General features: G+C 69.7%; 46 protein-coding genes and 4 pseudogenes. 26 read left to right on the top strand and 24 right to left on the bottom strand.

Annotated elements, in window-relative coordinates; genetic code table 11:
* The coding region (locus tag VIM26_RS07940; protein WP_331949905.1) for a hypothetical protein at positions 1-234 on the bottom strand (234 nt) is incomplete at its 3' end.
* A 339-nt stretch (positions 235-573) separates the two neighbouring features.
* Between VIM26_RS07940 and VIM26_RS07935 the strand changes: the two genes are divergently transcribed.
* Together VIM26_RS07935 and VIM26_RS07930 are read left to right on the top strand one after the other, a co-directional pair.
* Positions 574-795 carry a hypothetical protein gene (locus tag VIM26_RS07935; RefSeq protein WP_331949903.1) on the top strand — a complete coding sequence of 74 codons (222 nt, stop codon included), beginning with the start codon at positions 574-576 and terminating at the stop codon, positions 793-795.
* A 4-nt stretch (positions 796-799) separates the two neighbouring features.
* Positions 800-1,195 carry a cyclophilin-like fold protein gene (locus VIM26_RS07930; RefSeq protein ID WP_331949901.1) on the top strand — a complete coding sequence of 132 codons (396 nt, stop codon included), beginning with the start codon at positions 800-802 and terminating at the stop codon, positions 1,193-1,195.
* Between the two features lie 287 nt (positions 1,196-1,482).
* Here the strand turns inward: VIM26_RS07930 and VIM26_RS07925 are convergent, their stop codons facing one another.
* Entirely contained in the window at positions 1,483-2,700 is a 1,218-nt protein-coding gene (locus VIM26_RS07925; protein WP_331949899.1) for an ATP-binding protein, read from the bottom strand.
* A 304-nt stretch (positions 2,701-3,004) separates the two neighbouring features.
* Between VIM26_RS07925 and VIM26_RS07920 the strand changes: the two genes are divergently transcribed.
* The 3 genes and pseudogenes from VIM26_RS07920 to VIM26_RS07910 form a co-directional block, all read left to right on the top strand.
* Complete coding sequence (locus tag VIM26_RS07920) at positions 3,005-3,784, top strand: alpha/beta hydrolase (protein WP_331949897.1); 780 nt, start codon at positions 3,005-3,007, stop codon at positions 3,782-3,784.
* A gap of 491 nt (positions 3,785-4,275) precedes the next feature.
* Positions 4,276-4,956 (top strand): annotated as a pseudogene (locus VIM26_RS07915) (beta-ketoacyl synthase N-terminal-like domain-containing protein); the annotation flags it as partial.
* Between the two features lie 97 nt (positions 4,957-5,053).
* Positions 5,054-5,197 (top strand): annotated as a pseudogene (locus tag VIM26_RS07910) (PDDEXK nuclease domain-containing protein); the annotation flags it as partial.
* Positions 5,198-5,359: 162 nt separating this feature from the next.
* Here the strand turns inward: VIM26_RS07910 and VIM26_RS07905 are convergent.
* Both VIM26_RS07905 and VIM26_RS07900 read right to left on the bottom strand, forming a co-directional pair.
* Positions 5,360-5,614, bottom strand: a complete 255-nt coding sequence (locus tag VIM26_RS07905) for a type II toxin-antitoxin system RelE/ParE family toxin (RefSeq protein WP_331949895.1) — start codon at positions 5,612-5,614, stop codon at positions 5,360-5,362.
* 1 nt (position 5,615) lies between these two features.
* The gene (locus tag VIM26_RS07900; RefSeq protein ID WP_331949893.1) at positions 5,616-5,864 is read right to left on the bottom strand and encodes a type II toxin-antitoxin system Phd/YefM family antitoxin; all 249 of its coding nucleotides are present in this window, start codon (positions 5,862-5,864) and stop codon (positions 5,616-5,618) included.
* Between the two features lie 156 nt (positions 5,865-6,020).
* On the opposite strand from VIM26_RS07900, the gene VIM26_RS07895 reads away from it, so the two are divergent.
* From VIM26_RS07895 to VIM26_RS07875, 5 genes are all read left to right on the top strand, one after another.
* Complete coding sequence (locus VIM26_RS07895) at positions 6,021-7,211, top strand: CE1758 family FMN-dependent luciferase-like monooxygenase (RefSeq protein WP_331949892.1); 1,191 nt, start codon at positions 6,021-6,023, stop codon at positions 7,209-7,211.
* A gap of 2 nt (positions 7,212-7,213) precedes the next feature.
* Positions 7,214-7,705 carry a MarR family winged helix-turn-helix transcriptional regulator gene (locus VIM26_RS07890; protein ID WP_331949890.1) on the top strand — a complete coding sequence of 164 codons (492 nt, stop codon included), beginning with the start codon at positions 7,214-7,216 and terminating at the stop codon, positions 7,703-7,705.
* Positions 7,702-8,457: a CE1759 family FMN reductase gene (locus VIM26_RS07885; RefSeq protein ID WP_331949888.1), complete on the top strand. Its 756-nt coding sequence runs from the start codon at positions 7,702-7,704 to the stop codon at positions 8,455-8,457. Before VIM26_RS07890 ends, VIM26_RS07885 begins: the two co-directional genes overlap by 4 nt.
* 212 nt (positions 8,458-8,669) lie before the next feature.
* Positions 8,670-10,055 (top strand): GGDEF domain-containing protein, encoded by a 1,386-nt coding sequence (locus VIM26_RS07880; protein WP_331949886.1) that lies wholly within the window; start codon positions 8,670-8,672, stop codon positions 10,053-10,055.
* Positions 10,056-10,190: 135 nt separating this feature from the next.
* A complete protein-coding gene (locus VIM26_RS07875) occupies positions 10,191-10,535 on the top strand; it encodes a hypothetical protein (protein WP_331949884.1) in 345 nt (114 codons plus the stop codon).
* A 100-nt stretch (positions 10,536-10,635) separates the two neighbouring features.
* On the opposite strand, the gene VIM26_RS07870 is transcribed toward VIM26_RS07875, so the two are convergent.
* From VIM26_RS07870 to VIM26_RS07850, 5 genes are all read right to left on the bottom strand, one after another.
* A complete protein-coding gene (locus VIM26_RS07870; RefSeq protein ID WP_331949882.1) occupies positions 10,636-12,015 on the bottom strand; it encodes an MFS transporter in 1,380 nt (459 codons plus the stop codon).
* Between the two features lie 69 nt (positions 12,016-12,084).
* Complete coding sequence (locus VIM26_RS07865; RefSeq protein ID WP_331949880.1) at positions 12,085-13,005, bottom strand: amidohydrolase family protein; 921 nt, start codon at positions 13,003-13,005, stop codon at positions 12,085-12,087.
* A 26-nt stretch (positions 13,006-13,031) separates the two neighbouring features.
* Positions 13,032-13,715, bottom strand: a complete 684-nt coding sequence (ligK, locus tag VIM26_RS07860; RefSeq protein WP_331949878.1) for a 4-carboxy-4-hydroxy-2-oxoadipate aldolase/oxaloacetate decarboxylase — start codon at positions 13,713-13,715, stop codon at positions 13,032-13,034.
* A gap of 22 nt (positions 13,716-13,737) precedes the next feature.
* Positions 13,738-14,763, bottom strand: a complete 1,026-nt coding sequence (locus tag VIM26_RS07855) for an amidohydrolase family protein (protein WP_331949876.1) — start codon at positions 14,761-14,763, stop codon at positions 13,738-13,740.
* On the bottom strand, positions 14,760-15,956 hold the full coding sequence (locus VIM26_RS07850; RefSeq protein ID WP_331949874.1) for a 4-oxalomesaconate tautomerase: 1,197 nt from the start codon (positions 15,954-15,956) through the stop codon (positions 14,760-14,762). Before VIM26_RS07850 ends, VIM26_RS07855 begins: the two co-directional genes overlap by 4 nt.
* A 185-nt stretch (positions 15,957-16,141) precedes the next feature.
* On the opposite strand from VIM26_RS07850, the gene VIM26_RS07845 reads away from it, so the two are divergent.
* The gene (locus VIM26_RS07845; RefSeq protein WP_331949872.1) at positions 16,142-16,801 is read left to right on the top strand and encodes a GntR family transcriptional regulator; all 660 of its coding nucleotides are present in this window, start codon (positions 16,142-16,144) and stop codon (positions 16,799-16,801) included.
* 3 nt (positions 16,802-16,804) lie between these two features.
* Positions 16,805-17,194: an HNH endonuclease gene (locus VIM26_RS07840; protein WP_331949870.1), complete on the top strand. Its 390-nt coding sequence runs from the start codon at positions 16,805-16,807 to the stop codon at positions 17,192-17,194.
* 21 nt (positions 17,195-17,215) lie between these two features.
* Here the strand turns inward: VIM26_RS07840 and VIM26_RS07835 are convergent, their stop codons facing one another.
* The 5 genes from VIM26_RS07835 to VIM26_RS27015 all read right to left on the bottom strand — a co-directional run bounded on the left by VIM26_RS07835 (position 17,216) and on the right by VIM26_RS27015 (position 21,954).
* Positions 17,216-18,274, bottom strand: a complete 1,059-nt coding sequence (locus tag VIM26_RS07835; protein ID WP_331949868.1) for a LacI family DNA-binding transcriptional regulator — start codon at positions 18,272-18,274, stop codon at positions 17,216-17,218.
* Positions 18,274-19,482, bottom strand: coding sequence for a Gfo/Idh/MocA family oxidoreductase (locus VIM26_RS07830; protein ID WP_331949909.1), 1,209 nt, complete (start codon positions 19,480-19,482; stop codon positions 18,274-18,276). The genes VIM26_RS07835 and VIM26_RS07830 overlap by 1 nt, the downstream gene beginning before the upstream one ends.
* A 59-nt stretch (positions 19,483-19,541) precedes the next feature.
* Positions 19,542-20,465: a hypothetical protein gene (locus VIM26_RS07825; protein ID WP_331949866.1), complete on the bottom strand. Its 924-nt coding sequence runs from the start codon at positions 20,463-20,465 to the stop codon at positions 19,542-19,544.
* A gap of 167 nt (positions 20,466-20,632) precedes the next feature.
* Entirely contained in the window at positions 20,633-21,127 is a 495-nt protein-coding gene (locus tag VIM26_RS07820; protein ID WP_331949864.1) for a hypothetical protein, read from the bottom strand.
* A 404-nt stretch (positions 21,128-21,531) separates the two neighbouring features.
* Positions 21,532-21,954, bottom strand: coding sequence for a S8 family serine peptidase (locus VIM26_RS27015; RefSeq protein WP_414696457.1), 423 nt, complete (start codon positions 21,952-21,954; stop codon positions 21,532-21,534).
* A 402-nt stretch (positions 21,955-22,356) separates the two neighbouring features.
* Between VIM26_RS27015 and VIM26_RS27010 the strand changes: the two are divergent.
* Together VIM26_RS27010 and VIM26_RS07805 are read left to right on the top strand one after the other, a co-directional pair.
* A pseudogene (locus VIM26_RS27010) lies at positions 22,357-23,103 on the top strand (cation:proton antiporter); the annotation flags it as partial.
* 182 nt (positions 23,104-23,285) lie between these two features.
* A complete protein-coding gene (locus VIM26_RS07805; RefSeq protein WP_331949858.1) occupies positions 23,286-23,546 on the top strand; it encodes a hypothetical protein in 261 nt (86 codons plus the stop codon).
* 51 nt (positions 23,547-23,597) lie between these two features.
* On the opposite strand, the gene VIM26_RS07800 is transcribed toward VIM26_RS07805, so the two are convergent.
* The gene (locus tag VIM26_RS07800; RefSeq protein WP_331949856.1) at positions 23,598-24,680 is read right to left on the bottom strand and encodes a DUF2332 domain-containing protein; all 1,083 of its coding nucleotides are present in this window, start codon (positions 24,678-24,680) and stop codon (positions 23,598-23,600) included.
* A gap of 174 nt (positions 24,681-24,854) precedes the next feature.
* The gene (locus VIM26_RS07795) at positions 24,855-25,598 is read right to left on the bottom strand and encodes an RDD family protein (RefSeq protein ID WP_331949854.1); all 744 of its coding nucleotides are present in this window, start codon (positions 25,596-25,598) and stop codon (positions 24,855-24,857) included.
* A 335-nt stretch (positions 25,599-25,933) separates the two neighbouring features.
* Here VIM26_RS07795 and VIM26_RS07790 point away from each other — a divergent pair, with 335 nt between their 5' ends.
* Complete coding sequence (locus VIM26_RS07790; RefSeq protein ID WP_331949852.1) at positions 25,934-29,953, top strand: PKD domain-containing protein; 4,020 nt, start codon at positions 25,934-25,936, stop codon at positions 29,951-29,953.
* Here VIM26_RS07790 and VIM26_RS07785 read toward each other — a convergent pair.
* Positions 29,932-30,126: a hypothetical protein gene (locus tag VIM26_RS07785; protein WP_331949907.1), complete on the bottom strand. Its 195-nt coding sequence runs from the start codon at positions 30,124-30,126 to the stop codon at positions 29,932-29,934. The genes VIM26_RS07790 and VIM26_RS07785 overlap by 22 nt on opposite strands.
* Positions 30,127-30,156: 30 nt before the next feature.
* Here VIM26_RS07785 and VIM26_RS07780 point away from each other — a divergent pair.
* Both VIM26_RS07780 and VIM26_RS07775 read left to right on the top strand, forming a co-directional pair.
* Positions 30,157-30,339 (top strand): annotated as a pseudogene (locus VIM26_RS07780) (carbohydrate ABC transporter permease); the annotation flags it as partial.
* Between the two features lie 387 nt (positions 30,340-30,726).
* Positions 30,727-31,587 (top strand): alpha/beta hydrolase, encoded by an 861-nt coding sequence (locus tag VIM26_RS07775; RefSeq protein ID WP_331949850.1) that lies wholly within the window; start codon positions 30,727-30,729, stop codon positions 31,585-31,587.
* A 98-nt stretch (positions 31,588-31,685) separates the two neighbouring features.
* On the opposite strand, the gene VIM26_RS07770 is transcribed toward VIM26_RS07775, so the two are convergent.
* From VIM26_RS07770 to VIM26_RS07760, 3 genes are all read right to left on the bottom strand, one after another.
* A complete protein-coding gene (locus VIM26_RS07770) occupies positions 31,686-32,219 on the bottom strand; it encodes a hypothetical protein (RefSeq protein ID WP_331949848.1) in 534 nt (177 codons plus the stop codon).
* Between the two features lie 217 nt (positions 32,220-32,436).
* Positions 32,437-34,392: a glycoside hydrolase family 127 protein gene (locus tag VIM26_RS07765; protein WP_331949846.1), complete on the bottom strand. Its 1,956-nt coding sequence runs from the start codon at positions 34,390-34,392 to the stop codon at positions 32,437-32,439.
* On the bottom strand, positions 34,389-35,288 hold the full coding sequence (locus VIM26_RS07760) for a carbohydrate ABC transporter permease (RefSeq protein WP_331949844.1): 900 nt from the start codon (positions 35,286-35,288) through the stop codon (positions 34,389-34,391). Before VIM26_RS07760 ends, VIM26_RS07765 begins: the two co-directional genes overlap by 4 nt.
* Positions 35,289-35,407: 119 nt before the next feature.
* Between VIM26_RS07760 and VIM26_RS07755 the strand changes: the two genes are divergently transcribed.
* Positions 35,408-36,559, top strand: coding sequence for a transposase (locus VIM26_RS07755; protein ID WP_331949842.1), 1,152 nt, complete (start codon positions 35,408-35,410; stop codon positions 36,557-36,559).
* Positions 36,560-36,607: 48 nt separating this feature from the next.
* Here VIM26_RS07755 and VIM26_RS07750 read toward each other — a convergent pair whose 3' ends face one another.
* Both VIM26_RS07750 and VIM26_RS07745 read right to left on the bottom strand, forming a co-directional pair.
* Positions 36,608-37,534, bottom strand: coding sequence for a sugar ABC transporter permease (locus tag VIM26_RS07750; protein WP_331949840.1), 927 nt, complete (start codon positions 37,532-37,534; stop codon positions 36,608-36,610).
* Positions 37,535-37,635: 101 nt separating this feature from the next.
* On the bottom strand, positions 37,636-38,946 hold the full coding sequence (locus VIM26_RS07745; protein WP_331949838.1) for a sugar ABC transporter substrate-binding protein: 1,311 nt from the start codon (positions 38,944-38,946) through the stop codon (positions 37,636-37,638).
* Between the two features lie 377 nt (positions 38,947-39,323).
* Between VIM26_RS07745 and VIM26_RS07740 the strand changes: the two genes are divergently transcribed.
* The 5 genes from VIM26_RS07740 (at position 39,324) to VIM26_RS07720 (ending at position 44,260) form a co-directional block, all read left to right on the top strand.
* Positions 39,324-40,304 (top strand): LacI family DNA-binding transcriptional regulator, encoded by a 981-nt coding sequence (locus VIM26_RS07740; protein ID WP_331949836.1) that lies wholly within the window; start codon positions 39,324-39,326, stop codon positions 40,302-40,304.
* A 15-nt stretch (positions 40,305-40,319) separates the two neighbouring features.
* A complete protein-coding gene (locus tag VIM26_RS07735; protein WP_331949834.1) occupies positions 40,320-40,634 on the top strand; it encodes a hypothetical protein in 315 nt (104 codons plus the stop codon).
* A gap of 45 nt (positions 40,635-40,679) precedes the next feature.
* Positions 40,680-42,125, top strand: a complete 1,446-nt coding sequence (locus VIM26_RS07730) for a diguanylate cyclase domain-containing protein (protein ID WP_331949832.1) — start codon at positions 40,680-40,682, stop codon at positions 42,123-42,125.
* Between the two features lie 147 nt (positions 42,126-42,272).
* On the top strand, positions 42,273-43,592 hold the full coding sequence (locus tag VIM26_RS07725; RefSeq protein WP_331949830.1) for a sensor histidine kinase: 1,320 nt from the start codon (positions 42,273-42,275) through the stop codon (positions 43,590-43,592).
* Positions 43,589-44,260 carry a response regulator transcription factor gene (locus VIM26_RS07720; RefSeq protein WP_331949828.1) on the top strand — a complete coding sequence of 224 codons (672 nt, stop codon included), beginning with the start codon at positions 43,589-43,591 and terminating at the stop codon, positions 44,258-44,260. Before VIM26_RS07725 ends, VIM26_RS07720 begins: the two co-directional genes overlap by 4 nt.
* Positions 44,261-44,323: 63 nt before the next feature.
* On the opposite strand, the gene VIM26_RS07715 is transcribed toward VIM26_RS07720, so the two are convergent.
* Positions 44,324-45,784: a DUF2252 domain-containing protein gene (locus VIM26_RS07715; protein ID WP_331949826.1), complete on the bottom strand. Its 1,461-nt coding sequence runs from the start codon at positions 45,782-45,784 to the stop codon at positions 44,324-44,326.
* Between the two features lie 317 nt (positions 45,785-46,101).
* Between VIM26_RS07715 and VIM26_RS07710 the strand changes: the two genes are divergently transcribed.
* From VIM26_RS07710 to VIM26_RS07700, 3 genes are all read left to right on the top strand, one after another.
* Positions 46,102-48,462 (top strand): putative bifunctional diguanylate cyclase/phosphodiesterase, encoded by a 2,361-nt coding sequence (locus VIM26_RS07710; RefSeq protein ID WP_331949824.1) that lies wholly within the window; start codon positions 46,102-46,104, stop codon positions 48,460-48,462.
* A gap of 92 nt (positions 48,463-48,554) precedes the next feature.
* On the top strand, positions 48,555-48,860 hold the full coding sequence (locus tag VIM26_RS07705) for a hypothetical protein (RefSeq protein ID WP_331949822.1): 306 nt from the start codon (positions 48,555-48,557) through the stop codon (positions 48,858-48,860).
* A 96-nt stretch (positions 48,861-48,956) separates the two neighbouring features.
* A complete protein-coding gene (locus tag VIM26_RS07700) occupies positions 48,957-50,024 on the top strand; it encodes a sensor domain-containing diguanylate cyclase (protein WP_331949820.1) in 1,068 nt (355 codons plus the stop codon).
* Positions 50,025-50,067: 43 nt separating this feature from the next.
* On the opposite strand, the gene VIM26_RS07695 is transcribed toward VIM26_RS07700, so the two are convergent.
* On the bottom strand, positions 50,068-51,034 hold a 967-nt coding region (locus tag VIM26_RS07695), incomplete at its 5' end, for an SbcC/MukB-like Walker B domain-containing protein (RefSeq protein WP_331949818.1).

The raw sequence follows: 51,034 nt of genomic DNA, 5'->3' as shown, positions 1-51,034 counted from the left end.
GGACCCCGGTGCCAGGTACATCCCCTCGCACGGCCGCGGGTCCTGGTGCTCGCTGCGAGCCAGCGCCTCGAAGAATGCCTCCCGCTCCAAGAACTCCGCGACCTCGGCCGCCAAGAACTTCGGATCCTCATACCGCGCGTCCTCGACCGCCCACAAAGCCAGCAACTCCGCCGACGGCTCGACAACGGACGCGACCTGCTCGTCGCCATCCCCGCCGAACTCGTCATCGAACATGTGTTCTATGATACCAGAGCGGCCGAGAGTGTCAATACCTCGGACGCAATTCCTGTGCACGAATTCGGCAGGGGTTGCGATATGCAGTATCACCGCGCCTGAAGAGTCGAATCTCGGTCGATCATCGATCGACCGGTGACCGATGGCGCGAATCGACACAGCCGACAGCGTCCTCGGGCAACCTTTGCCGACTCAATCGAAGACACCGCTCGGGCAGCGGGCCGCGCTTTCGCGAGCCCGGCGCCGAACACCTTGTCGTGGCGGTGGGGTCAGGCCGATCCGTCCGCGCCTGTCGCGCTGGAGCTGGGTCGCGGCTCATCCGAAGGCGATGCCCCAGTGATGATCGCGAACGCGAGGAGGAACCGGCCCGACGCCGACGTCGCAAACTCCATGCTCGGCGTCGCGTTCAACCTCGCCGTCTTCGCCGCCGGGGTGATCGGCGCCGTGCTGACCGGCGCGTACGACGGCGTGGTCCTGCCGGTCGTGACGAGCGCGCTCGCCGTGACCGCACTCGTCATCGTGCTTGCAGCGCGCCGTTCGTCCTTCCTGGCGGGACGATAGCGGCGTGCGCGGACGACCCATCTACGAGGAGCAGACGACGATGAGGATCCAGCTGACCATCGGTGACCAGACAGCCACCGCGACCCTCGAGCAGAACCCGGCGACCCGGGACCTCGTGTCGATGCTGCCGGTGACGCTCCGGATGCGCGATCTGTTCGAGCGGGAGAAGCCTGGCCCGCTGCCGCGAGCGCTGAGCGGGGGTGTCGACCCGGTGTTCACCTACGCGGTCGGCCAGATCGCTTATTGGCCGCCGAGTCACGACATCGCGATCTTCTACGCACACGACGGCGCCACGATCCCCAGGCCGGGACTTATCCCGCTCGGCGTCCTGGACACGGGACTGGACAGCCTCGCCGACGCCGGCGAGGACTTCGAGATGACCATCGCCGCAATCGACTGACAGCGCCCTCACAAGGCTCTCGCGGCAGGCGCCCCCGGATCGGTTCGCGCCGGCGGCGCCGCGCGACCGCGAAACGAACCGGCCATTCGGGCGCGAACTTTTGTTTTACCGGCCTGCTCGCCGCGGCCATCGTCGCCGTGCTGTTCTTGGTCTATACCCTCGACGGGCCGTACGCCGGTCACATGCAGGCCAGCAAGCACCTCTTCGAGAGCGCGCTGCTGCAGTTCGACGCGATCGACCACCCGGCGCCGTAGGTTCGGGTGTTCGCGCCGGTCAGGCTCCTGGCCTCAGGGCTTACCTCGTCGAGGTTTGCGCGCGGGAACGTCGAGGACGGGTATCGCTCGTAGCAGGAACTGGTCAAAATGCGGGACGGTGAACGCCGCGTACCCGTGCTGAGGCGTCCAGAGGAGGCCCATGTTGATCAAGGTCGCTCGGGTGGGAGCGAGGTTCTCCGACGTGCGGCCCATGGTGTCCGCAACGTCGGAGGCCTTCTGTGCGTCCGGACCGAGCTCAGCCATCGCCCTCAGGTAGGCCCGCTGGAGCTCGGTCGTGCGGTCCAACCGGACTCGGAAGAAGGAAGCCTCGAGCTTGGCCTCATACCCAGGCACGGCCGTCCGGACGTCATCCAGGGTGATCTCGGGACCATCAGCCAAGGTCCAGACGGCGCAGCCGAGCTCCTGGAGGAAATACGGGGAGCCGCCGGTGATGATGACGGCCTCGTCGAGGGCCGCGGCGCTGTACGTCACCCCCTCCGCGGCGGCAGGCCGCACGAGTGCAGACTTCGCATCCGAGGGGGACAGGTTGCGGATCTCAGGAAACCTGAACAGCCGCTCCGCATAGGACTTGGCGTCTCCGGCCAGCCCGGCGATCTGCGGAAGCCCGGCTCCCACCATCGTGATCGGCAGCTTGCGCTGAACCATCTTGTGCAGCGCCCCGATGAGCGCTTCGAGCTGCAGCTTGCTAAGGAACTGAATCTCGTCGAAGAGCAGCACGACACCGCGATCTCGCTCTTTGGCCGCCTCGCCGAGAGCCAAGAAGACGTCCGTCAGGTCCATCGACAGGTTGGCATGGTCGGCGAAGCCTTCGGCGGCGTCCACGCCCAGGCCCGCCGACCAGGAGCCTGCGGTGTCCACACTGAGCGTGAACGAGGTCAGGACCGCCGCCGCGTGGGTGAACCGATCCGTCCATCGAGTTCTCGGGGAGAGCTCCAGGAGCGCCGCGCGCAACCGACTCGAGACGTCGCGACGAAACTCGGTGTCGTCGTGCTTGCTGACCTCCAGTTCGACGACGACCCAGTCGCGTTCCAGCGCCTTGGTCCGAAACTGGCCCAGGAGAACGGTCTTGCCGACTCCGCGCAGTCCGGTGATGATCATCGACTGCTCGGTCCGTCCGCGCGCAAGTCGTGCGAGCAACAGGTCGAACCACTCGAGCTGGTCATCGCGACCGACGATCGCTTCGGGTTCCGCGCCGGCGTTCGGCGTGTACGGGTTCGTGAGTGCGCGCATGACCAGACCGTACTGTTCTTAGTGAACTTTATCTATCCATCATAAATCGGACTAAGAACAGTAAGGTTGGCCACCGCAGACCGTGACGCTGCACCGGAGCGCCCAAGCGTGCCGGTGACTCCGGCGGGTCAGGCGGCAGGGATGAGCACCGGTAACGAGGGCGAGCTGCCGCTGCCGGAAGGGAAGGGGGCGGTCGTCGAGGACCGGCCCCGCCCGCGCGAGCACTGAGCCTCGGGCGGCCGACGTCGGCTGCACCGGTCGAGGCCGCGTTGTCGCGTCGCCGCCTGCGCGGTTGACTTGCGGGATGGAGATCCGAATAGGCCAGGTGCTGGTCCACTACGTGGAGCACGGGAGCGGGCGACCCGTGCTGGTACTCCACGGCGCCGGCGTCGACCACCGCGAGACTGAGGCATGCTTCGAGCCGGCTTTCGACGCCGTTGCGGGCCTGCGGCGGATCTATCCTGACCTCCCTGGAATGGGCCGAACAATCGCCCCCGAAACGCTGCGAAGCGCCGACGACGTCCTCGACACGCTGCTCAGCTTCGCCGAGGAGGTCACCGGCGGCGACGGGCACCTGCTCATCGGTCACTCGGCGGGCGCGTACTACGCACAGGCGATGGCCGCGACGCACCCGGCGCAGGTCGCCGGTCTTGCGCTCGTCTGTCCGCTGTTGCCAGGACTGCGCGACGTCCCAGAGCACCGCGTCACCGCCGGATCGCCTGAGATCGGTGACGCCGTCTTCCGGAGCTACTTCGTGATCCACACGCCGGAGATGCTCGATCGGTACGAACGTTACGTCACCCCAGGCGCCGCGCTCGTCGACCAGGCAGCGCTCGAGCGGATCGGCGCACGGTGGACCCTGACCCCTGATCACGCGCCGGCCTACGCGGGTCCGACTCTGGTCGTGGCGGGACGGCTGGACTCGACGGTCGGGTATGCCGCCGCCATAGGCCTCGTCGACCGCTACCCGCACGCCTCGCTCGCCGTGCTCGACGACGCGGGACACGCCCTACCCCACGAGCAACCCGAACTCCTGCGCGCCCTCCTCGCTGAGTGGCTCGCGCGCGTCGACCGGTCGAACTGACGGTTGTCGACGCCCGGCCACGCTGCCATGCCTCACGGTCATTCGAATGTTCTGGCAAATCATATTCGACGTCGCGTTGCCGAGGACGAAGGTCCGGCTTCCGAAATAGAGTATACCCGGGTGAGTCGCTTCCCAACCGTCTTCCGCTGTTCAGCTCTAGTTGGTTCGCGAGATCGTTAATGCACCTCGCGGACGTCCACGGTGATCGTGCAACCAGAGATGTGGCCGGGCTATGGCAAATCCCGGCGGCAGGGGAGATTCGACCAGAATTTCGGGTGAGGGGGCAATGATTTGAACCGCCGAACGGCGTGCATGACCCGACGCCAAATGGCTCGCCGGTCCCGCCAAGTCGAGGTGAATCATCCCTTGGGACACGTTCCGCAGCGGAACCGGCGTCCTCCTGTTGTTCATGAGTTTGATCGTTGACGACGCCTCGCAGTTGTATCAACGGGTTGCCTAGCGCTATAACAACGCAACAGAAGGCGGATCATATGTCGGCGATCGCAGTTATCAGTTATTCGTCCCGAAGCGCGGGCGCCGCGGACGCGGACGAGTACTGGCGGCTCCTGAAGGCCGCGCGTCCCCAGTTCGCGCCAGTTCCGTCGGATCGGTGGAAACTCCCGGCGGGTGACGGGCCCGGTGGCGATCACAAGCGGAACGGGTCCTACTCGAATGTGATGGCCGCCATCGAGGACCCCTATGCGTGGGACCGAAAGAAGTTCAAGATCCCGTTGGGGCGAGCGCGCCGGATGGATCCCCAGCAGCGCATGGCACTGACGTTGACCGACGAGCTTCTCGAGCGGTACGGAGAAAATGCCGGCGCCCTTAGCAAGAGCGACGTCGCGACAATTATCGGCGTGAGCTCAAACGACTATCGCCTCCTGAGCACGGCCGGGATCGTGGGGAAGATGCTGGTCGATGGCTCGCTTGGGTACGAGTCCGACGACGGCGTGCGACTGCTTTCCGCCGCACAAGAATCGAGCATCAACTTCGTGTCCGGACACACGATGCCGGGGTTCCTGGCCAACATGGTGCCTGCCACCGTGCAATCCGTCTGGGATTTTCAAGGACCCGCCTTCTCGGTCGATGCCGCGTGTGCCTCCAGCCTCATCGCGATCAACCAGGCGTGTGATCTTCTCGAGCTGCGCCGAGTCAAGACGTGCATCGCGGGCGGCCTCGACGACCGAACCGCAGCCCGCGTCGAAGCCGTGCGCCGTGGGTTCGACCCCGACGGCCTGTTCGCAGGTGACGTGGACCCGATACGCGACACCGACGCTCGGCCTGAGTGCCGGCGTCGCGGAACGAGACCTCGAGCAAGCGCTCATGGATCGGATGGTCGACACGTTGCGCGAGTTCGGCACCGGGTTCGCGTTCGTGGGCCGCCAGGTGCACTTCGAGGTCGATCCGCCAGACCCTTGGGACTTCGACCCCGCGTGCGCGGGGCGGACTGGCGGCCGGGCGCCTGAACCATCCCATGAGAATCCGACGTCAGGCGGGTGGAGATCCACCGGTGCCAGCGCAACACCGGCTACAAGTTCGACTCGGCCCGGGTGCGCATCGCGTGGCGGTCGTGACCTACCGGTAGACCTCGCGCCGGTGGCCGAGGGTGACCACGACCACCAGGAGCACGTCGTCCTGGATCGTGTAGACAATGCGGTAGTCGCCGACCCGGACCCGCAGCCCGGGCCGGCCCTGCAGTGCGCGCGCGCCGGGTGGGCGCGGGTCCTGGGCGAGTAGCGCGATGGCGCCTTGGATCCGCCGAGCATCCGCCGGGTCGATCCTGCGCAGCGCCTTCAGGGCCGCGGGGCGGACCTCGACCCGGTACGTCACGTCACGTCCAGCCCAGGTCCGCCTTGACCTGCTCCCACGGGATGTTCGGGCCTTCCTCGGCGATCGCGGCGTCGAACGCTGCGACATCCTCGGCGTCCTCGAACGCCGTCATCAGCTCGTCGTAGCGCTCCGGGCTGATGAGCACCGCGGCGGGGTGGCCGTAGCGCTCGAGGATGACGGCCTCTGAGCGCGCGAGTTCAACAACCTCGGGAAGCTTGTCGCGGGCTGCGCTCATCTTCATCGTGACCATCCTCAAATAGTACAACACGAAACAGAAAACGTACAACACTTCGAGTGCAACCAACGCGGGTACCTGGCTTCGACCCGACCGAGCTTTTCGTCCTCGCCCGGAATGCATGCGCGCTCATGCATGTTGACGCTTCCATCACCTCAGAAAGGCGGCAACGTGCAGTTCGGAATCTTCTCGGTCAGCGACATCAGTCGGAACCCGGTCACGGGGTACACCCCGAGCGAGGCGGAGCGTATCGACGCGAGCGTCCGCATCGCGCAGCGGGCCGACGAGGTCGGGCTGGACGTCTTCGCGATCGGCGAGCATCACAACCCGCCGTTCTTCTCCTCCTCGCCGACCACGCTGCTCTCCCATATCGCCGCGCTGACGAAGCAGATCACGGTGAGCACGGCGGTCACCCTCCTGACGACCAACGATCCGGTGCGGATCGCGGAGGAGTACGCGATGCTCCAGCACCTGTCGAAGGGCCGGATGGACCTGATGGTGGGCCGCGGCAACACGGTGCCGGTGTACCCGTGGTTCGGGAAGGACATTCGCCAGGGGGTGCCGCTCGTGCTCGACAACTACAACCTGCTGCACCGGCTGTGGCGGGAGGACGTCGTGGACTGGGAGGGCGAGTTCCGGACCGCGCTGCAGGGCTTCACCGCGATACCGCGTCCCCTGGACGACGTCCCGCCGTTCGTCTGGCACGGCTCCATCCGCACCCCGGAGATCGCCGAGCAGGCCGCGTACTACGGCAACGGCTACTTCGCCAACAACATCCTCGCGCCCAACCTCCACTTCAAGCCTCTGGTGGACTTCTACCGTGAGCGCTTCGCGCACTACGGTCACGGCACAGCGGAGCAGGCGATCGTCGGACTCGGTGGGCACGCGTTCATCGCCAAGCGCTCCCAGGACGCCGTCGAGGGCTTCCGCCCGTACTTCGAGGGCTCCCCGATCTACGGCACGAGCTACTCGCTCGAGGAGTACATGCGAAGCACGCCCCTGAGCGTCGGCAGCCCGCAGGAGATCATCGACAAGACCCTCACCTTCCAGGAGGGCTTCGGCAGCTACCAACGCCAGCTCTGGGCCATCGACGCCATGGGGCTGCCCGTGGAGGCGGCGCTCGAACAGGTGGAGCTCCTCGGCACCGAGGTGGTCCCCGTGCTCCGTAAGGAGATGGAGGCGCGGCGTTCTCCCGGAGTACCGGACGCACCCACGCACGCAAGCCTGGTCAGGGCGAAGTACGGCGACGGCGAACCGCGCCGGCCGCGCCCGAACCCAAACCGCGGCGACAACGTCACCGGTACCTCGCCGTACCAGGACAGCGACCCCGCGATTCCGGCTCGCCTGCCGTTGATCGGCTGACGATGGGCACCGACGTGCGGCTGGCGAACGAGGCGTGGGAGGCGCTGTTCCGCGCCCAGGCCACGATCGCCGGCGAGCTCACCGGCGCCGATGCGTGGGGCGACCTCATCCCGCGCGAGTACGGCGTGCTCTACGCCCTGTCCACCGCGCCCGACGGCCTGCGAGTGACCGAGCTCGGCCAGGACGTGCTGTTGTCGCAACCGGGGATGTCCCGGCTGCTGGCCCGGCTTGCGAGCCGGGGCCTGGTCGAGCGCGGCGACGATCCGGACGACGCCCGCGCCTGCCGGTTCCGCCTCACGAGCGCCGGAACCGAGGCGCAACGTCGGATCGGAACCGCCCACGGACGGCACGTCGCGACGGTGATGGGGCGCTCGCTGGACCGGGAGCAGCTCGAGACGCTTCGCGACCTCTGCCGAATCCTTCTCACCCCCGCCGAACCGAACACACCGCACCACGTCACGACTGCCGACCGGACAGGACGGAGCCCCGCATGAGAATTGAATCGAACCCGAACCGCCGCGAGACCGAGCCCGAGCAGCGAGACGGACCGTTCCGTCTTGTGGTAGTCAGCGCGGGGGTAGGCGACCCTTCTTCGTCGCGCCGACTCGCGGACCGGATCGCCCAGAAGACCCTCGACTCGCTCGCGAACGCCGGAACCCCGGGGACGGTGAGCGTCGTGGAGCTCGGGCCACTGGCCGTGGAGATCGCCCAGGCGATGGTCGCCGGGTTCCCCGGCGAACGCCTGCAGGAGGTCATCGAGCGTCTCGCCGCCGCGGACGCCGTGATCGCGAGCACCCCGGTCTACAAGGCCGGCATCAGCGGGCTGTTCAAGTCGTTCGTCGACGTGCTCGACAACGACCTGCTGCTCGCGAAACCGATCGTGCTCGCGGCCACGGCGGGCAGCTCGCGGCACGCCCTGGTGGTCGACGACCAGATGCGCCCGCTGTTCGCCTACCTCCGCGCCCTCACCGTCCCGACCTCGGTCTTCGCTGCTCCCGAGGACTGGGCCGCGCCGGACCTGATCGCCCGGATCGAACGCGCCGCCAACGAGCTCGCCGTCCTGCTCCGCAGCGGCGCCGGCCGGATGATCGCCGACGGCGCCTGGTCCGGCTATCAACACCAGTTCGCCGGCAACGCGACCCGGGCGGAACGCGTCACGTCCGACGTCGACTTCAGTTCGTCGCTGATGCTGCTCGCCGCGGGCGGCGGTACCCGGTCGAGGCGCGCCGAGGAGCCGGCCGCCTGAGCCGGGCCCGCCCGGGCCGGCGTCCGCGGACACCCCGCGAGGTTCCGGAGAACCCTCAGGGTTCCGCGCGGTCGGCCGATGTGGTCGGGGAGCCGATCGTTCCCCACCTCCGGACAAGCCATGCGCCGTCTAGCCTCGTTGTCGATCTCCGCACGTCCGGTCGCCGTCGGCCGCCGGTGTCCGCAACGTCGGGCCGATGGCTCGGTGCGGCGATGAGCGAGGCACCGCCCGCGGACGGCGGGCGGACCGCCGACGAGCGGCAGCGCATCGACGCGATCTGTGTCAGCAACCTCCTGGACTCCCTGGGGGCGATCGTCTTCTTCAAGGACCTGGAGGGCCGGTTCCTGCGGGTGAGCCTGGACTGCGCCCAGCTGACCGGCCGCACCCCGGACGAGATGGTCGGGCTCACGGATTTCGACCTGACCGACCACGACCACGCCGTCGCGCTGCGTGCGGACGAGCAGCGCATCATCGCCACCGGCGAGCCGCTGATCGCCAAGGAAGAGGTCGACCGGATGGTCAACCGCCCCGGCACCTGGGTCGAGACCAGCAAGTTCGCCCTGCGCGACCACGCCGGCACGATCATCGGGACCTTCGGCTTCTCCCACGAGATCACCCGGTACGAGGTCGCCGAGCGACAGATCGTGCGGATGGCGCAGGAGGCTGCGGTCGCCCACGCCGAGATCGCCCGGGTCGAGCGCCAGCTGCAGGCCGTCCTTCGCGGCTCGACGGATGCGATCGCGAAGTACGACCGGGCGCTGCGCTACGAGTACCTCAACCCGGCCGGCGAACGATCTCGCGGCTCGACGCTCGAGCACCTGCTCGGCCGGACGGACCGGGAGACCGGGATGGCCCGCAACGTGCTGCGGGTGTACGAGCCCGCACTGCGTCGGGTGCTGGAGACCGGGGAGTCCGGCGACGTCGAGTTCTTCGTGCCGAGCGGCCAGCGGGGTACCGACAGCACCGACGCGTGGTTCCACGTCGTGCTCGCGCCCGATCATGACGCCTCGGGCGACGTCGTCGGCGTGCTGACCTCGACGCGCGACATCAGCGAGCTCAAACGTGCCGAGGTCGCCCTCACCCACCAGGCGATGCACGACTCGTTGACCGGCCTGGCCAACCGGCTCCTGCTGACCGATCGACTGAGCCAGGCCCTCGTGCGCATGGCGCGATTCTCCGGCGGCCTCGTGCTGTTCTTCATCGACCTCGACTACTTCAAGGCCGTCAACGACACCCAGGGTCATGAGGCGGGTGACCGGGTCCTCGTCATCGCCGCCCGCAGGTTGGAGCAGGTGGTTCGACTACAGGACACGGTCGCTCGCCTGGGCGGGGACGAGTTCATCGTGCTGTGCGACCGGGTGATGACCATCGAGGAGGTCAACACGATCGCCGCTCGCATGGTGGCCGCCCTGGCCGAGCCCTTCACCGACGGGGCCGAGACTTTCCGGCTGTCCGCGAGCGTGGGTGCGGCGATCACGAGCGACCCGAAGACGGGGCCGGCAGAGCTGATGCGCTGTGCGGACTCCGCGATGTACCAGGCCAAGCAGGACGGCCGCAACCGCTTCGTGGTCTTCGACCCGTTGGACACCCGCGCCTGACCGGCTCCCTGAGCGACGAGGTCCGCCCAGTCACCATGGCGCGACCCGACGTGTTTACACAGGTGCCGGGGCGGAGGAGGGTGGGAGCGTCGTTCAGCGACTGCGGGCGACGTCCCTACGAACAATGAGGTTCGCATGGCTCTCATTGCTGTGGCCTTCCCGATCGCTCCCGGCCAGAGCGCTCACTGGCATGCCTGGATTGACGAGCTCAAGGGTTCCCGACGCGCCGAGTTCGTCGCGTCTCGGCGAGACGTAGACGTGCGGGAGCGCACCTTCCTGCAGTCGACTCCGATGGGCGACATGGTGATCGTCACGCTGGAGGGTGACGACCCGATGGCCTCGTTCGGCAAGCTGCTCAGCAAGGACGACGAGTTCTCACGGTGGTTCGGCAAGAATGCGTCCGAGATCCACGGAATAGACCTGTCCCAGCCGATGTCCGAAGCACCGTCGGCGCTGGTCATCGACAGTGCGGGCGCCTAGCCGACGACCTCGTCATGACGGAGCCTGCGCACGGCGTTCACGACGAACGCCGTGCGCAGCTTCGACGTTCTACCGTGATCCCACCCGGCGTGCTCACGATCTAGGTCCCCCGGATAGTTGTGTCGACCGGCGTCACGTCTCCCGGGCGACTCGCGTGTGCGAGGCGGGCCCGGCGGGTCTTGGGCCCGAAGATGGCGAGCACGAGCGCGCCGAACAGCCAGGTGCCGGAGATGAAGAAGAAGACGCTCTGGTACCCGCTCCCGTTGTACAGCGCGGCGATGATCAGCGGGCCTGCGGCGTTGGAGAGGCGCCCGAGGCCATAGGACACGCCGGTGCCGATGGACCGGCCGGGCGTGTCGAACAGTTCCGGGGAGTACGCGTAGCCCAGGGCCGTGTAGCCGCGCTCGAAGAGGTTCACGAGAAAGCCGAAGACGACGATCATGATCGGGTTGAACGTGAGTCCGTAGAGGGTTCCGGAGATCGCGATGAGCGTGCCGAAGGCGACCAGGCACCACTTGCGTTCGAAGCGGTCGGTGACCAGGGAGGCGAGGTAGGAACCCAACGGGGCTCCCACGGTGGTGAGTGCCACGAAGAAGATCGAGTCCCCGACGCTGAAGCCTTCCTTGGCCAGCAGCGTCGGTGCCCAGCTGGAGTACCCGAAGAAGCCGATGGACTGCGTCACCCACAGGATCGTGAGCAGGATCGTGGGGCCGAGATACTTCTTCTGCAGCAGGAGCTTGAGCGGGGCCTTGGTCAGTCGTGCGACGGAGACCGGTGCGGCAGGTGCGGGCAGCGAGCCCTTCTCCGCTGCAACCTGTGCCTCGATCTCGGACAGGGCCGTCTCGGCCTTGCCGTACTCGCCCTTGCTCTCGTACCAGCGCGGCGACTCCTTCAGGTACTTCGTGAAGAAGATGAACAGGACGCCGAGCGTCCCCCACAGATACACCAGCCGCCACGACCAGTCGGTGAGCGGGACGACGGCGCTGGCGATGAGGTTGGTGACCGGCGTGCCGCAGATGCCGATGACGATCGCGTAGGCCTGGTACTTGCCGCGGTTGGCGGCCGGATAGATCTCATTGATGTAGATGACCGCCACGACGGTCATCGCCGAGAGGCCCGCCGAGGTCAGGACGCGGAAGACACCGAGCGAGACGATGTCCCAGGAGAAGATCGCGGCGAAGGAGAACACCGCGAACCACACTGTGGTGATGGTCAGCGCCTTCTTGCGTCCCCAGCGGTCGGCGAGCCAGCTGGCGATCAGGGAGCCGAAAAACATGCCGATGAACGATGCGGAGACGACATAGGCGATCTGGTTGATCGTGACGCCCCACAGCGTGATCAGCTTGGGGACGGTGGTGGCGAAGCTGTTGATGTCCGCGAACTCGAAGAAGTAGGCGAAGGAGATGACAAGCAGGGTGCGCTTGTGGAATCGGGAGATCGGGAGCCGGTCGAGCCGGTTCGCCGCGTTGGAGTGCGTCATTGCTGCCCCTTGTGGAATTAGTTCCTAGAGTTCTTTGGATTCGATCAGGATGATGGGACGGAAACAGGACTAGGCATCTTCGCCCGGCCAGTACAGGCGCATCGGGTTGGTGACGAGCAGCTTGTGCTGCTGCTCGGGAGTCACGGCCACCTGGGGTAGGTAGTCGACGAGGAGCCCGTCGTCGGGCATGTGGCCGGTGAGGTTGGGGTGCGGCCAGTCGGTGCCCCACAGCACGCGGTCACCGAACTGCTCGACCACCGCGCGGCCGAACGGCACCGCGTCCCGGTACGCGTGCTGCTCGCCGTCGAGGGCGGGAGGTCCGGTGACGCTGAGCCGCTCCGGGCAGCTGACCTTCACCCACACGTCGTTGTCGTGGACGAACTGGAGGAAGCGGCCGAACTCGGAGCCGCCGACGGGCTTGGTCACGTCCGGACGTCCCAGGTGATCCACCACGAGGGGCGTGGGCAGCGTGCCGAAGAAGGTCGCCAGATCTGCCAGGTCCGCACTCTCGAAGTAGAGGACGACGTGCCAGCCCAGCGGAGCGATCTTCTTCGCGATGGTGACGAGCTCATCCCGTGGGGCGGCGCTGACCAGACGCTTGAGGAAGTTGAACCGCACGCCGCGCACCCCCGCCTCATCGAGTCGGCGCAGCTCCGCGTCCGTGACGTCGGGACGGACGGTGGCGATGCCGCGTGCCCGGCCGGCGGACGCCTGGACGGCGTCGACCATGGCGCTGTTGTCGGCGCCATGGCAGGTCGCTTGCACGATGACGTTCCTGCTGACGCCGAGGTGGTCGCGGAGCGCGAAGAGCTGCCGCTTGCCCGCGTCCCCGGGGGTGTACTTGCGCTCCGGGGCGAACGGGAACTCGCCCCCGGGACCGAAGACATGGCAGTGGGCGTCGACCGTCCCCGGCGGGAGGGCGAAGCGCGGGCGGGAGGGATTTCGATACCAATCCAGCCAGCCGGGGGACTGCGCGAACTGCGCACTCATCGGGTCTCCTTTGACCGGGATGTTCATCAGTCGAGGTACCGCAGGCCCGCAGCTTGCAGTGATTCGCGCATCGTGTACATGTCGAGGCCGAGCTCGCCGGCTGCGAACCGACGACGCTTGCCCTCCTCCCGGGCCTCGCGCTGCCCGGCGGCCACGGCCACCTCGCCGGCCCGGCTCGCGGGCACGACGACGACGCCGTCGATGTCGGCGACCACCACATCGCCTGGGTCGACCATGGCGTTGGCGCAGACGATGGGCACGTTGACCGAGCCGACGGTGGCCTTGATGGTGCCCTTGGAGTTGATCGCCCGGCTGAAGACGGGGAAGTCCATCTCCCGCAGGGTGTCGACGTCGCGGCAGCCGCCGTCGATCACCAGGCCGACTCCGCCCTGGGCTCGCACGGACGTGGCCAGCAGATCCCCGAAGAATCCGTCCTCGCACTCGGTGGTGCAGGCCGCCACGAGGACGTCGCCGGGTTGCAGCTGTTCGGCCGCCACGTGCAGCATCCAGTTGTCGCCGGGCTGCAAGAGCACCGTGACGGCCGTCCCGCAGAGCTTGGCGCTGGGGTAGACCGGGCGGATATAGGGGCGCATGAGGCCGAGACGACCCATGGCCTCGTGGATGGTGCTCACGCCGAACGCTGCCAGCGCGTCGACGTCCGCGCGGGACGCGCGGGTGATGGTGCGGTGGACGACTCCGAGTTCCTGCATGGATCTGCGCTCCTGGTGGTGTTCAGCGGCCTTGCTGCTTGAGCAGGGCGTTCAGGCGGGGATAGACGGCGCGGGCGTTGTGCTCCTGGATGTCGGCCAGGTCGGTCTCGGGGAGCCCGGAGTCCTGGAGGTACCGACGGGTGTCGTCGAAGAAGTGGCCGGTACCGGGGTCGATGTCCCGGACGGCGCCGATCATCTCGGAGGCGAAGAGAATGTTGCGGGTAGGAACGACGTCGAGCAGCAGGTCGATTCCCGGCTGGTGATAGACGCAGGTATCGAAGAAGACGTTGCGCATCACATGCTGTTCAAGTGGTGGCTTCTTCATGGCCATGGCGAGGCCCCGGAATCGGCCCCAGTGGTAGGGCACGGCGCCGCCGCCGTGCGGGATGACCAGACGCAGCGTCGGGAACTCGGCGAACAGGTCCCCCTGGACCAGCTGCATGAACGCAGTCGTGTCCGCATTGAGGTAATGGGCGCCGGTGGTGTGGAAAGCCGGATTGATGCTGGTGCTCACGTGCACCATTGCCGGGATGTCGTACTCGACCATCTTTTCGTAGATCGGGTACCACGAACGATCGGTGAGCGGGGGTGCGGTCCAGTGGCCGCCAGAAGGGTCGGGGTTCAGATTCAGCGCGACGGCCCCGTACTCCTCGACGCAGCGCGTGAGCTCGGGGATGCAGGTTGCCGGATCAACCCCGGGGGACTGGGGGAGCATCGCGGCGGGGACAAAACGCTCCGGGTAGAGCTGGCTGACGCGGTAGCAGAGCTCGTTGCAGATCCCCGCCCACGTCGCGGAGGTCTCGAAGTCACCGACATGATGGGCCATGAAGGACGCGCGCGGGGAGAAGATCGTCAGGTCGATGCCGCGCTCGTCCATGAGGCGCAGCTGGTTCGCTTCGATGCTCTCCCGCAGCTGATCGTCGGTGATGTGCAGGTCGGCACGGTCGGGGGCTGCGGACGGGTTCTCGAGGCCGGCGATCTGTTGGGTTCGCCACTCTCCAAGCTCTGCTGGTGCCGTTGTGTAATGGCCGTGACAGTCGATGATCATCGCTGCTTCTCCTGACTTGTGACCGCGCTGGAGAGCCAGGTGCTGCGCGGAACGAGGACGTCGCCGGCCATGATCAGCCGTGCAGTGCGCAGCAGGGCAGACTTCGTGACGTGCTGGGGGTCGTCCGGATCGATGCCCAGTTCGACACTGAACTCCCCGGCCGGATGTTCGATGGAGACCGTGATCTCGGTGCCCCGGGCAACCGTCGCAACCTCGCGGGCCACGGTGCCGTCGAGCACGCACGCGGTGGCCGCGGTGACGGCTGCCAGGACGCCGATCGAGTCATGGCAGACGTGCGGGATGAAGCTGCGCGTGCTGATCGCACCCCCGTGTCTCGGCGGGGAGACGAGCGTCATCTTGGGATAGTTCTTCGCCGTCACGTCCCCGAGGCCCATCAGTTCGCCGCAGGTCAGGCGAAGGGGCTCAAGATGGGACGTGAGCTCCTCGTCGGCGTTCAATGCGGCGGCCGATTCGTAGCCGGTGCGCCCGAGGGCGGAGGCGGCGATGATGACCAGCGGCTGGCCGTTGTCGATGCACGTCACGTCGACGGGGCCGACGCCGGCGAGCTCGACCCGGTCGCGGACGTTGCCCGTGGGCAGCAGTGCGGAACACACCGAGCCTGCGGTGTCGAGAAAGTTGATGGAGATGGGTGACGCCATGCCCGGCACCCCGTCGATTCGTGCGTCCCCGGAGTACTCCACATACCGGCCGGAATCCCCGACCGGGGTGGAGACGATGATCTCGGCAGCCAGACCCGTGTTGAGCGTGAGCACGCGAGCCGTCGTGGTGTCCCCGTGCGGGGCCAGTAGCCCGGCCTCGAGGGCGAAGGGCACCACGGCCGCAAGCATGTTCCCGCAGTTGGGGGTCAGGTCGACGAGGTCGCTGTCCGGCTGGAGCTGGGCGAACTGGAACTCCAGGTCGGCGTTGGCCCGTTCGCTCAGGCCAACGATCCCGACCTTGCTGGTCAGCGGGTTGCCACCGCCCAGGCCGTCGATCTGGCGGACGTCGGGGGACCCCATCGCGGCCAGCAGCACCGCGTCGCGGGAGATCGGGTCCCGGGGAAGGTCGTCCGCCCGGAAGAACGGGCCCCTCGACGTCCCCCCGCGCATGAACCAGCAGGGGATCGCGATCTGACTTCCGCGCAGGCGCGGACGGGTGCTGTCCGGCGGCTGGATCATCGTTGACACATCCATGGTTGTTCCCCTCGATCGTGATGCACTGCACACACCATAACCGTTAACGAGATTGTTAGCAATCGTGCGAACGATCGCGTTGGGTGTGCTCGCGGTCCGACCCGACACGCCCCGCTCGCGCGCGAAGTGGCGACAAAATTGTTTACAATGCCGACGAGGGTGCATCGAGCAGTTCGGGGGAGCGCATGACGACCGTTGGCGAGACCAGGGCACAGACCCTCTCGGCGAACGAGCTCGCGGACCACCTGCGCCGCGCGATCGTCACCGGCGAGCTGGTGCCCAAGCAACGCCTCGTGGAGGCCGATCTCGCCACCGAGTACGGGGCCAGCCGGGGCAACATCCGCCTCGCGCTGTCGGAGCTGAGCATCGAAGGTCTCGTCGAACGTGTCCAGAACCGCGGGGCGCGGGTCAGGGCTGTCTCTGTCGACGAAGCGGTGGAGATCACCGAGGTCCGCGCCGCGCTCGAGGCGCTGTGCGCCCGCAAGGCCGCGGAGCGCGTATCGCCTGCTGAGCTGGGGGAGCTTCGAGAGCTGGCCGAGCAGATGGCGGACGCGGTCGCCCGCGGAGACCGGGAGTCATACTCGGCCTTCAATCAGCGGCTCCATGCCAAGATCATCGCGATCAGCGCCCAGCAGACTGCGGCCGCAACAATCCAGCGGTTGCGCGGCCAGGCAGTGCGCTTTCAGTTCCAGCTGGCGAGGCAGCCGGGGCGACCCAGTGTTTCGCTTCCGCAGCACCTGGCGATCATCGAGGCGATCTGCCGGCATGACCCCGAGGGCGCGGCCGAGGCGATGAGACTGCATCTGGAAAGCGTGGCGGACGCCATTCGTGCCACGGCTCTGTAGACGATGGCAGTCAACCGAAGTCGCAAAGCCCGGGCCGTCCGCAAGCGCAGGCGCCGGATGGACAACGTCGAGCATGACCTGAGCGACGAGCAGTGGGCCGCGCTCAAGAGCGCGTGGGGTGGCTGCGCCTACTGCGGCGCGGACGACAAGCCGCTGCAGCGCGACTGCGTGCTGGCGCTCTCCCGCGGTGGGCGCTACACGCTCGACAACATCGCGCCGGCCTGCGGCTCCTGCAACGCCAGCAAGTGCAACGACGAGGTCACCGGCTGGCTGCGCCGCAAGCGGCTCGACGAGCGCGCCTTCCTGTTGCGCCACCTCGAGATCAGGGCGGCGCTGGCCCTGCGGTTCGGCGCCGAACCGGCCGCCGACGCACCCGGCGCCCCCGTGCGCTGAACCTGGATGCTCGGACCCTGATCAGCCGAGCGCAGGTCGGACCTCGGAGCTCGCGGCGGGGCCGAGACAGCCGCACGAACCGCCGATCACCAGTCGGGGTGCGTGCAGCGAGTGTTCGTTGGACGAGTCGGCGCCGATGGCGAGGACCCGCTCGACGGCGGCCGCGGCCATCTCCTGGACCGGCTGCTTCACGACCGTCAGCCGCGGGAGCGTGTACTCGCTCTCCTGCGTCCCGTCGAAGGACACCAGCGCGACGTCCTGGGGAACCCGAAGTCCGAGCTCGTCCAGGGCACGCAGCACCCCCACGGCCTGCATGTCCGAGCTGACGAACGCGGCGCTCGGGGGGTGCGGCGAGCCGAACAGTCGCAGCGCCGCACGGTGACCTCCCGCGCGGCTGAAGTCGTCCCGGGCTATCGGGCCGTCATCCAAACCGGCACGCCGGGTCGCCGCGGTCCAGCCCCGTTCTCGCGCCTCGATGTGCCCGGCCGGCCCGCCGCCGATCACGAGCGCGATCCGCTCGTGCCCGTGCTCGATCAGGTGCGCCGTGCCCAGGAAGGCGCCGGCCTCGGCCTCGACACCGACCGTGTCGAAGCCGGGGACGGCGTCGAACCTGTTCAGCAGGACGGTCGGAACGCCGTCGAGGGGCAGCAACGCCACGTCCGACCCCGTGCGCATCGTCGTGAGGATCACCCCGTCGACCTGCCGGGCGACGAGGTTCGAGACCTGCCGCCGCTCGCGATCCGGATCGCCCTCGCTGTTGGTCAGCATCACGTCGTAGCCGCGCTGCGCCGCGGACTCTTCGATGGCCACCGCGAGCTCGGCGAACAGGGGATTGCCGATCTCCGGCACGACGAGACCGAGGAGTCTCGTCGTGCCGGTCCGCAATGCGCGGGCGGAGGCGTTGGGGCGATAGCCCAAGACCTTGATCGCCTGGCGCACCCGCAACGCGGTCGACGCGGCGACCGGACGTGGTCCGCCGTTCACCACGTAGCTGACGACGGCGCTCGAGACGCCGGCGTAGCGCGCCACGTCGTCACGCGTGACGGCGTGCCGCGCCGGCGGCACAGCGGAGTGCGTCATCAACGTCCTGTTCGCACGGGGGCGTCACCGAGGTCGGGGACGGGCAGCCGCTCGCCGGCCCGCAGCGCCGACTGGTGGGCGACGATCCCGGGCAGCGTGTAGCGCGCCGCGACCCAGGCGTTGACCGGCGGCATCGTCTGGTCCACGACGGCCCGGACGAAGTCGTCGGCCAGGAAGTGGTGGCTTCCCTCGTGCCCGCTCGGCATCCCGTGGTAGACGGCCGGCAGCCGCGCGATGTCGTGCACGGGCGCGTGCCCCGAGATGAAGGAGTCGCGCAGCTCGGGAGCGACGTGCGCGAGGGACGGGTCGTCGGGGGACATGCTCCGTCCGGTCGCGAGCTCGGCGGTGACGTCGTGCACGTCCTGCTTGTCCTGCCAGAAGCTGACCGTCGCCATCTGCTCGAAGCTTGCCTCCGTGCCGAAGTAGCGGAACCGCGACTCGCGGATGTGGCAGGGATAGCCCACCCGACGCATCTCGTTGATGCGCATGACGCCGCCGTTGTCCAGCTCGAACAGTGCGCTGGCGTTCGAGAAGTCGTTGTCGAACTGGCTGATCTCGCGATCGAAGACGCCGTCGCCGCGCTCGTCCCGCACGCCGATGCAGCTGACGCTGACCGCGTGCCCCGGGATCGCGCCGAGGACCCCGCCGACCGAGTGGGTCGGGTACATCATCGGCGGGTAGCTGGCGGTCCGCTTCCACTCGGCGCCCCCGCTGTAGCGATAGGCGTCGTAGAAGCCGAGGTCCATGTCGTGGACGTAGTCGCCCTCCGAGTAGAAGATCCGTCCGAAGGCGCCCTCCGCGACCTTCTCGCGGGCGAAGACGGTGGCCGGGTTGTAGTAGCTCGTCTCGCCCATCATGTAGGTCAGTCCCGTCTCGCGGACGGCCTCGATGATCTCGCGGATCTCGTCCTCGGAGATCGCCATCGGAACCGCCGAGTAGACGTGCTTGCCCGCGCGCAGCGCCGCGACGACGAGCGGCCCGTGCGTCCACCGCTGCGTGAAGATGGCGACGGCGTCGACGTCGGAGGCGAGCAGCGCCTCGAAGGAGTCGACCGTCCCGGCGAGGCCCTCCCGCTCCGCGAGGTCGGTGGCGCGCTCGGGGAGGACGTCGGTGACGACGACCCGGTCGACGTCCGGGTGGACCGTGAAGAGCTTGGCGAACTGGCCGGAGAACTGGCCGGCGCCGACGATCCCGATGGAAATCATGATGACCCTCTCAGTGGTGGCCCGAAGGCCCGAAGTCGATTACCGCGGCGTCGTCGAGCGCGTCACTGCGGTGCGAAGTGGCGAGTCTGCCAGATCTTTCTACACGTGACAACTGTTGGTTCCGCTGGCGACTCCCGCATGAAAGATCGACCGGACGGAGAGGGGCGACCGGGCGGTCTACTCGTGTAGCACCTCTCCGTCACGCCGGCTTCGTTGCCCGGACAGGCGGCCGCGGCCGTCCCTGACCGCCAGCTCACCCTGCCTCCGCCGGCGCTGGCGGGCGCTCGACGATCCTCGAGGTCGAGGTCCTGCACGTTCAGGGAGAGCGCAGCCGCCACGGCGGTGCCGGACTCGCGCAGCAGGATCCAGCGGGTCCGTTCGCGCAGCGGCAGGTCAAGGCGCCAGAGCGCGTCGAGCGTTTCGGCGGCGATCGGTTCGGTTCGCACGCCGGTCCCGGTGTGCCGCTCGAGCCCCGCGGCGACGTCGTCCAGCCCCGCCCAGGCGCCGAACGACCGCACCGCTGCCCGATGGCGATTCCACGTCGCACTCGCGGCGTCGCGATCACCGCGGCCAAGGAAGTCGTCGGCGGCCTGCCCGAGGCTGAGGCCCGCACCGTCGGCGGCCTCGATCGCGTGAGCCCGGCGCCGCAGGAAGTCGCGCTCAGGAAGACTTCTCGCCAACGACGTCGCGCGCAGCAACTCGAGCCGCGCCTCGTCGAGTCGGCCGAGCCGCAGCAGCAGGTCGCCGCGGACGCCCGGCAGCAAGTGGTAGTCCCGCAACGTGGCGTCGTCGGCCAGGGTGTCGACGAGGTCGAGGCCCGTCTGCGGGCCGCGAGCCATCCCCAGGGTGACGGCCCGGTTGAGCTGGACGATCGGCGTCGGCAGCACCCGCGCGAGCGCGTCGTAGAGCGAGGCGATCTGCGCCCAGTCGGTGTCCGGTGCCGTCCGTGCCTGGGCGTGCGACACCGCGATCGCCGCCTGGAGCACCTACGGTCCGGGCGTTCCGCCGGCCTCGCGAGCGCGCAGCATCGCGGCGAAGCCGCGGCCGACCGGGAGCTGATCCCAGCGGCGATCATGGGCGCCGGTGCACAAGCGAACGAGGCCCCCCACTTCGGATCGGTTGAGGGGGGCCTCGTGTGTCCGCTGCTTATCGATCAAACGGTGAAGAACGTCCTTGAGGCGTCGGCCACAGAGGTGCTGACGCTGTTAGTCGTGTCGGTCAGCACGATGTTGGTGTAAGTGACGCTCGCGAGGACCAGCCGTTGCCCGGAGGGGCAGGTGAAGGCGCCGGCCGAGATCGGTCCGGCCGTCAGGTTGGCGATGACGCGCCCGTTCTTGGCTTCGAAGGAACCTCCGCCGGCGACATCGCCGGGGAACGACTCCTTGTTCGCGGCCTGCGGGTGCTTGTTGCCGCCGTTGATGCACGCGTACAAGGCCGTGGCGTCGGCGGTGAGCGTGTAGTCAATGTTTTCATTGCCGAGGCCGCGCTCGTCGAAGCTGACCACGAGGGCTCCTGTGCCGCTCACCGTAGAGGTGGCGGAGAAGAACTTGGGAGCGGCAGCCGCTGCCGAGGTGGCGGCGCCGAGGATAGTGGCCATGATTGCCACCAGGATCACGAACGGTCGTGCGACGTGCATGCGCTTATCCATGACGGATTCCTATTGCTATCGAAATGATGACGGGCGGTGCGCAGCCGAGTAACCGTGCCACTTCTCTCGGACCGCACCCTGTACGAAATTCTGGGGAGTTCCGTTGCGCGATCTGTGCGAGCATTAGGCGTTTTTTGTGCACAGTGTGGGCGGCGGGGCCCGGGCCGTCGAGGGGAGGGCGCCGCAAGGCCACGGTCGTTCTCGATGGCCACCGGCGCCGGAGCGCGGCGGATCGCCGGCCGCGAATAGGCTTTCAACTCTTCGGTCGCGATGGGTTGTGCTCGCCCCTGCGCTCATACTGCGCCCGACTCTTGGCCAGCGGCGCCCACGCGCGTTGTCTACACCGGGGGAACTATCCGACAATGGACCGATTGCGTTGGGTTGTCAATGGCTTGTGCTCGCATCTAGGTTTCGGAGCCCGTCTTGGCCGGTGTCTGACCCGAGGATGCGGTGGAGCAGGCGATCGGCCGCGGCTCAGTCCATGCGGTCCCCGCGGGTGTTGCGGATGAAGGGCATCTGTTCAGCGGATCAACGCTGAGGCCCGGCGCGATTTTGCGATCCTTCAGCCCGGGCCTACGGAAGGACAAGGCATCGATCGGATCATCGGCGCTGGTCAACGCTGCCGAGGTGATCCACTCACCCGGCGCCACGACGTCGGGCTTGAGCCGGCCGTCCAGGGTGGCTCCCTTGCTCGACGTCCAGGTGAAACCGAAGGCGTGTGGCGCCTCCCGATGGGTCGAGCCGACGGCGATGCACGTGTCGGCGTGCGCCGGTTCGGTGATTGAGCCGAGGACCGCGACCGGGCTCGTGAGGGATGCGGACCTCACCCCCACCGACGTCGCCCGCGTCGTCGAGATCCTCCCGCACGGCTCGGCGGGCAGTCGCTACCCGGCCGTCTACATGCCCGCTGACTGGTAGCGCCAGCGAGTCATCCGGGTGCCGCGCCCCAGCGGCCGGCACCCGGGCGAGCCGATGGCGACCGTCGGGCACCCGACCGGGGAGGAGTGAGACTCTTGATATCAGCACCGACTACTACGTGCGTCTCGAGCAGGGTCGGGAGCCTGATCAGCAGTAGATCTTGCGCACTCGCGTGCGAGGCACCGGACGTTTCCGCGGGAACGCCCGCAGCTCGATCACTCCCGCGGGAACGCCCGCAGCTCGATCACTCCGCACCATGCCGTGTCCTACCCTGAGCCAATCGCCCCAGAACGGGGCGGGACCTCCGCGAACTGCGAGACGTTGTCCCGAAATCTTCCCCGGCGCGACAACAACTCGCAGTTCGCGGCAGCCCGCCACCCACTTCGTTCGAGTTCGCCGGTCCGCGGCGAGTTCGCCGGTCGAAACCGGCGAACTCGAACCCGAACCGGCGAACTCGGCGCAGAAGGATCGCGGTCGGGGCCCTCGTCGTCTGGCTCGGTGCCCAGGCCCGACGGCGCATCGGCGACCCGCTCCTCGGCAACGTGGCGATGCTGCTCATCCCGTTCACCGGGTTCCTGCTCGCCGAGCTGATCGAGGCGTCGGGCGTGCTCGCCGTCGTCGTCTGCGGTTTCGCGATGAGTCAGATCGGTCCACGCATCGGCCGCGCCGACGCCCGCCAGCAGAGCACGGCGTTCTGGACGCTGGCCACGTTCCTGCTGAACGCGGCGCTTTTCGTGCTCGTCGGGCTCGAGGCGCAGTCCGCGCTGCGCAACCTGGTCAGCACCGACCTGCTCACCGCGGTGATCGGCGTCGCGGTCGTGTGCGCGGTGATCGTCGTCGTGCGGTTCGCGTTCCTGACGGTCGCGGCGTACACGATCCGGCTGATCGATCGCCGACCGCAGCAGCGCCTGCGCCGGGTCAGCAATCGGGCGCGGGTCGTGAGCACCGTCGCCGGCTTCCGCGGGGCGGTCTCCCTCGTGGCCGCCCTGGCGGTCCCCGCCACGGTCGGCTCCGGCGAGGCATTTCCGGACTGCGACCTGATCGTGTTCATCACGGAGGGGGTCGTCGCCACGACCCTCGTCGTCCAGGGGCTCCTGCTACCGCGCACCGTTCGCTGGGCGCGGCTGCCCACCGACGACCTGCTCGTGCGCGAGCGCCAGCTCGCCGAGGAGGCCGCAAGCGTCGCGGCGCTCGACGCCCTGCCGCGGGTCGCCGCCGAGATGGTTCTGATCCGGCGGTCGTGGACCGGCTGCGCGGGGAGTACGTCGAGCACCTCGAGCTGCTGCGCGCGCGGGACGACGACGGCGTCGAGCCCGACTCGGCGGTCCTGCTCGACGAGCAGTACACCGCGCTGCGCCTGGCGCTGCTCGCCAAGAAACGAGCCACCGTCGTGCGTCTGCGCGACGAGCGCCGCATCGACGACGCCGTCCTGCGGCAGATCCAGGCCCGCCTGGACATCGAGGAGGTCCGCCTCTCCCGCGGCGAGCTGGTCGAGGACTGAGTGTCACCTGACGACGTCGGCCGGCTTCCCCAGGGGCGCGCAGAGCCTGGCTCAGCGCGGCGGCTCGCTGGACCCAACCCTGACCGGACCCGAGGAGTCTGCCAGCCACGCCAGCAAGGCACCCCTCGACCAGCAGCGGCCGACGGCCTCGGCGCGCACTGCCGACCGGTCGAGCACGGCCAGTCCGATGATGCTGTGGCCAGAGGCGCGGCGATCGCCGAGCGTCGGTATCGACGGCGCGACGCCGACTCCCTCCGCCGACACCCACGCCACGGCCCGGCCGGCCGCCGCCTCCTCGAGGCGGCGCCAGAAGCGCAGGCGGCTCTCGAGCCGGAAGCTCGACAGCGCCCACGTCGTGGTGACGACGGGCAGGGCGTCTGCGGGCACCCGGGCAAAGGCATCGGGTAACAGGTCGACAGGGTCACCTCGAAGCAGCAGCGGAGGGGCCGTCGCCGCCAAAGCGATCGCCGCATCGAGCCTCGCGATCCGCTCCGGCTGATCCGGCCACAAGCAGGCGCGCAACCATCGGGCGTCATCCGCGTCGGTCACGTCGACCGGATCGAGGTCGACGCCGACCCGGGCGACGACCTCGGGCATGGCCCGCGTCGGGAGGGGCCGATCTCCCACGATCGACGACGACAGCTGCACCGGAGATGACGGGTCGCCCAGCGACTGTCCGTTGCTGTACGTGATGCCGACGCGATCGACGTTGAGGTTGAGGTTGAGCCCAGCCGAACAGCCCACGTCGATCAGCCCGACCGCGCTCGCGCCCACCCGGCGCGCCGCCTCGGCAATGGCCGGATACAGCACCGCGCAACGTCCGGTCTCATTGGTCCGCAGCTTCCGGCGCACGGCGATGGCCACGACCGAGTCGGCCATTTGCAGCAGGGTGTCGATCGCCGCGCGGGCGGCGGCGTCGCAGTCCGCAGCGGCATAGGCGGCGGCAACGGCCGGGGCGCGCCCGGCGAGGGCGAGATCGTGCAGCGCGGCGAGGATCACCGTGGGGTGGCGCTTGCGCGCCGGCGCCGCCTCGATGGCGCGCAGCGCCTCGTCGGACTCGCTCAGGGCGACGGCGACGCGCGCGTACAGCGGCGATTCTTCGGCGGCGTCGACCTCACCGAAGTGTCGATACACCTGCGCGAGTGTGCGCGCCCTACCCACGGGTACGCCCGTCTCCCGCGGTCGGTCCTGGCATCGGCGCCGATTCTAGCCATCGGAACGACAACGGCTGCCGCCACGGGGGTCGTCGAAGATCCCCGGTGGCGGCAGCCGCAGATGCCGACTTCGTGCTCAGTGCCGATTACGTGCTCAGGCTGCGACGACGACGGTGTTGATCATCTTGTCGGCGAAGGTCTGCTTCTGGGGGTCCCACAACGGGAACAGGTAGCCGACGAAGAAGAACCCGTCCGCGACGTGAGCGAGGTCCCGCACGAACGCCATCCCTGCGCCGATCGGCTGTCCGGTTGCCGCCGAGACGAGTCGGATATTGAGCAGGCCCTTACCGATCGACTGGCCGGTGCGCCCCTGGCGGATCCAGCGGTTCCAGATCGTCAGGCTGAGAGTCGCCGCCCATCCCACGAAGAGGACTACGGCGCTGGTGATGGTGATGGCGAGGGCGCTCACCGAGGCACCGTCCGACGTCGACCCACCGGACGCGATCAACAGCGTGACGAGGTAGGCGACCAGGTACGGGGCCTGCGCGATGACGGTGTCGATCAGGAGCGCGGCCACGCGCAGGCCCCAGTGGGCGAGCACCGGCTGCGCGCCACTGAGGTACGCCTGGTTTGGGCCCTGGGGATACCGGGGCGCACTCTGCGGGGCCTGCTGTCCGTACTGGGGTGCGGCCGGCGGTGCCTGCCCGTACGGGGGCGCACCCTGCGGGGCCTGCTGCTCCCACTGGGGCTGGGCGGGCGGTGCCTGTCCGTACTGGGGCTGGGCGGACGGTGCCTGCTCCCACTGGGGCTGAGCGGGCGGTGCCTGCACGGTGGCCGGCGGGCCGTAGGGGCCCGGGTTCTCCGGCTGGACGTCGTCGTGCGGCTCATCCGTACTCATTCTTGTGCTCCCTCGTATGCCGCCTGAGCAGCAGTTCAACAACGTGCGCGGTCGTCCGCAGGGGCGCCAGGATACGTGGCGCGCGAGCGCCTCCGGGCGGGTATCCGTGGGCATCCGAACCCATCGGGCGAACGTCGCGACCTGGCAGTGCGACGCCGACGCACGGCTCCTGACGCCGGCGCAGGCCGATGAGGGCCTCGGGCGGGTGAAAGTGTGCCCCAATTCGGGTGAATATGCCCCGTCGATGTGCCGTTTTGTCGGTATTGCCTGGTTAGGTGGTGCCGGTCGAGCGCATGAGTGCCGGCGTCTGGATGCGAGTGTGCAGGGAGTCGGTCATGGAACAGCGCGTGTGGTGGCGCCTTGGCAACGTCTCGAGGGTGATCGCGAGCTTCGCGGTCACCGCGCTCGTCGTTGCGGGTCTGGCCGTGGTCGGACCGTCGGCCCCTGCCCTCGCGGACTCCGCTCCGGCCGACCCGGCGACGCCGACGACGGTGGCCGCCGACGGTCTGCCGACGGTCCAGATCGACGGCGTGGCCTGGTCGCAGGTCGTCGTCGGCGGGACCGTCTACGTCGCGGGGCAGTTCACCACCGCGCGGCCCGCGGGCGCAGCGGCGGGCACATCCACCGTGACGCGCTCCAACCTGCTGGCGTACGACCTCGCCACCGGCGTCCTGATCAGCACGTGGAAGCCGGTCCTGGACGGGCCCGCGTACGTCATCACCGCGTCGCTCGACGGGACCCGCCTGTATGTCGGCGGCGACTTCACCCACGTGAACGGGGCCGCACAGAACCGGTTCGTGGTGCTCGACCGGGCGAGCGGGGTGCGCGTGGCGGGCTTCACCGTCGGCGCGAACGCGTCGGTGCGCGCGATCACGTCGACCCCGACCACGATCTACTTCGGTGGCAACTTCAACTCGGCCGGCGGCGTCACGCACTACCGCCTCGCCGCGATCAACGCCACGACCGGTGTGCTGCTGTCCTGGCACGCGTCCGCGCAGGCGGCCCAGGTCGAGGCGCTGGTGCTGAGCCCGGACAACTCCCGGCTCATCGTGGGTGGACGATTCACGACGCTCAACAACGTGCCGGCGCTCGGATCGGGAGCGGTCTCGACGTCGACCGGCCTGGTGGTCCCGTGGGCCGCGAACGCCGTCATCAAGGACTGGGGCTACGCCGCCGGGATCACGTCCCTGGTCACCGACGGGACCCTGATCTACGGCACGGGTTTCGCGTTCATCAAGGACGCGAACAGCGCCGGCAACCTCGAGGGCGTGTTCGCGGCGAATCCGGACACCGGCGAGATCGTGTGGGTCGAGGACTGCCACGGCGACACCTACTCGGTGTTCGCCAACCCCGGCGGGACCTCGGTGTACAGCGTCGGGCACGTGCACTTCTGCGGAAACGTCGGCGCATACCCCGAGGGGGCCTACCGCTACGGCCTGGCGTTCGCGAAGACGACCGCCATGACGATCACGCCGAACACGGTCGCGAACTACTACGACTGGCAGGGCTACCGGGCCCCGGCACAGCTGGACTACTACCCGGACATGACCAAGGGGACGTTCACCGGCCAGGGCCAGGCGGCGTGGCACGTCACCGGGAACAGCGACTACGTCGTGTACGGCGGGGAGTTCCTCACCGTCAACGGCCAGGCGCAACAGGGTCTGGTGCGGATGGCGGTCAGCGCGCACTCGACGAACAAGCTCGGCCCGCAGCTCAGCGGGTCCCTGCTGCAGCCCGCCGCCGTGTCCAGGGCCGCCGGCACGGCGCAGGTGTCGTGGCCCACCAACTGGGACAAGGACAGCGAGACCCTCACCTACCGCGTGCTGCGGGACGGTGCCACGACGCCGGTGTACACCACGACGGGCATGGCGACGTCCTGGCAGCTCTCCCGGCTCTCGTTTACCGACACCGGCCTGGTCAACGGCAGCGTGCACAGCTACAAGGTGGTCGAGGTCGATCCGTTCGGGAACTCCGTCACCTCGCCGTCCGTGAGCGTGACCGTGTCGTCGGCCGGCACCCAGGGCTCGTACGCCGCCGGCGTGATGGCCGCCAACCCGGTCGCGTACTGGCGCCTGGGCGAGACCAGCGGCTCCGCGCAGGACTGGACCGGGTTCGCCGACTCCTCGGTCGGCTCGGGCACCACCCGGGCAGTCCCCGGGGCCCTGAGCGGGGACACGAACGGCGCGGCCCGGTTCGCGGGCTCGCCGTCCTCGCGCGTGACCGGGTTCAAGTCGGCCGTCGGCCTGAACAGGTTCTCCCTCGAGGCGTGGTTCAAGACGACGTCGACCGCGGGCGGGGCGATCGTCGGCTTCGGCGACTCCTCGACCCTGACCGACTCCACCGCCTACGACCGTCAGGTGTACATGGGCGCCGACGGCAGGCTCAGCTTCGGCCTCAACCCGAACTCGATCCGGGTCGTGACCACCCCGATCGCGTACAACGACGGTCAGTGGCACCACGTCGTGGCGACCCTCGGCGCGGCCGGCATGAACCTGTACGTCGACGGGGCGGTGCGGGCCGCGCTGGTGGACACGGTCAGCGCCAAGGTCATCCCGGTCGGGTACTGGCACATCGCGGGAGACTCCGTCACCGGCTGGCCGAACTCCGCCGGGGAGAACTTCGCCGGGGACATCGACGACGTCGCGGTCTACGCCCGTGCGCTGACCGCCGCCGAGGTCGCCGTCCACCAGTCCACCGGCTCGGGCGGCGTGTTCCCGAACCTGCTGCCCTCCGCGAGCTTCACCGCGGCGGGCGGGGTGTTCACCGCGGCCGTCGACGGCTCGGCGTCGAGCGACCCGGACGGGACGATCACGTCCTACGCCTGGGACTTCGGCGACACGACGACGGGCACCGGTGTGAGCGCCACCCACACCTACGCCGCGGCGGGTACCTACCCGGTCACCCTCACCGTCACCGACAACCGGGGCGGCACGGCCGCGACGACGCGCCAGGTCGTCGTCACCCCGCCGAACCAGCCGCCCGTCGCGAGCTTCACCGCGACCCCGACGGGCCTGACCCTCGCCCTGGACGCGACCGCGTCTACCGACTCGGACGGCACGATCGCGTCCTACGAGTGGACCTACGGCGACGGCGGCACCGATACCGGCGTGACGGCGTCCCATGTCTACCCGGCGGGCGGAACGTACACGGTCACGCTCACCGTGACCGACAACTCCGGCGCGGCGACCACGACGAGCCAGCAGGTCTTGGTCAACTCCCCGCCGACGGCGAGCTTCACCGCGACCGGCGGGGAGCTCACGGCGAGCGTCGACGCCGCGGCCTCGACCGACGCCGACGGCACGATCGCGTCCTACGACTGGGACTTCGGCGACACCACCACCGGCACCGGGGTGAGCACCAGCCACGCGTATGCCACCGGGGGCACCTACACGCTCACCCTGACCGTGACCGACGACCAGGGCGCGACCGCCACGACGTCGCACCCGGTGGTCGTCACCAACCCGAACCAGCCACCGGTCGCGAGCTTCTTCGCCACGACGTGGGGCATGTCCGCCAGCGTCAACGCCGCGGCCTCGACCGACCCGGACGGGACGGTCGCGTCCTATGCCTGGGACTTCGGCGACGGGGCGACCGCCGTCGGGAGCTCGGCGTCGCACGTCTACGCGGCCCCCGGCGCCTACCCGATCAAGCTCACCGTGACCGACAACGCCGGCGCCACCGGGACCACGACCCAGACGGCGACCTTCGACCCCGCCGCGGCCGGGTTCCTGGCCGCGGACACCTTCGCCCGCACGCTCGCCGACGGGTTCGGCACCGCCGACCTCGGGGGGCCGTGGACCGCGACGGCCGGCGCGACGAGCGTCGTCAACGGGGCCGGCCAGCTCACCCTGGCGGCCGCGAGCTCGACCGCGGGAGCCCGCCTGCCGGGCGTCAGCGCGGTCAACCTGACCACCCAGGTGACCGAGAGCTGGGACAAGCGCCCGGGCGGCTCGGGTGGCTGGTTCACCGTGCGCGGGCGCATCACGACCGGGGGAGAGTACCGGCTGAAGGTCGGCCACCAGGCCTCCGGTGCGGTGACCGCGCGGGTCGTGCGCACCGCCGCCGGGGTTGAGACCGGCATCACGTCCGAGGTCACCGTGCCCGGGGTCACCTACACCGCAGGCACCCAGATCGTGGCGTTGTTCCAGGTCACCGGCACCAGCCCGACCACCCTGCGGGCGAAGGTGTGGGCGTCGTCCCAGGCCCAGCCGTCGGCCTGGTTCATCGACACCACGGATACGACCGCCGCCCTGCAGGGGGCCGGGCACACCGGCGTCGCCGCAAGCCTGTCGAGCACGACCAACAACGGGCCGGTGGTCGTCCGGGTCGACAACTACAGCGTGACGGTCCCCTGACCGGGCGGCGCCTGCGCGCCGGCCGGCACCGCCCACGTCGACGACCGCACCCGCAGCACCGGATCGACCTGGTGGTGCACGGCGTCCTGCCGGCCGGCGATCCGCTCGAGCAGCAGCTTGGCGGAGGCTCGGCCCATGTCGGCACCGAACTGGTCGACGGTCGTGAGCGAGATCTGCGGATGGCTCGCCAGGTCGATGTCGTCGTCCCCGGGGACCAGAACGCGACGATCCAGCTCACGCTGTTCAACGTCAACAGCCAGTTCACCAGCTCCTACAACCTGCTCTTCGCCAATATCCTGCTGATCACCATTCCGCCGCTGATCATGTACATCTTCTTCAACCGCCAGATCGTGGCAGGGATGACCGCAGGCGCCGTCAAGGGCTGACCTCCAGCCGTTCCGGTCACCCCACCCCGCACGCACCCCGAACGCGTCAGCCCGAGCGCGGTCCATACCGCGCGCTACGGCTGACGCCGCCCGCCGTCGATCGTCGCCGAACCCTGACTCCGACGCCAGGTCGCGAGATGGGAGTTGTTGTCGTGCGAAGCGCCTTCTGAGGACAACGACTCCTATCTCGCGGCGGTGCGAGGGGGTCGGTGCCGTGCTGGGACGGGTTCGACGTCGCCGACTTCGATCCCGGCCTCGTCGCCGACCCGCGGTCGCGAGATGGGAGTTGTTGTCGTGCCAAGCGCCTTCTGGGGACAACAGCTCCTATCTCGCGGCGGTGCGCGGGGGTGGGTGGACGGACTGCGGGGCGCCGGACAGACTGGCGCGGTGCCGACCGTTTACAAGAACCCGCGCGGTCGCAGCGCGGTGCGGCAATGGTGCGCGGACGCGCTGGCGCGAGCGGACGTCCCGATCACCAGCGCGACCCTGGAGACCCGTTTCGGCCGGGTCGAGCTCACGCTCGCCGGATCTGGACGGCCGCGGGTCGTCATGGTGCCCGGGACCGGCTTCAATGCGGCGGTCGCCCTGCCGTGGCTGAAGGCGCTGTCGGTCCGCTGGCCGACCACGGTGGTGGATCTGCCGGGTCAGCCCGGACTCAGCGATCCGCGTCGACCTCGCCGCGCCCGGCTGGCCTGGTACGGCCGGGCGCTCGACGAGACGCTGGCGGCGATGGATGCCGACGGGGTCGTGCTGGTGGGCAATTCGCTGGGCGCCGCCGTGGCCCTGGCCGCCGACTCGCCGCGAATCGAGGCGCGGGCTCTGGTCTCACCCGCCGGCTTCATCCGGCTCACCGTGGACCCGACGCTGGCGCAGGCCTCGGCCGGGTGGCTGCTGCGTCCCACCGCTGAGAACACCCGCCGCATGCTCCGGCTGTTCGTCGCCCCGGGCGCGGACCCACCCGAGACCGAGGTCGAGTGGATGGCCCTCATGGCTGCCAGCTGCCGCACGACTCTTGCCCCTCCGCCGCTGCCCGCCGAGCTACTGGCCCGTCGCGCCGAGCGGCCGTGTGTGGTCGGGGTCGGCGAACACGACCGGTTCCTGCCGCCGCGTCGACTGGCACCGGCAGTGCGGCGAGCCATGAACCTCGACGTTCGGATCTTCCCCGGCGTCGGCCACCTGACGGCCCCGGCCGACCTCGACAAGGTCGTGTCGCTGGTGGCCGAGGTCGCCGATCCGCCCGTCGGCTGAGCACAGCCGCTAGGTGCACGGTCCGGTCCGCACGAGAAGGACGACGGCGCCCCGGACGCCCGGGGCGCCGCCGTCGGCCGGGGACGTGCCTCGGCGCGCTAGGCCGCGGGGCTCGCCGGGGCCGTGTGACCGGCGGCGCCGGGAGCGCCGGGAGCGCCGGGAGCGCCCCGCCCGGCGCCGGCAGCGCCGCCGGCCTCCTCACCGGTGACGGCGAAGTCCTTTCCGACCTCCACCGTGACCCGCTTCCCCGCGGCGGTCGTCAGGTGCGCCTCGTACACACCGTCGGAGTCCGTCTCGAGCCGGATGATGGTTGCCCCCGGGTACTTCGCCAGTGCGGCCGCCTTGACCTTCGTGGCGGTGTCGCCCGTGAGCAGCTTCTCGTCGAATCGCTGCGGCTGGGACTCGTCGCGCGGGGCGCTCTGCCCCTGCGTCGTGCCCGTCGTGCCCGTCGCGGTCGTCGTGCCCGTCGCGGTCGTCGTGCCCGCCGTCGGGTCAGCCGAGCTCGCCGCCGACGCTGCGCCGCCTGCCATCAGCGCACCGCCGAGGATGACGCCGGACCCGACCAGGGCCGCCCCCTTGCCCCACCGGCGCGGCCCGCCCTTGACGTCGTTCAGCTTCTGTTTCAGGTTCACGTGGTCCTCCGATTTTCTGGTGCCGGCCCGCGCTTCGGGCCGCACATCCGAGGCTGAGCGATGCACCTGACCACTCCCTATGCGAGCCGTCGCACGACGCTGTGAGCTCGATCGCGGACGCCGGCGGCAACGCGCAGGCGTGGACGATTGCCGACCTCGCGACGGTGCTGAAGGCAGCGGCGACCTGCCGCGGCCGCCCGGCGAGCGAGGCGCCGGGTCAGACCATCGGGATCCACACCCGCATCGTCGACGGTCCCCGGTTCGCCCAGTCGTGGTACGCCGTGAGCGGCACCTCGGCAGTGCGGGGACTGTCGAGCCCGCCAGTCGCCGGCTTGCCGGCGTCGTTCGCATCCCCGTAAGGCCACGCCGCCTCGAGCGCCGGCAACGCCACGAACGCGGCGCGGGTCCGTCCGGCTACCTCCCGCAGCCCGGCGCCGAGGTCGATCCGAACCTCGCCGACGTCGGTGCCGAGTCCCGCACCGTCGAGGTCGACGGACTCCAGGCAGAGCACCTGCGGACCCCGCTCGACGGCGACGCACCCGCGCAGCGCGTCGATCCGCGGGTCGGGGTGCAGTACCCGGGGCGCGAGCGGGAGGTGCAGATCGATGACGTCGCCCGCGCTGAACCGGCGGGTCACCGACACGGTCCCGGGATCGGCGGGTCGCGGGTCGGCATCATCCGGAACCACGAGTGTGGCCCCCTTCGCCCACGCCGGAACCCGGAGCGTGAGGGTCCACGGGCGCTCCTGCGACGTCGCGACCCGCACTCGCACCAGGCCGTCGTGCGGGTAGCCCGTCTCGATGTCGACCTCCACGCGGCGCCCGTCGGGTAGGGCGGTGCGGATCCGCGCCGGGGCGTACTGGTGCACCTGCAGGCCGTCGTCGTCCGTGGTCGCCACGTACGCCGCCAGGCTGGCGAGCGTGCGGGCGACGTTCGGCGGGCAGCAGGAGACGGCGAACCAGGGCGCGCGCAGGGACGACGACGCGCGTGGGCTGGCGACGTCGGTCGGCGCCGCGGTGCCCGGCTGCCGCTGGTGCAGGGTGTTCGTGTAGAAGAAGGCGTCGCCGGCGTGCGACGGGGAGGTCGCGACGACGTTGTACAGCGTCCGCTCGACCAGGTCGGCATAACGGGGCAGGCCCTGGGCGAGCAGCAGGCGCCAGGCGAACATCACCGAACCGACCCCGGCGCACGTCTCGGAGTACGCGCGGTCGGGCGGCAGCACCCAGTCCTCGCCGAACGCCTCGTCCGTGTGGTGCGAGCCCTGGCCGCCGGTGACGTAGGTGCGCCGGGCGACGGTGTTTTCCCACTGGACGACCAGGGCGCGCAGCAGCTCGTCGTCGCCGGTCTCCACGGCGACGTCCACCGCACCCGCCGCCAGGTAGTTCGCCCGCACCGCGTGGCCACCCAGCACGGTGGTCTCGCGGACCGGGAGGTCGTCCTGGAAGTAGGCCCGGCCCCACTCGATGTCGCGCAGCACGCCGTGCCCGCGCCGGTCGACGAAGAGCGCCGCCTGGTCGAGATAGCGGCGCTCGCCGGTCTCGCGGCCGAGCTCGGCGAGCGCCACCTCGATCTCCGGGTGCCCGCACACCGAGGCGATGCCGTCCGGCCCGAAGGTGTCCGTCACGTGGTCCGCGGCGCGCCGCGCGAGCTCGAGCAGCCCGTCGCCCGCGCCGGGGGCCGTGCGCGCGCGGGCGACCGTCGCCTGGAACAGGTGCCCGTAGCAGTACAGCTCGTGGCCCATCTCGAGGTCGCTGTACCGCGGGCGCTGGCCGGGCCGGCCGAACTGGGTGTTGAGGTAGCCGTCGGGCTCCTGGGCTGCGGCGATGCGGGCGACGAGCGCGGTGAACCTCGCGTCGAGGTCGCCGTCGTGCGTGCGCCCGATCTCCCAGGCCATGGCCTCGAGGAGCTTGTAGACCTCCGAGTCGGAGAACTCCCGGCCGGCCTGTCCCGCGCCCAGGGTGCCGGTCGCGGCGGCGTCGAAGTTGCCGATCCAGCCCTCGCGCTCCATCCAGCCCTCGATGTGCGCGAGCGTCACAGCGGCGTTCACCGCCTGCCGTTCGCCCCAGAAGCCGCCGGTGATCTGGACCTGGTCGAGGCCGAGCGGGCGGAGCGCGCCGCGGGACGGGGCGACGGGGGTGGCCGCCGTCGTGGTCGTGGAGGTCGTCATGGTCATCCTTTGAGCGCACCGGACATGAAGCCCCGCACGTAGTGACGTTGCAGCACGAGGAAGAGCAGGATGCACGGCAGGGCCAGGACGACGACGCCGGCCTCCGTCGCGCCGTAGTCGATGACACCCTGCACCTGCACGCGCAGGTTGGAGACCGCGAGCGGCAGCGTCATCTTGTTGGTGTCGTTGATCAGGATGAGCGGCGCGAAGAAGTCGTTCCAGGCCGCGAGGAACGCGAAGAGCCCGACCGTGATCAGCCCCGGGCGCACCGCGGGCAGCAGCACGCGCCACAGCGCGGCGAACGCGGAGCAGCCGTCGACCAGCGCCGCCTCGTCGAGCTCGCGGGGGACCGACTCGAACGAGATCCGCATCATGAACGTCGAGAACGGCAGCTGGAACATCGTCAGCACGAGCGCGACGCCGACGAGTGAGTTCTGCAGGCCGATCGAGTTGAGGAGCACGTACAGCGGGATCAGCAGGGTCGCGTACGGGACCATCAGGATCGCGAGGGTGACCATGAACAGCAGGTCGTGGCCGGGGAAGCGGAATCGCGCGAACGCGTACCCGCCGAGGGTCGAGATCACCAGGGTCAGCACCACGGTCAGGCCCGACACGATGACCGAGTTCGCCAGGTACTGCCAGATGCCCGCCTGGTAGTGGGCGAGCGTCACGTAGTTGCCCAAGCCCCAGCCGTCCACCTGCCCGGTGCCCGGATGCGGAGAGACCGACGCGACGGACGTCCACACGAGCGGGAACAGGAAGATCACGGCGAGCGCGCCGGAGAACACCCAGAACGGGGTGCGCAGCGCGACGCCCGCGACCGTCGTCTTCGGCGCCGAGCGGCGGGCCGAGCTCGTGGCCGACGGGCCGGTGACCGCGGGGCGCGGGGTGGTCGTGGTCATCAGAGCGGGCCCGTGAAACCCCTGGCTTCAGCCATGGGGAGGTAAGGGCGCTTCTGCTTGGTGAACGACACGCTGGTTCCTTTCGGTCGAACGTCAGTGCTATCCGATATGGTGGATTTATGCCCATTGAGACGGTTCGGTACACCTACCGCCTCCGTCCAGGCGCGCAGGCCGAGGCGTCGCTGATCTCCGAGTGGAACCGGTGCCGGTTCCTGTGGAACGAAGCCGTCCACCAGTCCACGACCGGGCACAAGCCCACGTTCGGGAAACTGTCGAAGCTCCTGACCGAAGCACGTCGGGCGCACGCCTGGTTGCGGGAGGGGTCGCAGGTCGCCCAGCAGCAGACCCTGCGGGACTACGCCCGGAGCTTGGACCAGTCGTGCAAGGTCAAGGGGCGCGGGCGCCCGAAGTTCAAGGCGCGGAAGAAGTCCCTGCCGTCCCTCGAGTACACGACCAACGGGTTCGCCGTGAGAGAGGGGCGCCTGGTCCTGCCCAAGGGCGTGACCGTTGCGGTGGTGTGGTCCAGGGACCTGCCGTGCGACCCGACGAGCGTCCGCGTCTTTCAGGATTCCCTGGGGCACTGGTACGCGTCGTTCGTGGTGCGCCGCGACGCCGAGGCCGTACCTGCCTCGGAGGGGGGTATCGGTGTGGACTGGGGCGTCACCGCCACCGCGACCACCACGAACCCCGTGTTTGATCTGCCGCACTCCGGGCACCGCAAACGGTCCGCCGATGCCCTCGCGAAAGCGCAGCGCCGCATGGCGCGTCGGCACCGCGCGAACGGGGCACAGTCCAACGGGTACACCCGTGCACGCCACGAGGCGGCGGTTCTGCACAAGAAGGGCGCCCGGCAAGTTCAGTACGACGCGCGTATCTGGGCCAAGGGGATCGTCGAGGCCCATCAGCTGATCGCTGTGGAGGACTTCAAGCCGACGTTCCTCGCGAGGTCCACCATGGCGCGCAAGGCCGCCGACGCCGCGATCGGCGCGGCTAAACGTGAGCTGATCGAGCGTGGCGTGCGGGCTGGCCGACGGGTGGTGTTGGTTCAGCCCGCGTACACGACCATGACCTGCTCGAGGTGCTTTGCGAGAGCCAAGCGGCGCCTCGAACTGGGTGAACGAACCTTCACGTGCTCGACCTGCGGCTTCACCGCGGGTCGGGACGTGAACGCTGCCAGGGTGATCCTGGCTGTGGCAGAACGGGGCCACACCAGTGTTGATGACGTAAGACACCTGCCACCACTCTCCGGGTTGGTTGCGGTTGCGGTCTGAGCTGGAAATCCCCCGGATCCATCCGTGGGGAACCGTTAACGCCGTCTCCTACTTCGAGTCCGAGCCGCGGAACGCGCGCAGCTGGACGGCATTGATGGCGACGAGGGCGAGCAGCACGAGGACCGAGAGCGCCGCGGCGACGCCGAGGTCGTTCTGTCCCTGGAACGCCATCGAGTAGATGAGCTGGACGACCGTGATGGTGCTGTTGTCCGGTCCGCCCTTGGTCAGGATGTAGAACTGCTCGAAGGCCAGCAGCGAGCCGGTGACGCACAAGATGGTGGTCAGCGCGAGCGTCGGGCGCAGCAGCGGGATCGTGATCTGGCGGAACGTGCTCCAGCGGCCCGCGCCGTCCATCCGCGCGGCCTCGTAGACGTCGGACGGGATGGCCTGCAGGCCGACCAGCATGAGCAGCATGTAGAAGCCCGCGTAGCGCCAGACGATGAGGAAGAGCGTCGAGGCGAGGGCCGCGTTCGGGGAGCCGAGGAACGTCCAGCCGAGGCGGTTCATCACCGGTGCGAAGGGGCCGGCGAGCGGGGAGTACAGGACGTAGAAGAGCAGCGACGCCGAGGCGAGGCCCAGCGCGCTCGGGACGAGGAAGGCGGTCCGCAGCAGGCCCTTCCAGTGACTTGACTCCTGGACGAGCAGCGCGAGACCGAGCCCGAGGCCGATCAGCAGCACCGTGGCCAGCACCGTGTACTTGAGCGTGAAGATGACCGAGTCGACGAAGAAGCGGTTGGAGACGGTCTTGGCGTAGTTGGCCGGCAGGTTCAGGCCCTGGTTGCCGGCGAGCAACGGCCAGTCCGAGCCGCTCATCCGGAGCACGAGCAGCAGCGGGACGACGAACAAGACCGCGACGAACAGCGCCGTCGGCCACGCGAAGACCCAGCCGCGCAGGTTCGAACGGGACCAGCGCTGGGCCGGCCGGGCCGCGGCCGGGGTCGCGGCAGTTCCTCTCAGCGTGGTGGTGAACGCCATGGTGGTACCTCTCGAGCAGGGTCGAAGATCAGGTCGGCCGGTGGGCGAGCGGGACGCCGGTGGGGGTCGCCTGTTCGACGACGCCCACCGGCGACCGGTCGCTACTGGGAGAGCACCGCGGTGATCTCGTCGTTGTTCTTCTTCAGCGAGTTGCCCTTGCCGAGCACCGAGTCGCGCACCAGTGTGAGCCACGGGCTGCTCGGCGCGTTGAACGCCTGCTGGAAGTTCAGCGCGACGGGCGTGCGGCCCTGGCCTGCGACCTTGTTGATCGTCACGAGCCGGGGGTCAGCGGCCGTGTACTTGTTCTCGGCCAGGTCGTTGCGCGAGACGACGTCCTTGTCCTTGGCGAGCACGCCGACCTGGGCATCTTCGGACATGAGCCAGGACAGGAAGTTCCACGCCTGCGGCGAGTGCGTGGAGTCCTTGGAGACGCCGATGCCGTCCCCGCCGACGAACGTGGACGCCCCGCCGTCCGGGCCCGGGATGCCCGCGACGCCCGCGTCGAATCCGGTGGTCGAGGAGAGCAGCGTCGCGGGGTACATCATCAGGCCGACCTTGCCGTCGGTGAACCCGGCCGTCCAGGTGGGGCCGGCCTCATCCTTGGACGAGGGGAGCACCGCGCCGGACTTCCACAGATCGCGCCAGGTCTCATAGACGCTCTGCGCGGTGCCGCTCGCGAGCAACGACTGCGTGCCGGCGGGGTTCATGACGTCCTTGTTCGCGGCCCACATGGACGGGAACCAGGTGAAGACCAGGCAGCCGCCGCAGTTGAGGCCGGTGGCGGTGCCGTAGGTGCCCGGCTTGTTCAGCGCCTGGATCGCCTTGGCGTCCGCCGCGAAGTCCTTCAGCGAGGCCGGGGCCTTCTCCGGGTCGAGGCCGGCCTCCTTGAACAGGTCCTTGTTCCAGAACAGCATCGACAGGTCGAGCACGAACGGGAGCACGTGCTCCTTGCCGTCCATCGTGCCGGCGTCGAGGTGACCCTTGTTGATGGTGTCCTTGTACTTCAGCGCGTCGATCTGGCTGGTGAGGTCCTGGAAGAGCCCCGACTTCACCCAGTTGGGCACGTAGACGATGTCGGCGGCGAACAGGTCGGGCAGGCCGCCCGATCCGGCCGCCGCGCCGACCTTCGCGACGTAGTCGTCGTTCGGGACGACGGTCAGCTCGACCTGGTTCTTATGCGCGGCGTTGTAGGCCGCGACGAGCAGCTTTGCCTGCTTCTCGAGCGGTGCTCGGGTCCACAGGGTGAGCTTGGCGCCGTCGTCGACGCCGTTGGGGGAGGTCGAGGTGGCGGAACTCGCCGCCTGACCGCCGTTGTTCGAGCTGCCACAGGCCGCGAGGCCGATCAACAGCCCCGCGGTCACGACCCCGGCGAGCAGGCGGGTGCCTGTCGATCGGGTCCGGGTAATCCTCATGCCGTCTCCTCTTGCTCTTCGTTGAGTCGGAAACACGTCGCTCAGCTCGTCGCTCAGCTGTCGGGTCAAGAGAACCGAAAACCCTATCGACGAACGCAGGTCCGCTGACCCAGTGGGCGCTGCAGACCAAACATCCGCCCCTACCCTGGAAGCCTGATCACGTGCATACCTGCTCGATCCGGCGACCGAAAGACAACACCGAAACTGCCCGATAAGGCTTTCTGAAGATAGGCGTAGCATCGACTTCGTGTCAAGGGCTGTGGGGCCTACAGTCGGCTCACAGCCGAACGCCCGATGCTGCCGGGGTCAGACCAACGGAGGTTGCCATCACCGGAACGGAGCTCTCACCGCAAACGCGGCCCGTCACGCTGACCGATGTGGCACGGTTGGCCGGGGTCTCGGTGGCGACCGCGTCGAAGGCCATCAACGGTCGCAAGCAGGTCAAGGACTCCACCCGGCAGCGCGTGATCGCCGCCGCCGAGGAGCTCGCCTTCACGCCCAACTCCCTGGCGCGCGCCCTGCTCGCCGGGCGCACCGGCACGGTGGGCCTGCTCACGAGCGACCTCGAGGGCCGGTTCGTGATCCCGATCCTGATGGGCGCGGAGGACGCGTTCGGCGTCGATGCGGTGAACGTGTTCCTCTGCGATGCGCGCGGGGACGCGATCCGCGAGCAGCACCACCTGCGCGCGCTGCTCAGCCGGCGGGTCGACGGGCTGATCGTCGTCGGGCGCCAGACGGATCCGCGACGATCGCTCGGCCACGACATCCCGGTGCCGGTCGTCTACGCCTACGCGCCGTCGGACGATCCGTCGGACTTCTCGATCACCCCGGACAACGTGCAGGCGGGCCGGCTCGCCGTCGAGCACCTCGTGGCGTGCGGCCGCACCCGGATCGCGCACGTGGCGGGGGAACTCGCCTACGCGGCGGCCCGCGACCGGGCGGCGGGCGCGCAGGCCGCACTGGCCGCGGCCGGGCTCGAGCTCGTCGGCGACGTCATGTACAGCGAGTGGTCCGAGCGGTGGGGCCGGGACGCGACCGCGCTCATCCTGGCTCAGCACCCCGAGATCGACGCGGTGATCTGTGGCTCGGATCAGATCTCGCGAGGGGCCCTCGATACCGCGCGCGACCTCGGGCGGGAGGTCCCGGGCGACCTCGCGATCATCGGCTTCGACAACTGGGAGGTGCTGACGACCAACGCGCGCCCGGAGCTGACCAGCATCGACGCGAACCTTCAGCAGCTCGGGCGGGTCGCGGCCGAGCGGGTCTTCGCGGCCCTCGACGGCGAGGACATCGGCCAGGGCACGCACTATCTGCCGGGCCGGCTCGTCATCCGGGCGTCGACCGTCGCGCGGCGCTGACCGGGGCGTACTCCGGTGCCGGCGCCGAGCATCCTCGTGCTCGTCGGCATGTCCCTGCTGATCGGCTGCGCCAACGGGTTCAGCGGGTTCGGAAACCAGGCCACGCTCTACCTGCAGAGCCCTGCCGATCAGATCGCCGTCGCGTCCGGTCTCCTGCGAACCGCGACCTACCTCGGAGCGATCTTCTCCTCGAGCCTGATCGGCATCACGTTCGGACCGGCCGCGACCGACCACGGATTCCACACGCTCGCGTGGGTCTTGCTCGGGATCGGGGCTCTTGCCCTGATCCTCACAGTTCTCGACCGGAGCATCCCCCGCGTCGCCGAGTGAGCGCCGGCCCGACGGAACAGGTCGGCGGGTTTTGGCTCATCTGCCGTGACGTTCGGCCGATGGGAGGGTGAGGCGACACACGTCGTCGTCGGCTCCGGTGTGGGCGAGGTTGATGTGGTCAAGCATGCGGTGGTTGCGGACGGGGAACCGGGCCCGACGTGGAGCCTGCGGCGGGAGTGGTCCCGGGCGTTCACCATCATGCTGGTGCTCCTGCTGATCGCGGCCGTCGCCACCGTCATCGGCGTGCGGGCCGTTGTCGACAACGTCGAGGGGACCGCGCGCCAGCTCCACCTCGAGTCCGTGACGATCGCCGCCCTGCGCACCGACCTGGTCGCCCATGAGGAGACCGGGCACAGCATCATGAGCGCTCAGCAGGTCGACCGGCCGGCCTTCGTCGGCCAGCAGCAGGCGATCGTGCGCGAATTCGGGGTGGCCGAGCGGGTCTTCGCGGGCAGCCCGGCCATGCGGGCCACCGTCGTTGAGGCCGAGCGGTCGTGGCAGGCGGGCCTGACCACCTATGGCCTGTGGGGTGACCGGGCCGTCAGCATGCAGGGGGACCACGGCGCGGACAACCGCACCTTCGGCGCGTCCAGCGACGACTCCCGCGCGATCCTGGACAGCATCGAGGGCCCCTCCCTGGCCGCGATGGACCGCGGGCTCGCCAGCGGCGCGGACTTCGAGCGGATCCTCATCCTCGTCGTGGCGGGGCTGTTCGCCCTGGCGCTCGCGGTGACCGCCTACTTCCGGCGGCGGATGACGACGGACCTGGTCCGGCCCGTCGCGGGCCTGCACGACGGCGTGAAGAGGGTCCAGGCCGGCGACTACGACCACCCGATCGAGGTCGCGCGCCGCGACGAGCTGGGCGAGCTGGCCGAGGCGTTCAACGCCATGGCGCACGACCTGTTCGACACGCACGTGGCCCTGACCCTGCGGGCCACCCACGACTCGCTCACCGGTCTGGCCAACCGGGCGTCGCTGACCGACCGCTTGGCGACGGCGTTCAGCCCGGGCAGCGAGCGGCGGGCCCGGCACGAGAGCCTGCTGTTCATCGACGTCGACGACTTCAAGGACGTCAACGACTCGGTCGGGCACGAGGGCGGCGACGATCTGCTGATCGAGATGGCCGCCCGGCTGAGCAACTGTGTCCGGGCCGGCGACCTGGTCGCCCGGCTGGGCGGGGACGAGTTCGCGATCCTGGTCATGGACGACGACCGCGGGTCCGCCGCCCTGGAGGTCGCCGAACGGATCCTGGAGTCGTTGGTCGTGCCGTTCGTGGTGGGGGAGACCGAGCTGCTGGTCGCGGTCAGCATCGGGGTCGCGCAGCGAGGCCCGGCCACCGCCGACGCCCCCGAGCTGCTCCGCCAGGCCGACTTCGCCATGTACATGGCCAAGGGCGGCGGCAAGGGGCGCTACCAGTTCTTCGACGCCCAGATGCACGCCCAGATGGCGGAGCGGGCCACACCGCAGACCGAGGCGGCCGTCGCCGTCTGAACCCTCGCGAGTTTCCGGAAGGATTGGCTCGCGGCGCGCGCAGATTCTTCCGATTCTTGGGTGGGCGTCTACCTCTGGGACGACCGCGGCCACGATAATGCTGTGCTCGGGGACCGCCGGCACCGAGCGCACCAAGGAGTCTGAGGGATGAATCCGAGCAGGGGGACGCTGCGCCCAGCATGGCGCGTCCCCGCAACCGCCCGGCTGGGACATCCAGGGCTGCCCAGCCGGGCGGAGGGGGCGTTCACCTTCGGAACGCTGGTCGTGATGCTCTCCGCGGTGTGGTTGCGCCAGGGCCACCAGGTCTTCCCTGGACCGACCCTGCTCGTCTTCTCTTTGCTGGCATGGCTGCCGCTGGTCGTGCGGACCCGGTGGCCGATCGGCGTCCTGGTCGCCACGGTCTTCATCGAGTCGCTGCACCTGGCGTTGGTGCCGTTCGTCCTCCCCGGCTTGGAGACGCCGATGGCGATCGCCGCGTACCAGCCCGTGCCGGTGGCCACGATGGCCGCCGTCTTCACCATCGCGACCCGGGCGCCGCGCCGGACGGCGTGGATCGCCGGCGGAAGCGCCGCCGGGTGGCTGCTGGTGGTGAGTCTGCTGACCCGCCCGCTCACCCTGCTGGCGACCGACATCGTCATGCTGCTCAACCTCGTCATCATCGCCACCGCGGTCGGTACGGGGATCGCCGGTCGCCGGGACCACCGCGCGCGAGTGGCACGCGAGCGCTCCGAACACATCCGCCACGAGGTCGACGGCGAACGGCTGCGCATCGCCCGCGAGCTGCACGACGTGCTCGCGCACAGCCTGACGCTGGTCAACACGCAGGCGGCCGTCGCGGACTACCTCATGCGCACCGACCCGCAGGCGGCGGCCGAGGCGCTGCGCGGCCTCACGCAGCACACCCGGCAGGCCATGGACGACCTGCGCGCCACGGTCGGGCTGCTGCGTCAGGACGGCGACGCGGGGGAGACCGCGAACCTCGACGGACCGGCCGGTCTGGCCCCGGTGCCAGGTCTCGAACGACTCCCCGACCTGCTCGAGGGGTTCCGCGCCGCAGGCAGCGACGTCCGGCTCACGGTCACGGGCGAGCCGCGAGGGCTGCCACCGAGCGGTGACCTGGCCGCGTACCGCATCGTCCAGGAGGCGCTCACCAACGCGACCAAGCACGCCCCGGGGGCCCCGGTCGACGTCACCTTGGACTGGGTGCCCGGCGAGCTGCATGTGCGCGTGGTCAACGGCCGTGCGGTCGGCGTCGCACCTGGTCACCGGGCCCCGGGCACCAGGCACGGGCTCATCGGCATGCGGGAACGGGCGCTCGCGGCCGGCGGTAGCCTGCGCCTCGAACGCCCCGCCGACGGCGACTTCGTCGTGAACGCTGTCATCCCGGTCGGGACCGAGCCCGTCGGCTCTGGTCCCGACCGCTCCGTCCCCGACCGCACCCCAAGCACCGGAAAGGGCGACTCATGACCATCCGCGTCCTGCTCGCCGACGACCAGGCACTGCTGCGCGCCACCTTCCGGCTGCTGCTCGACTCGGCGCCCGACATCGAGGTCGTCGCGGAGGCGTCCACCGGCGCTGAGGCCGTCGCGCTGGCCCGCACCTCGCGTGCCGACCTCATCGTGATGGACATCCGGATGCCGGACCTGGACGGCATCGAGGCCACCCGCCTGCTCACCGCCGACGAGGAGCTGGCGGGGGTCAAGGTGCTGGTGCTGACGACCTTCGAGACCGACGAGCTCGTGGTGGCGGCGCTGCGCGCCGGAGCGAGCGGCTTCCTCGGCAAGCGGGTCGCCCCCGAGGCGCTCCTGGAGGCGATCCGCACGGTCGCCGCCGGGGACCAGCTGCTGTCGCCGGCCGCGACGCGCTCGCTCATCGAGCGGGTCCTCACCCACGCCGACCCCGCGCCCGGGCGGCACGCGGCGAGGATCGCGGAGCTCACCGACCGGGAGCGTGAGGTCACCCAGCTCGTCGGCGGCGGGCTGAGCAACCTCGAGATCGGCGAGCGGTTGTACATCAGCCCCTCGACCGCCAAGACGCACGTCAACCGGGCGATGATGAAGACGGGCGCGCGCGACCGCGCGCAGCTCGTGGTCCTCGCCTACGAGGCGGGCCTGGTGTCACCCGGCGGTCAGTGACGGCGAGGTTTCGGAAGGAATGGCTCGCGGCGCGCGCACATTCTTCCGATTCTTGGGTCCGATCTAGACTCCGCGCTCCATGGGGAGGCGGCCGGCTACTACGGCGCGGACTAGGGCGGAGTGGTCGGCCTCCGTCTGGTCGGCGTATGCGCTCGCGAAAAGAGCCATCGCCGTGTCGAGCTTGTCCGACCGGCCGGCGTATCCGGAGATCATCGAGGCGCCGCTCGTGCGCGCGTGGCCCTTGGCGAGCAGGCGCCCGACGATGCCCGCGTAGTCGGCGAGCGACCGGGCGTCGATCGCGTCCAGGGCGACAGTGCCCTTCATGTTGCGGAACTGGCGGACGTAGTACTGCCGGTCGTCGATCGTCGTCCACCCGAGCAGCGGGTCGCTCACGGTCTGCAGCGCCTGCTGGTACTCCACGACCCGCTGCCCCTGGTGCGCGTGCCACGCGTTGTCGCCGTGCACGTGCGGGGCCAGCACCGAGCGCCGCGCCTGCTTGAGTTGGAGGAACACGACGTCGTCCGGGCTGGAGCCCTCGAGCAGGGCGATGTAGGCGCGCAGGCCAACGGACCCCACGCCGACCACCTTGTGCGCGACGTCGACCAACGTGTAGCCGCCGAGCACGCGCCGCCAGTGCGGCACGAGGGTCTGCAGGTAGTTGTCGATGCCCTCCGCGACGAGGTCGGCGTCGGACGGGCTGAGCCGGGTGATCAGCGGGGGCTGCTCGAGGATGCGACGACCGCCGGCCCGTTCGGCGGTGAACTTGGGCAGCGCGCGGTCGCTCGTGCGGGCGCGGGCGCGCTTGATGGCCCGGTCGATCTCGGCCGCCAGGGTGCCGTGCGGGGCGTGCTCGTGGATGCGGTCGACGTCGAGCCGCTCGAACGAGCGTGCCATCAACGCCTGGTCGGCGAGGTTCCGGATCTCCTCGCGGTAGGCCGCGCTGCAGGACAGTGCGGCGTCCTCGCACGCATGCTCGGTCGCCCCGTTCTGCCGGCCGGCCACCCAGATGCTGGCGACGAGCCTGCGCAGATCCCACTCCCACGCGCCGGGATGGGCCTCGTCGAAGTCGTTCAGGTCGATGACCAGGTCGCGCTCCGGGGAGGCGTAGAAGCCGAAGTTGCCCAGGTGCGAGTCCCCGCACACCACTGGCGTGATGCCCGTCGCGGGCAGCGTGGCGACGTCGTTGGCCATCACGATCGCGGATCCGCGCAGGAACCCGTAGGGCGAGGCCGCCATCCGGCCCACCCGGATCGGGACGAGCCAGTCGAGGCGGCCCTGATGGCTCTGGATGATCTGGCCGACCGGGTCCCGGTGGACGTTGGCCGGCGCCCATTCCCCGAGCGAGGACCGCGGCACGGACTCGCGCAGGGCCCGACCCATCTGGTACCGCTCGGCGCGCGGCGGTGGCTTGAGCCGGAGCGAGGAGTACGCGTTGCTGTCGATGCTCGCAAGGACGGCGTGGCCGGCGGTCGGCCGGGCGGGCGATGCGTGGCCGGCGGTCGATTGGGCGGGCGATGCTTCCATCGGTTCTCACCTCGAGGTTCGCGCGGCCGACGCCGCTACCCCCACCTCGCCCGACTTGCCCGCCGTTGTCAACCGCTCGCCCGCCCGACGGCGGGGTCGGTTTTGGGAAGCAATGGCGTCTGGCGCGCGCCAAACCTTCCGAATCCCGGGGGTCGCACCGCGGAGCAGCGCGCATATCACCCACCCAACGCCTGACGAGGACCAGTGCGCTGCCTAGAGTCTTGTGCAGGCGGAGTCTTTCTCGTCGACACCGAAATCCTGCTGCGAGGTGGGGACGCAACGCCAGGGGGCGGGTTGAGTTGCGGCGACGCGCACGAATGACCTTGCGTGCGGGGCCGACGTGGGCGATGTGGCTGTTGACCCTCGCGTACACGCTCGGTCTGGCCCTGCTCGGCGTGGGGCTGGTCCCGCACGGCGCCGGCTGGTTCGACGTCGTCGTGAACGACTGGTTGGGCAACGCGACCACCTGGGCGCCCTCGGTGCTGTGCTGGCTGGCGGTCGCGCGCATCGGGTTCCGGCGCGGGGAGGTTCTGCTCGCGTCGATCGCGGTCACCTCGTTTGCCACCGCCGACGCCTACTACCTCGCGATGGCGGGCGCCGACGGGGTGCTGCCGTTCCCCTCGCTGGCGGACGCCGGCTACCTGATGTTCTACCCGCTGATGCTGGCCGGGCTGATCGTGGCGGTGCGCCGCCAGGTGCGGGGGCTCGCCCTGCCCGTCTGGCTGGACATCGTGGTCGGATCCCTCGGCGCGGCCGCGGTGCTGGCCGTCCTGTTGAGCCCGGTGCTCGCGTCGGCCGTGCTGGGGCCTAGGTCGTTCGCCACGGCGGTCGCGGTTGCCTATCCGATGGGGGACCTGCTGCTCGTCGCGGCGGTCGGCGGGATCGCCGCTCTCGGGAGCGTGCGCCTCGGCGGCCGTTGGGGCCTTCCTGCCGCCGGGCTCGCCGTCTTCACCGCGGCGGACGTCCTCTACGCACTCGGGGTGCTGGCGAACACCTACGTGGTGGGCACCCTGCTGGACGCCGGATGGGTGATCGGGCTCTCGCTGATGGCGACGTGGGTCGCGGGCGCCGTCAAGCGCGAGGGTTCGCCGGCGCCGCAGACGCCGACGGCGACCGGTGCGAGCGCTCTTCTGGTATCGGCGTTCGCCACCATTGCGGGACTCGGAGTCCTGGTCATGAGCAGTCGCACCTACGTCCCGATGCTGGCGGTCGTCCTCGCGGCGATGACGCTGTTCGCGGCCGCGGCGCGTACCCAGCTGGCGTATCGGCAGGTCGCGCGAATGGCGGACCTGCGCCGCAGGACCGCGGCCACCGACGAGCTGACCGGCCTGCCGAACCGGCGCGCCCTGTATGCCGAGGGAGACCGGCGCCTGACGGACACACCCGGTCGGCGTCGGGCGCTGCTGATGCTCGACCTGGACAAGTTCAAGGAGGTCAACGACAGCCTCGGCCATCACGCGGGTGACCTGGTCCTGGTCCAGGTGGCTGCCCGACTGCGCGCGTACCTGCCCGATTATGACCTGCTGGCACGACTCGGTGGCGACGAGTTCGCCGTGCTGCTCGAGGACGCCGACCGGGACCGGGCCGCCGAGATCGTCGTCGGGCTGCGGGCGGCGATCGCCGAGCCGTTCACGCTGGAAGGCATCACGCTGCACTGCGCGGTCAGCGTCGGGATCGCGCTGTCCCCCGAGGACGGCCCCGGCCTGGGGGCGATGCTGCGCAAGGCCGACATCGCGATGTTCAAGGCCAAGGCCTCGGGCACCGGCCAGCACCTCTACAGCGGCGCCGACGACGCCGACGACGGCACCCGGCTGCGGACCATCGACGAGCTGCGGACCGCGCTGGTCGAGGACGAGTTCGTCGTGCACTACCAGCCGAAAGTCGATCTGCACACCGGCGAGGTGCACAGCGTGGAAGCGCTGGTGCGCTGGGATCACCCCACGCGCGGGCTGGTCTACCCCGATGACTTCCTCGCCCTGGTCGAGGAGTCCGGGCTGATGCCCCGGCTCACCCGGCTGGTGCTCGCCCAGGCCCTGGACCAGGTCGCGCGCTGGCAGTCCCACGGTGAGCACCTGCCGGTCGCCGTGAACCTCTCGGCCAGCTCGCTGGTCGACGCCGACCTGCCCACGCAGGTCATCGCGATGCTGGCCGCCCGCGGCGTGCTGCCCGACCTGCTTCAGCTGGAGATCACCGAGGAGTTCCTGGTGGCCGACCGCGACCGGGCGCGGGACATCCTGACCCGGCTGCGGCGCAACGGGGTCCGGATCTCCATCGACGACTACGGCACCGGCTACAGCTCGCTGAGCTACCTGCGCGACCTGCCCATCGACGAGCTCAAGCTCGATCGATCCTTCATCCTGCCCATGGCCGACGACGCCCGCGCCGTCGCCCTCGTGGCCTCGACCATCGCGCTGGCGCACAGCCTCGGCCTGCGCATGGTCGCCGAAGGGGTGGAGACCTCCGCCGCATACGCGCAGCTCGCGCTCCTCGGCTGTGACCTGGCGCAGGGCTACTTCATGTCCAAGCCCCTGCCCGCCGCCGCGCTGACGATCTGGCTCAGCGACTGGCGCGCGGCGCGCCGGCTCGTCGAGATCCCGCAACAGCGGTCTCTCGACTCCGCCGAGTCGGGTGCCGCGCTGAGCGCACTGCAGGGCGAGAGCGGGCGGCAGAAATCATGACTCCGAAGCAGCGTGGAACGCGCCGATCGAGACGAGCTCGGGCGGATCGGCCCGGTGTGCTGATGCTGCGCCCGCTGAGCGATCCTGGGGTATTGGGGCGAGTCGCCCCGTTCGCCGGCGTCGCGATCATCGCCGTCGTGCTGGCGATCGTCATGCCGCCATCCTCGCCCGACCGGCGGCTGCTCGCCGCAGCCGCGGTCTTGACCGCCCTGGTGATCGTGGTCGCGCTGTGCATCCCCTGGGCGCGGATACCCGCCGCCTGGCAGGTCGCCGTTCCGCTGAGCTACTTCGCGGTGATCGGTCTGCTTCGGCAGGCCGAGGGCGGGGAGGCCTCGGGATTCGCCCCGCTGGTCGTCCTGCCCGTGCTGTGGATCGCGCTCTACGGAAGCCGCTCCTAGCTCGGACTCGTCATCGCGGGTTCGGTTGCGACGTTCCTCGTCCCCCTGTTCCCGGTCGGCTCGCCCCCGCATGCGTCCATTGACACGCTGGCAGGCGTGCTGCGGGTCGTCATCATCCTGTTCACGGGTTTCGCCATCCAGACGCTGGTCGGCCAGTCCAGACAGCGCACGGCGGACGTCGCCGCGCTGGGCGTCGCCACGCGAGCCCTGGGGGTCGAGTCCGATCCGCGCCCGGCGTTGTGTGCGGCCGCGCGGCTCGTCACGGGTGCGGCGTTCGCGATCCTGTTCGAGCCACACCCCGATGGGACGTTGGTCGCCACAGCGGGCACCGACGGTCTCAACCTTGCGTCCATGCAGATCAATCCCGCGACCGAGGCGTCGGCGACCGCCGAGGCCTGGCGAACCGGGGAGCGGATCTACATCGCGGACACCATCACGAGTCCGCGCGCCTCGACGCGGTTGGCCACGGCGACCGGGGCTGTCGGCGTGCTCTTCCAACCGATCACTCGGGACGGGCGGCGGATGGCGGTGCTTGTCGTCGGCTTCCCCGACGCGCGCCGGCGCGGGCCCGAGTCGGCCCTGCACGTCGTCGAGCTGCTCGCTGCGGAGATCGGCGCCGCGCTCGACCGGGCCGATCTCGTCGCGCGGCTCGCGGTGCAGGCACGCACGGACCCGCTCACCGGGGCCTCGAATCGTCGCAGCTGGGATGAGCAGCTGGACCGCGAACTCGCACGGGCCCAGCGCACAGCGGATCCGCTCACCGTCGCGATGCTCGACCTGGATCATTTCAAGGTGTTCAACGACGCCTTCGGTCACTCGAGCGGAGACGCGTTGCTCCGAGACTTCGTGGTGGCGATCCGTGCCGAGCTGCGCACCGGCGACGTCGTCGCCCGGTGGGGTGGCGAGGAGTTCGTCCTCGCCCTGCCGAGCTGCGACCTGGAACGGGCCAGGACCGTCGCGACTCGCCTGCTGTCCGTCGTGCCGAGCGGTCAGACCGTGAGCATCGGCCTGACCCAGGCACGGGAGCACGACACCCCGCGGACCCTGATCAGCCGAGCCGATCTCGCGCTGTATGCGGCGAAGGACGGCGGCCGCAACCAGGTGCGGTCCCTCGACGCGCTGGTGTCACTCGACGACCTGTCGGCAGCGGGCCCCGCCGTCTGACTCAGGCAGCCAAGACGCGATGTCCGCGCCGGCGCCCGGGACGTCACGGCAGGTCGGTCGTCTGCACCGCCGGCTCGTGCCCGGGACGGTCCGGCCCGAACCCGATCGCGAAGCCCTTCGCCTGGGCGCGGCCGAGGTTGGGGTCGGACTCGATCAGGTACGCCGAGCCGAACTCGCGCTCCATGGACTGGTACTTGTCCAGGGGCGCCGCGATCAGCAGCTGGAACCCGAAGGACTGCAGTGCTCTGATCGCGCGTCGGGTGACGTCCGGGTCGGACTTCACGAAGCCCTCGTCGACCGTGACCGAGCCGAAGATCGGGACCTCCTCGATGCCGCCGAGCTGGTACCGAAGCGCCGCGCCCAGGGTGGCCGCGATGAGCTCCTGGCCCTCGCCGCCGGAGGTCGCTCCGACGCCCTCGTAGACGCGCGCCGACGTCTCCCCGCGCCGGTGCTCCTCGGCCGCGATGCGGACGTGCCGCTTGACGTCCAGCACGTCGCGCTGCCACTCCCGGTCCGCCGGTTCCGTGCCGTCCAGGCGCACCATGAGCCGCTGGATCCGGCGGAACCGCTCCTCGAGGACCTGGTCGTCGAGGTCCTGCCCGAGGGTGTTCTCCAGGATCGCGTCGATCTCCTTCTTGAAGGCGCGCGACGCCGGCGGCTCGACGTCGGACGTCGCGATCTGCAGGTAGCCGTCGTGCCCGAACGGCACGGTGCGCAGCACGTCGTTCACCGGGGTGATGCGGTCGTCGATCATGTGCCGCTCGTCGCGCAACGTCTGGATCAGCGAGGACAGGCCCATCTGGTTGATCCTGTGCATCAGGCGGCGCCAGTCGTCCAGGGCGCCGGGCAGGTCGTCCTCGCTCAGGTACTTCAGGCGTGCCAGGTAGTCCGGCGCCGACTCGACCTCCGGGGAGAGCTCGCCGGCCTCGTCCGGCCAACGGTGCAGGAAGTTCGCGAGCGTCAGCTGGATCTTGCCGCGTGCGCTGGTCTCGGCGAGCCTGGCCGTTGCC

This window comes from Pengzhenrongella sp., from assembly GCF_036565025.1.
Lineage (GTDB): Bacteria > Actinomycetota > Actinomycetes > Actinomycetales > Cellulomonadaceae > Pengzhenrongella.
The sequence above is the reverse complement of the archived record's forward strand: the minus strand, read 5'-3'. Positions and strand labels throughout refer to the sequence as shown.

What these genes read in the sequence shown, in the direction of transcription:
- VIM26_RS07720 (WP_331949828.1), top strand. Translation starts at nt 43,589, where the DNA reads ATGACCATCCGCGTCCTGCTCGCCGACGACCAGGCACTGCTGCGCGCC.
- VIM26_RS07845 (WP_331949872.1), top strand. Translation starts at nt 16,142, where the DNA reads ATGACGACCGTTGGCGAGACCAGGGCACAGACCCTCTCGGCGAACGAG.
- VIM26_RS07715 (WP_331949826.1), bottom strand. Translation starts at nt 45,784, where the DNA reads ATGGAAGCATCGCCCGCCCAATCGACCGCCGGCCACGCATCGCCCGCC.
- VIM26_RS07765 (WP_331949846.1), bottom strand. Translation starts at nt 34,392, where the DNA reads ATGACCATGACGACCTCCACGACCACGACGGCGGCCACCCCCGTCGCC.
- VIM26_RS07760 (WP_331949844.1), bottom strand. Translation starts at nt 35,288, where the DNA reads ATGACCACGACCACCCCGCGCCCCGCGGTCACCGGCCCGTCGGCCACG.
- VIM26_RS07835 (WP_331949868.1), bottom strand. Translation starts at nt 18,274, where the DNA reads ATGACGCACTCCGCTGTGCCGCCGGCGCGGCACGCCGTCACGCGTGAC.
- VIM26_RS07865 (WP_331949880.1), bottom strand. Translation starts at nt 13,005, where the DNA reads ATGAGTGCGCAGTTCGCGCAGTCCCCCGGCTGGCTGGATTGGTATCGA.
- VIM26_RS07880 (WP_331949886.1), top strand. Translation starts at nt 8,670, where the DNA reads ATGAGCGAGGCACCGCCCGCGGACGGCGGGCGGACCGCCGACGAGCGG.
- VIM26_RS07755 (WP_331949842.1), top strand. Translation starts at nt 35,408, where the DNA reads ATGCCCATTGAGACGGTTCGGTACACCTACCGCCTCCGTCCAGGCGCG.
- VIM26_RS07890 (WP_331949890.1), top strand. Translation starts at nt 7,214, where the DNA reads ATGGGCACCGACGTGCGGCTGGCGAACGAGGCGTGGGAGGCGCTGTTC.
- VIM26_RS07855 (WP_331949876.1), bottom strand. Translation starts at nt 14,763, where the DNA reads ATGATCATCGACTGTCACGGCCATTACACAACGGCACCAGCAGAGCTT.
- VIM26_RS07885 (WP_331949888.1), top strand. Translation starts at nt 7,702, where the DNA reads ATGAGAATTGAATCGAACCCGAACCGCCGCGAGACCGAGCCCGAGCAG.
- VIM26_RS07900 (WP_331949893.1), bottom strand. Translation starts at nt 5,864, where the DNA reads ATGGTCACGATGAAGATGAGCGCAGCCCGCGACAAGCTTCCCGAGGTT.
- VIM26_RS07795 (WP_331949854.1), bottom strand. Translation starts at nt 25,598, where the DNA reads ATGAGTACGGATGAGCCGCACGACGACGTCCAGCCGGAGAACCCGGGC.
- VIM26_RS07820 (WP_331949864.1), bottom strand. Translation starts at nt 21,127, where the DNA reads ATGGATAAGCGCATGCACGTCGCACGACCGTTCGTGATCCTGGTGGCA.
- VIM26_RS07750 (WP_331949840.1), bottom strand. Translation starts at nt 37,534, where the DNA reads ATGGCGTTCACCACCACGCTGAGAGGAACTGCCGCGACCCCGGCCGCG.
- VIM26_RS07935 (WP_331949903.1), top strand. Translation starts at nt 574, where the DNA reads ATGATCGCGAACGCGAGGAGGAACCGGCCCGACGCCGACGTCGCAAAC.
- ligK (WP_331949878.1), bottom strand. Translation starts at nt 13,715, where the DNA reads ATGCAGGAACTCGGAGTCGTCCACCGCACCATCACCCGCGCGTCCCGC.
- VIM26_RS07745 (WP_331949838.1), bottom strand. Translation starts at nt 38,946, where the DNA reads ATGAGGATTACCCGGACCCGATCGACAGGCACCCGCCTGCTCGCCGGG.
- VIM26_RS07725 (WP_331949830.1), top strand. Translation starts at nt 42,273, where the DNA reads ATGAATCCGAGCAGGGGGACGCTGCGCCCAGCATGGCGCGTCCCCGCA.
- VIM26_RS07870 (WP_331949882.1), bottom strand. Translation starts at nt 12,015, where the DNA reads ATGACGCACTCCAACGCGGCGAACCGGCTCGACCGGCTCCCGATCTCC.
- VIM26_RS07840 (WP_331949870.1), top strand. Translation starts at nt 16,805, where the DNA reads ATGGCAGTCAACCGAAGTCGCAAAGCCCGGGCCGTCCGCAAGCGCAGG.
- VIM26_RS07710 (WP_331949824.1), top strand. Translation starts at nt 46,102, where the DNA reads ATGACCTTGCGTGCGGGGCCGACGTGGGCGATGTGGCTGTTGACCCTC.
- VIM26_RS07790 (WP_331949852.1), top strand. Translation starts at nt 25,934, where the DNA reads ATGGAACAGCGCGTGTGGTGGCGCCTTGGCAACGTCTCGAGGGTGATC.
- VIM26_RS07920 (WP_331949897.1), top strand. Translation starts at nt 3,005, where the DNA reads ATGGAGATCCGAATAGGCCAGGTGCTGGTCCACTACGTGGAGCACGGG.
- VIM26_RS07875 (WP_331949884.1), top strand. Translation starts at nt 10,191, where the DNA reads ATGGCTCTCATTGCTGTGGCCTTCCCGATCGCTCCCGGCCAGAGCGCT.
- VIM26_RS07850 (WP_331949874.1), bottom strand. Translation starts at nt 15,956, where the DNA reads ATGGATGTGTCAACGATGATCCAGCCGCCGGACAGCACCCGTCCGCGC.
- VIM26_RS07925 (WP_331949899.1), bottom strand. Translation starts at nt 2,700, where the DNA reads ATGCGCGCACTCACGAACCCGTACACGCCGAACGCCGGCGCGGAACCC.